A 57,157-nucleotide genomic window follows, 5' to 3' on the forward strand; every position below is an offset into this window, starting at 1 on the left:
ACGAAGCCGCCGTGGGCGATACCGTGGCCGTTCACCATGTCGTCGCGCACCGTCATCTCCAGCCGCGCCGTACCGGTCCCGACCTCGACCAGGCGCATGCCGAGTCCGGCGCTCGCGGCGTCGTCGGCCCACATCGCGGCCGCCACTCGGGCCGCCAGATCTTCACCCATGGTTGTTACACCCTATCGACGATCTCACCAGCGACTGTAACATCAGGCTGGCAGACCACCTCAGCTTGGAGCGCACCCCATGACATCGACCGACTGGCTCGCCACGCACCGCGACCGCCTCGACGGGGCGCTGGCGGCGATCCGCAGCCGTGGCTACTTCTCCGCCTTCCCCGAGTCGCCGAGCCCGCGGGTGTACGGCGAGACCGCGGCCGCCGACGGCAAGGCCGCCTTCGAGCGGCACCTCGGCAAGGAGTACGCGCTCGCCACCCCCGGCGCGAACGGGACGATCGTCACCGAGCAGTCGCCGTTCGGCATCGAGCTGAACGTCGAGTACCCGCGCACCACGGAGAGCGGCCTGGACGAGCTGCTCGCCGCCGCCCAGGCCGGGCTGACCGCCTGGCGCAAGGCCGGGATCGACGGCCGGACCGGCATCACGCTGGAAATCCTCGACCGGCTGCACCAGCGCGTCTTCGAGCTGGCGAACGCCGTCCAGCACACCAGCGGCCAGGCCTTCGTGATGGCGTTCCAGGCCGGTGGCGCGCACGCGCTGGACCGCGCGCTGGAGGCGGTCGCCTACGCGTACGAGGAGATGAGCCGCTACCCGGCAGAGGCGGTCTGGGAGAAGCCGGCCAAGGGCGACCCGATCCGGATGACCAAGAACTTCACCGTCACCGGCCGCGGCGTCGCGCTGGTGATCGGCTGCAACACCTTCCCGACCTGGAACTCCTGGCCGGGCCTGTTCGCCTCGCTGGTCACCGGCAACGCCGTCGTGGTCAAGCCGCACCCGCTGGCCGTCCTGCCGCTGGCGATCACCGTCGACGTCTGCCGGGAGGTGCTCGCCGAGGCCGGTCTGGACCCGAACCTGGTCACCCTGGTCGCCGAGCGTCCGGACGACGGCCTGGCCAAGCCGCTCGCGCAGCGGCCCGAGGTGAAGCTGATCGACTTCACCGGCGGCAGCGAGTTCGGCGAGTGGCTCGAGCAGAACGCGACCCAGGCCACCGTGTTCACCGAGAAGGCCGGGGTCAACGCGGTCATCATCGACTCCACCGACTCGTTCAAGGCGCTGTGCGGCAACCTCGCCTTCACGCTCTCGCTGTACTCCGGCCAGATGTGCACCACCACGCAGAACCTGTTCGTCCCGGCCGGCGGCATCGAGACCGACGAGGGGCACAAGTCGTTCGAGGAGGTCGGCGCCGGCATCGCCACCGCGATCGGCAAGCTGCTCGGCGACGACGCCCGCGCGGTCGAGATCCTCGGCGGCATCGTGAACCAGGCCGTGGTCAACCGGCTCGAACTGGCCGAGGAGTACGGCGACGTCGTGCTGCCGTCGCGCGCGATCAAGCACCCGGCGTACGACGACGCCGTGGTCCGGACGCCGCTGCTGGTCGCGATCGACGCCAAGGACGAGGACGTCTACGCCAAGGAGTGCTTCGGCCCGGTGTCGTTCCTGGTCCGGACCGAGGACACCAAGCAGTCGATCGAGCTGTTCCGCCGGACGGTCGCCGAGGGCGGCGCGATGACCGCGGGCATCTACTCGACCGACGAGGGCGTGCTGGAGCTGGCTCGCGACACCGCCCTGGACGTCGGCGTCGCGCTGTCGGAGAACTTGACCGGCCAGGTGTTCGTGAACCAGTCGGCGGCCTTCAGCGACTTCCACGGCACCGGCGCGAACCCGGCCGCCAACGCGACGTACACCGACGGCGCCTACGTGGCGAGCCGCTTCCGCGTCATCCAGTCCCGGCGGCACGCTTAATCTGGGTGGTATGCCCAAATCTGTGGATGACCAGAGCCTGACCGAAGTCCTCGCGTACTACGACAGCTGGCTGGCCTTCAACCAGCGCTACCAACGGGTCCCCGGGATCCAGGCCGCCGTGTACGCCGGGGACCGGGTCGCGCTGTCCACGGCGTACGGGCATGCCGACGTCGAGGGCGGCGTCGCGCTGACCCCGACGCACCTGTTCCGGATCGCGTCGCACTCGAAGACGTTCACCGCGACGGCCGTGCTGCAGCTGGTCGAGCAGGGCCGGCTGCGGCTGGACGACAAGGCGTCGGCGCACGTCACCGAGATCGTCGGGACGCCGTTGGGGGAGCGCACGCTGCGCGACCTGCTCAGCCACGCCGGCGGGATCACGCGGGACAGCCTGGAGGCCGACTTCTGGCAGCTCGCGACGCCGTTCCCCGACCGTGAGCACCTGCTCGGCGTGCTGCACGCGGACACGTCGGCGGTGCTCGAGGACAACGACCGGTTCAAGTACTCCAACATCGGCTTCGGGCTGCTCGGCCTGGTCATCGAGGCGGTCACCGGGACGTCGTACAACGAGCACGTGCAGACCGAGATCGTGGCCAAGCTCGGCCTCGCCGATCTCGGTCCGGAGCTCGACCCGAGCCGCGGCACGCAGTACGCCGCCGGCTACAGCGCCTACGCGTACGCCGACCGGCGGGTGCCGATCGAGCACGTCGACACCCGGGCGCTCGCGGCCGCGACCGGCTTCTACGGCACCGCGCAGGACCTGGTCACCTACTGGTCGGCCCACCTGATGGGCGACGAGCGGCTGCTGAGCGACGCGTCGAAGCGGCAGATGCAGCACGGGCTGTGGAAGACCACCGACGAGGACGGGCCGCGGTACGGGCTCGGCCTGATGATCAACCAGGTCGCCAAGCGGGACGTCTTCGGGCACGGCGGCGGCTACCCCGGGCACATCACGCGGTCGATGGTCGACGGCGAGCGGCGGATCGCGGTGTCGGTGCTGACCAACGCGATCGACGGGCCGGCGGCGCAGCTGACCGAGGGCCTGTTCAAGCTGATCGACCTGGCCGAGTCGAAGGATCGCGGCGAGGGCGACCTGGCCCGCTTCACCGGCCGCTTCGCGAACCTGTGGGGCGTGCAGGACATCGCGCTGCTCGGCGGGCGGCTGTACCTGATCGACCCGACCGCGGCGGATCCGACGGAGGAGCCGACCACGCTGGAGCTCGCCGAGGACACCACGCTCCGGGTGACCGGCGGTTCGGGCTACGGCGCGTACGGCGAGCACCTGCGGTTCGCCTTCGGCGCCGACGGCCGGGTCGAGTCGGTCCGCGGCGGAAGCGGCCTGGTCAGCCGGCCGATCGAGCAGTACTCGTTGCCTGACAAGGTGACCGCCGTACGGTGATCCCATGACCATTCACGGGGACCATCCGTTCCTGCCCGCGGAAGCCGACCGGAGTCCGGTCCGGCGCTTCCGCGGGCGCCTGGCCTCGCCGGTCGGACTGTGGACCAGCGAGTACGCCGGGAAGCGCGCCGGACTGACGGTCTCCTCGATGGTCGTCGGCGACGGCGACCCGGGCGTGGTGGTCGGGCTGATCGACCCCGACTCCGACCTGTGGGAAACGTTGCGCAAGGCAAAGACCGCCGTGGTCGGCCTGCTCGGCGGCCCGCACCAGCAACTCGCGGACGCCTTCGGCTACGTCGCTCCCGCGCCCGGCGGCCCCTTTCGCATGCTCGACTGGACGGAAACGGAATGGGGCCCGGCGCCCATCGGCGTCAGCACGTGGGCCGGCTGCCGCCTGGTCACCGAGGACCCACCCGAAGCCGGCTGGTCCCTCCAGGTCCAGCTGACGATCGAGCACGTCGAACTGCTCCCCGACGAGGTACCACCCCTCGTCCACCGCCGAGGCCGCTACACGGTCCTCTGAATCTTCAACCATCAGGCTTATGCTGCGGGGCATGCGAGCCACCACGATTCACGCCCCGTTCGACGTCCGGCTCAGCGAGGTTCCGGACCCGGTGATCGTCGACCCGACCGACGCGGTGATCAGGATCGTCGCCGGCTGCATCTGCGGGTCCGACCTGTGGTCGTACCGCGGGGAGAACAAGATCAGGCCGGGCAGCCGGATCGGGCACGAGTACGTCGGGATCGTCGAGGAGGTCGGCGCCGACGTCCGGACCGTGAAGCCGGGTGACTTCGTCGTCACGCCGTTCGTGGCCAGCGACGGCACCTGCCCGAACTGCCTGGCCGGGTACCAGTCGGTCTGCCAGAACATCGTCGGGATCGGCAGCGACCGCGCCGACGGCGGCCAGGGCGAGTACGCCAAGGTCCCGTACGCCGACGGCACGCTGGTCGCGACGCCCGAGGTCCCGGACGACTCGCTGGTGCCGTCGCTGCTCACGTTGTCCGACGTGATGGGCACCGGCTGGCACGCGGCCCGCTCGGCGCGGGTGAAGGCCGGCGACACCGTCGTCGTGGTCGGCGACGGCGCGGTCGGGCTGTGCGGCGTACTGGCCGCGGTCCGGATGGGCGCGGAGAAAGTCGTTGCCCTGTCGCGGCATGAGACGCGGCAAGAACTCGCCAAGTCGTTCGGCGCGACGCACATCGTCGCCGAACGCGGCGACGAGGCGAAGAACGCCGTCCTCGAGCTGACCGACGGGGTCGGTGCGGACGCCGTCCTGGAGTGTGTCGGGACCGACCAGTCGTTCGCGACCGCGTTCGACGTGGCCCGCGCCGGAGCGACCGTCGGGTTCGTCGGCGTACCGCACGGCGTGGAGGTCCCGATCCGCAAGATGTTCAGCAAGAACGTCGGGCTGGCCGGAGGGGTCGCGCCGGTGCGCGCCTACCTGCCGGAGCTGATGGCCGCCGTCCTGGCGGGTGAGATCGAACCGGGACGCGTGTTCGACCAGCAGTTGCCGCTGGCGGAGGTGGCCGAGGGCTACCTTTCGATGCACGAGCGCCGCGCGATCAAGACTCTCTTGTGGCCCTGATCTACAAATCCACACAAAAGGTGTCACATGTGCACAACGTGCTGGAGCTGAGCGTTGACACCTCGTGACGCTGGTGCCCAGAGTTGGCCCGTCAAGGGGGCGTTCGTTGTCAGACAGCTCCTTCAGCTGATCGGAGAGTGAAACATGCGTGGTGGTTGGAGCAAGACCGTCGCGGTGCTGGGTGCCGCGGGTCTTCTCGCGGTCAGTGCCTGCGGGAACAGTGACGACGGGGGCAGTGGGGACTCGTCGGCGAGCAAGGACGTCACCGTCTTCACCTGGTGGGCCGACGGCGGCGAGAAGGCGGGCCTGGACGGGCTCGTCTCGACGTTCGCCACCGAGTGCAAGGACTACAAGTTCGTGAACTCGGCCGTCGCCGGTGGCGCCGGTTCTAACGCCAAGCAGGTGCTGGCGAACGACCTGGCTGCGGGCAAGCCGCCGTCGACCTTCCAGGCGCACGCCGGCGCCGAGCTGGGCGACTACATCAAGAACGGCCAGGTCGACGACGTCAGCGACCTGTACAAGGAGTTCGGCCTGGACAAGGCCTTCCCGCAGAGCCTGATCGACAACCTGACCGTCGACGGCAAGATCTACTCGGTCCCGGCCAACGTGCACCGCGCCAACGTGGTGTGGGCCAACCCGACGGTGCTGAAGAAGGCCAGCCTCGACGCCACCAAGGCCCCGGCCTCGGTCGACGCGTGGATCGCCGACATGGAGAAGCTGAAGGCGGCCGGGGTCAAGGCCCCGCTGGCCACCTCCAAGGGCTTCGCCGAGGAGATGGTGATGGAGGTCGTGCTGCTCGCCGAGCTCGGCCCGGACAAGTTCACCGGCCTGTGGAACGGTCAGACCGACATGGCCGGCGCCGACGTCACCGCCGCGCTGGAGAAGTTCAAGAAGGTGCTGTCGTTCAGCAACGCCGACCGCGAGGCGATCGACTGGCCGGACGCGCTCCAGTACGTGAACAAGGGCCAGGCGGCCTACACCGTGATGGGTGACTGGGTCGCCGCGCAGCAGCTCGCCGACAAGGTGCCGGACTCGGCGTACACCTACTGGCCGGCGCCGGGCACGGCGGGCAACTTCCAGTACCTGGCCGACTCCTTCACGCTGCCGACCAACGGGCAGACCCCGGAAGGCGCGAAGTGCTGGCTGAAGGTCGTCGGTTCGGCCGAGGGCCAGAAGGCGTTCAACACCAAGAAGGGCTCGATCCCGGCGCGTTCCGACGCCGTCGTGACCGACTACCCGAAGTACCAGCAGGCCGCGATGGCCGACTGGAAGGCGAACAAGATCGTCCCGTCCTGCGCCCACGGTGCCGCGTGCACGCTCGGCCAGAACGACTCGATCCTGTCCGCGATGGGCCAGTTCAGCAGCGGCATGGACGTCGCCACGCTGCAGAAGGCACTCGTCGCGGCCGCCAAGCCGAACTGATTCAGCTAGCTCTCACCGGCCGACCAACGATTCGGAGTCCTGAGTCTCATGCACGGAAGGATCCGTACCTGGGGACCAGGGGCACTGGTACTGCTGCCCACGGTCCTGCTGCTCGGGTACTTCGTCTACGGGCTGATCGCCTGGACGTTCAACACGTCGCTGACGGACAAGCACAACGCCCGGCCGGTGCCGACGCATCACGTCGGTTTCGAGAACTACGTCAACCTGTTCGGTGAGGAACGGTTCCTCAACTCGCTGAAGAACCTCGGCGTGCTCACGGTGGCGTTCATCGTGGGCACGCTGATCTTCGGCCTGCTCTGGGCACTGCTGCTGGAGAAGGGAGTACCGGGCGAGGGCATCTTCCGCTCGGTCTTCCTGTTCCCGATGGCGGTGTCGATGATCGCGTCCGGCGTCGTCTGGGGCTGGTTGCTGAACCCGTCCCAGGGCGACGACGCGCGCGGCCTGAACCGGCTGTTCTCGATCCTGCACCTGAACTTCCTCGAGAACCCCTGGTGGACGGCGGGGTCGCGCTGGACGACGATGGCGTCGATCGCGCTGCCCGCGGTCTGGCAGCTGTCCGGCTACATCATGGCGCTGTTCCTGGCCGGCTTCCGCGGCATCCCGCCGGAGCTGCGCGAGGCGGCCCGGGTGGACGGCGCGTCGGAGTTCAAGCTCTACCGGTACGTGCTGTTCCCGCAGCTGTCGCCGATCGCGCTGTCCGCGCTGATCATCCTCGGCCACATGTCGCTGAAGCTGTTCGACCTGATCTACGCGATCACCGGGCCGAACCAGTTCCGCACCGAGGTGCCGTCGGTCTACATGTGGAACACGCTGCTGCGCAGCGACATGGCGAAGGCGGCCGCGATCGCGATCGTGCTGCTCGCCGTGGTCGCGGTCCTCGTCATTCCGTACGTCGCGTACACCGTCCGGCAGGAGAGCGAAGAATGAGCGTCGTCGAGGCGAGTCAGGCGACCGGCAAGGCCGCGGCGGCGGTTGCCAACAAGCCGCGGCGCAACGCGGTCAGCGACGGTTCGACCCGCAAGAGCCGGACCGTGCGGTACGTCCTGCTGCTGCTCTTCCTGCTGTTCGTGCTGACGCCCGTGTACGTCGTGGTGATCACCAGCTTCAAGACCTCCGCCGACACCACCGCCGCCGCGCAGTGGTCGCTGCCGGAGACCTGGACGCTCGAGCCCTGGCGCAAGGCCTGGGACGTGCTGCAGCCGTACATGGTCCGCTCGCTGTCGCTCGCCGTACCGGCCGCGATCATCGCGTCGCTGATCGGCTCCGCGAACGGGTTCGTGCTGGCCCGCTGGCGCTTCCCCGGCGCGAACCTGGTGTTCGCGTTCATCCTGTTCGGCATGTTCATCCCGTACCAGGCCGTGATGCTGCCGCTGCGGCAGACCTACCAGGACCTGGACGTCACCCGCGGCATCCCGACGCTGCTGATCACGCACGTCATCTACGGCATCCCGATCTGCACGCTGATCTTCCGCAACTACTACGCGACCGTCGTCCCGATGGAGATCATCGAGTCGGCCCGCGTCGACGGCGCCGGGCTGATCCAGACCTACGCGCGGATCATCCTGCCGATCTCGATCTCCGGCTTCGTGGTGACGCTGATCTGGCAGTTCACCTCGGTCTGGAACGACTTCCTGTTCGCGCTGTTCCTGACCCAGCAGAACAACGGCCCGGTCACGCTCGGACTGGCGGCGCTGTCCGGCGGGCAGAAGGTCGACTACGCCGCGTCGATGGCCGGTGCGCTGATCACGTCGTTCCCGACGCTCCTGGTCTACATCGTGCTCGGCCGGTGGTTCATCGGCGGGCTGATGGCCGGTGCGCTGAAGGGCTAGCCTTTCGCGGCCTGTGTCTCCTCCGTGAGACACAGGCCGTAGCACTTATGTGACGGCGTGTCGTAAAGGTTGTCCACAGGACTCGCGCAGTGCCCTGCGGGCGGGTGGGCTTCGGCGGTAACCTCGCCAAGGTGACCAAGTCACGAGACCGGGACGGACGCGGCAGCCACCTGCGGCTGGTCGGCTCCACTCCCGGACCGAATCCCCCGCCCCCGGCGGGTGTCGACGCCGACACCACGCCGAGCGTCGCTGTGCTGGACACCCTGCAGGAGACCTTGCTGCTCGACCTGGCCGCGGCGCCGCCCGCCCTGCACCCGGTGATCGCCGAGGCCTCGGTGGCCCGGTCCGCCGCCCTGCTCGCCGACCAGCTCTGGCCGGCCGGGCGTCCCGACGAGATCGGCGAGGTCGAACGCTTCTTCTGGGCCGACGCCGCCCGCGTCCTCGGCGAACGCCGGGACGTGGATTCCTTTGTCCTGTTGACGAGTCTGGCCCGCACGGTCGGCCCGGCCGGCCGGCTGCCGCTGCAACGCGCGCACCTGTCCCGCGGACGGACGCAGTACGACGTCCCCGACTGGGTCTCGCGGATCGCGGGCTTCCGGCTGACCAGCGCGATCGTCTCCGAGGACGTCACCGGCGACGGGCTCAGCGTCGTACTGGACTACGACGACGAGCAGCACCCGCACACGCTGGTGGTGTTCGTCGACAACAACCTGGGCGCGATCGCCAAGGACGTGTTCGTCGGCCCACCGGTCGACCGCGTCGTCGAGGCGTACCAGCGCGGCGGGCGGGTCACGGTGCGCACGGTCCGTCCCGCGACGGCCGCCGGCATCATCCTGCAGGCGCTCGGCTACACCCACGACCACGACGAGCCGCCGGTCACCGAGGACTTCGAGTTCTTCTCCGGCCTGCTGGTCAACCGCCTCACCCAGCTGCCCGAACGCCCGGTCCGGCCGCCGATCCGCCCGTCGCTGTCGCCACGGCAGCGCGAGCAACTGGTCGAGGAGTTCCTCGACTCGTCGTACGCCGTGGGCCTGCCGGACGACGCCGGCGACATCGCCCGCCTGTGGATCGACCACGCCGTCGACCGCACCGTCGGCGGCCCGCTGCGCGTCAGCGCCGTCCTGGTCGAGCTCTTCCTGGCCAACTGGCTGCCGCGCAAGGTCCTTGCCGACAGCACCTACTTCGGCCACGTCCCACTGGTCGTCAAGGCCTGGCTCGAGTACGCCGGCGACCGCACCCAGCTGGAGCTGGACGCGATCGAGGAAGCCGTCGACGCGGTCGACGTCTGGACCCCGGCGCTGGAAGCCGCCGCCCTGGAGGAGCCGATCGGCTCGATCTCCGGCGAGCGAGTCTTCCTCGACGAGACCAGCACCGACCTCGACGAGGCCTACCGCACCCTCTCCGGCCTGGGCTCCCCACCCCGCCCGGCCCTCGACGGCCTCGACAAGACCCAGGCCGCGACGCTCTCGGTCCTGGCCCCCCACGCCTGGCTCCTGGCCGGCGAAACCCTCGGCATCGCCTACGCCACCGACGCCTTCGAAATCGCCGAACGCCTGGTCCGCGAAGCCCCGGACCTCCTCACCAAGGCCCGGCTCTCCACCTGGCCCAGGGCGATCGTTTGGCACCTGGCCCACCACCACAGGCTGGTAGGCCCCGGCGAGCCGCTGACCCCCCACGCGCTGGCCGCGGACCTGGCCTCCTCGGCCCCCACCCTCCGCAAGACCACCAAGCTCCTGACGGACACCCTCGTCCTCCCGCGGTAGAAGTCCGGCAGGCGGCACGGATGCGGGCGGTGCGGGGGCCGATGTGGAACGCTGCGGGTATGGAAGCAGTCAGCACGTTGGCTCTGGGTGTTGAGCTTCAGCTCGTCCCGACCGAGGACGGCGGACGGGGAACTGCGCTCAAGGGTGGACACGCGCCTGGTGACCGGTTCACCTATCGTCCGAACTGGGGTCTACCCGTGTGGGGCGCCGGCGAGCAGACGGCGGGCCCGGTGCTCGGGTTCTCGACGGAGGACATCCAGCCGGGGGACGCCGTGCGGGCGGTGCTCGTGCCGACCATCCCCGACCACCTGCCGGGCTGGCGCAAGGTCGAGGTCGGCGCGGTCCTCCGCATGTACGAGGGGCCTCGGGTGTGCGGCCTCGGCACGGTCGTCTGGATCGAACCAGCGACCTGGCCGATGCCGACCCGGGAGCAGGAGCAGTTCACCGGCTGGCTGAAGGTTGAGACCGGGCCGGGCACCCGTCGGCTCAGCTGAAGCGGTGTCTCGGGTCGTGGGCCCCCGGCGCCTCGGTTGAGCGAAGGCGGATGATGGGGGCATGCATGTGCGCGCGCCGGAGCTCAAGGGTCGGGGATGGTTGAACACCGGGGGGTCGGAGCTTCGGCTTGCGGACTTCCGGGGGCGGTTCTTGCTGCTGGACTTCTGGACGTTCTGCTGCATCAACTGCCTGCACGTGCTCGACGAGTTGCGGCCGCTGGAGGAGAAGTACGGCGACGCCCTGGTGATCGTGGGGGTGCACTCGCCGAAGTTCGCTCATGAGGGGGAGGAGGCGGCCGTCAAGGCGGCTGTCGAGCGGTACGAGGTCGGGCACCCGGTGCTGGACGACCCCGAGCTGGTGACCTGGCAGAACTACACGGCGCGGGCCTGGCCGACGCTGGTGCTCGTCGATCCCAACGGGTACATCGTCGCTCAGTACTCCGGCGAGGGGCACGCGCACGCGCTCGACGCGTTGCTCGAGGAGCTGATCGCCGAGCACGAGCAGAAGGGCACGCTGACGCGCGGCAAGTCGCCGTACGTCGCGCCGGTGGCGGAGCCCACCGAGCTGCGCTTCCCGGCCAAGGTGATTGCGAAGGGCAACGGGTTCCTGGTGGCCGACGCCGGGAACCACAGCGTGGTGGAGCTCGCCGAGGACGCGACGACCGTCGTACGGCGGTTCGGCAGCAAGACCAGGGGATTCGAGGACGGCGGCCCCGACACCGCGCAGTTCTCGGAGCCGAACGGCCTGACCCTCCTGCCGGACGAGGTGGCGAACACGGTCGGGTACGACGTGGTCGTGGCCGACACGGTCAACCACGCGCTGCGCGGGATCACGCTGAGCACGGGCGAGACCCGGACCCTCGTCGGGACCGGCAAGCAGTGGATGGACGGCGACGGGACCGACGTCCTCAGCTCGCCGTGGGACGTGGCGTGGTGGGAGGGCAAGGTCTGGATCGCGATGGCCGGCGTCCATCAGCTGTGGACCTTCGACCCGCTGACCGGCGTGACCGAGATCGCCGCGGGGACGACCAACGAGGGCCTGCGGGACGGCGCGCTGAAGGAGGCGTGGTTCGCGCAGACCAGCGGGCTGGCGGCGGACGGGGACCGGTTGTGGCTGGCCGACTCCGAGATCTCCGCGCTGCGGTGGATCGACGACGAGGTGCACACCGCCGTCGGCATTGGGCTGTTCGACTTCGGGCTGCGCGACGGCAAGGCCGAGGAGGCGTTGCTGCAACACCCGCTCGGGGTGACCGTGCTGCCGGACGGATCGGTCGCGGTGCTCGACACCTACAACGGCGCCGTCCGCCGGTACGACGGACGCCAGGATCTCGTCGAGACGATGGCGACCGGCCTGGCCGAGCCCAGCGGGGCGGTTGTCGTGGGCAACGAACTGCTCGTGGTCGAGTCAGCGGCGCACCGACTGACGCGGGTGCCGCTCGGCGCCTCCGCGCAGGTGGACGAGTTCAGCACGCGCACGCAGCGGCCGCCGATGGAGATCGCCGGCGGCGAGGTGACGCTCGAGGTGGTGTTCACGCCGCCGCCGGGTCAGAAGCTGGACGGCCGGTACGGGCCGTCGACGCGGCTGCTGGTGTCGTCGACGCCGGAGAACCTGCTGCGCGAAGGCGCCGGCGACACGACCGACCTGACGCGACGGCTGGTGATCGACGAGCGCGTCGGCGACGGGGTGCTGCACGTCGCCGTACAGGCCGCGTCGTGCGACGACTCGGACGCCGTCGAGTTCCCCGCCTGCCACATGCACCGCCAGGACTGGGGTGTGCCGGTCGTCGTCGCCCCCGACGGTCCGGCCCGCCTCGAGCTCGTGCTCTCCGGCGGCAACTGAACGCGAACGACCGGTCGTCGTGGCGCCCACCTGAGCGTCAGGACGACCGGCCGTCGGTCAGCGGGAGTACTACTCCTTGACGTCGCGGTGCTCTTCGACGACCCGGTACTCCTCCTCGACCGCGGGGTCGAGGGCCTCGTTCGGGACCCGCCGGCGCCGGTTGGTGATGTAGAAGCTCAGCACGATGCCGAGCGCTCCGGCGAGCAGGAAGATGTAACCGACGACGGTCAGGTCGACCGCGTCCCAGGAGTCGCGGACGGCGAACGCGAGGATCGCGCCCACCACCATCAGGAAGATCCCCACACCGATGCTCATCCGAGCCTCCTCGTGAAGTCGTTCGACACCTTCGAAGCTACTCCGGCCCGAGAGCGGAATCCATCATCGAAGCGTGTCGGTCACGCCACTTGCGAAGGCCAGGTACCCGGCAGCAAACCTCAGGACCCGTGGGCGGTCAGCTCGACGTCGCCGGAGACCGTCTTCGCGCGGATCGTGTGGTCGGCCTGGAGCGCGTCGCCGAGGCCGTTGTCGACCTCGCCGCTGCGGGTGTCGGTCTCGACCCGGTACGCACCGGTCGGCGCGTTCACCTCGATGTCGCCGCTCGTCACGTCCGCGGTCACGTCGTTCGCCTCGGCCAGGTCGAGGGTCAGGTCGCCGGACGTCGTCCGGACGTTCACCGCGCCGCCCTTCAGCCCGCGCGCCTCGATGTCGCCGGACGTGGACTGTACGTCGAACCGCCCGCTCAACCGGTCGACCTTCACGTCCCCCGACGTCAGGTCCAGCTTCACGTCGCCGGTCACGTCGGACAGTTCGAGCTCGCCCGAGCGCGACTTCAGGTCGACCGCGCCGGTGCCGCTCAGCTGCAGGTCGCCGCTGCCGTTGTCGCCGGTCACCTTCGTCCCGCGCGGTACGGTCACGATGTAGTCGGCCCGGCAGTGCCAGCCGCAGTTGCCGTCGAGCTTCAGCGTGTCTCCGTCGACCGAGAACCCGTCGTCGCGCTTCAGCAGCCAGTAGCTGCGCTTCACCTGCACGGTCGTCTCGGAACTGTCGCCGACCTGCACGGTGATGTCGGAGTTCGGCGAGTCCAGCCGCACGGTGGAGATCCGCTCGCTCACCTCGTGGGTGTCGTCGGCCTGCTTGTCACCCCACGTCCAGACGGCCAGGCCGATCCCGGTCACCACCAGCAAAGCACCGACCTGCTTGACGTCAGCCATCGTCCGTCCAATCCTCGTCCCGCCCCGAACCGTCGTGTCGACAGTAGGTCCGGACGACGGCCCGCTGGATCAGGCGCCGACCCCCACCAACCCCTGAACAACCCCTCAGGGGCACTCAGGACTTGTGCTGACCCCGCATCACCGCGGCGGGCAGATCATCGGTCAGGTTGCCGAAGAACGTCCGCGCCCACAGGTCGTCCCCGTGCCAGTACGGCCCGTCCTCGCCGGGCAGCGACTTCGGCGCCGTACCGGACTTCAGCGCCCGCCGGCACTCGGCGCACAACGGCAGCGCGACCGTCGTTCCGTCGCTCTCGACCTGGGTGAGCCGTCCGGAAGCCCTTCCGTGCAAGGGATTGAAGGCACACAGCGGCGGTACGTCGACCACCTTCCGGTCCTCGGAGATCGCCACGGCCTGGTCGTACTCCCGCCGGGCCTGGTCGAGCAGCACCATCGCGCCGACCAGATCCACGAGGTCCCGCGACGAGTCGAGCACCTTGCCGGCCGCGTGATGCGCGTCCAGCGCGGCCTGCTGGTGCTGCAGCCCCAGCCCAGCCGTCGACGGCAGCGCGGCGAGCTGCGACCCGAGCGTGGTCAGCTCGGCCGTCGTCTCCCGCGTCAGCCGGCGACGCCGCTCGGCGGCAACGGTCTGTGCGACGTGCGGCGGAATGCTGAACGCCTTCCCCCGACGCCCGGGCCGACGGCTCCGCAGGCCGATCACCAGTCCGAGCACCACCAGCGCGGCGATCGACCCCAGCACGATCAGGAACACCGTCGCGCCGTTGCCGTCCTCCGCGTCGTCGCTCCCGGAGCGCGACGGCCGGGACGGCGTGTCCTTCCGGTCGACCGGCCCGAGCGCCGGCCCGGCCAGCAACTCGTAGAACTTGGCCACGGTCTCGGTCGGCCCCGCGTCGTACCCGGTGTCCTCCAGCGCGTGCGACCGCGCGTTGTCGAGCTGGTCGTTGTCCTCGCTGAACTGTGGCAGGTCCCGCACCCTGAAGTACGGGAACCGCTGGCCGCCGTCCACCACGACGTACAGGCCGGGCTTGCGCAGCGCGTCCATCACCAGCGTGAGGACGTTGGTCTCCTTGCCCTGGAACGCGTCGCTCGGCGTCAGCGGCAGGATGATCGTGTACGTCGCGAAGCCGAGCGCCGCGGCCTTCGTCCGCAGGTCGGCCCGCAGGTTCTCCGGCAGGCCGTTCTGGTACGCCGGGTCGACGTACAGCGGGTCCTTGGCCAGCGCGGTCGCGATCTCGCGCGCCCGCTCGGCGGGTGTCTGGGTGGTCCGGGCTCCAGCCGGTACGGCGGCCAGGGAGAGCACCACCGCCACGACCGCCGTCAACGCGTACCTGGCCTTCACGACCGTCCTCCACCTCGTCGGGCGGTCACAGCCGCCACTCCCAGCACCACCGCGGCCAGCAGCGCGCCGCCCATCAGTCCGATCACCGCACCGCCCACACCGTTCCCGATCGCCTTGCCGAGCGTGAAGCGCTCCGGCTCCGAGGGCCGGTCCTCCCGCGGCGGCAGCGGCGTCGTCCGGGCCGGCTCCGGCTCGTACCGGTCGCTCAGCTTGATCATGTCCACGTACTCGCTGACCTGCGCCGCCGCATCGTCGTCCGACCTCCCGTAGACCCGGCCCGGTCCGGAGGCCGTGACCAGGTGGTCGACCCCGGTGGTGATGCTGTCGTTGACCACCAGGTACATCCCGGGCTTGCCGTTCGCGGCGGCCATCCAGCCGGCCAGCAGCGCTTCGTCGCCCTTCTCCTGGTACCAAGTGCCGGCCGGTACGACGGCCACGAACACCGGCACCGGCGACGTCGCGATGCGGGCCACCATCTTCTCGACCTGCGCCGCGTCGACCTCCTCGGCGTACTGCGGGTCGACGTACACCGGCTGGTCCCTCCAAGCGGCCACAGCCGCGGTGATCCGGGGATCGGCCGGGACGCTCCAGGCGCTCACCGGAAAGCACAGTGTCAGCGCGGCGACTGCCAGCAGCAGGAAGCCCGTACGGCGTGACAGCAACGTCATCGGACCCCTCCGTAGATCCGCTCGACCCGCTCGGCGAGGTCGTCGGACAGCGCGCCGAAGCCGGTCGCGACCATCGGGTTCTCGGGGTCGAGCGTCCAGTACGGCTCCGCCCCGCGAGCGCCGCTGAACAGCCCCGGCTTCGGCGTGACGCGCAGCCCGCGCGGCGTGTCGCCGCGGCTGACCGTCTCCGCGCAGGTCCGGCAGGCGGGAACCTCGGTGTCGTCCGACCAGGCCGCCGTACTGGTCCCGGACGGGTGCGTCGGGTCGAAGAAGCACGGCCGCAGCAGGTCGTCGTTACCGGCCGCCTGGTGGGCCTGGCGGGCGAGCACCAGAGCGCCGGCGGTCGCGAGCAGGTCGTCCGGCTCGGCCTTGCGCAGCGTCCGGGCGGCGTCCAGGCGAAGCTTGGCGTCGTCGCGCTGATCGAGCTGCAGGCGGGTCAGTTCCTTCCGCTTCTCCAGGTTCTTCAGCGTGCGGTCGGCCTTGGAGATCCAGCGGGTGGCCTGGGTCCGAACGCTGCGCAGCGTGATCTCGGAGGCCGGCAGGGACTGCTTGGCCGAGATGCCGCGCGGACGGCCCGGCTTCGACTTGGCCTTACCGGTCGACCGCGCGACCCTTCCACGGCTGCGCAGCACCAGGATCAGGACGAGCAGGAACCCGGTCAGCCCGCCGATCCCCATCCCGACGAAGACCGACCGGTCCTCCTTGTCGGTGGTCGACAGGCCCCTTCGTGACGAGGTGTACGGCTTCTCCAGGTCGCCGGCCGGGATCGGCGGCAGCGCGCGGCCGTCGTACGCCGTGGCCGCCTGCTGGATCGTGCGGACGATCTTGGGCGCCGGGCGGTCGGTGACCAGGCGGTTGTCCTGCTTGTCGTCCAGCTGCACGCTGGTCAGGTCGCGGCCCTTCAGCCCGGCCGGCCGGAACAGTTCCTCGCTGCCGCCCCAGTAGCTGTCCGTCACGGTCCAGACCATGTAGAGACCCGGCTGCCCGACCCGCGCCTGCAGGAGCGTCGGCATGTCGAGGTAGACCTTGCGCACGGACGGCGTCCGCGGCAGCAGCGCGACGTACACCGGGATCCCGGCGGCCGCCGAGGCGGCCCGGATCCGGTCCAGCTCGCTCTTCGGGAACGCCGGCCGTAGTCCGGGATCGATGAAGATCCGGTCCGTCCGCCAGGCGGTGGCGATCTGGTCCGAGAGGTCGGGCGAGGCGGCGTGGGCGGGGGCGACGGGCAGGATCGCCAGTACGGCGAGCAGCGCGGCCAGGACGCGGGAACGGGCGGACATCGCGCTCACCTTACGACGACGGGATGCCTTCACGCCTGCACTGACGTGAACCGGTGGCTTCCGGTTCCGCGAGGTGACGGCCCTGGCACGGACAGGGGAGACCGAGCCAGGGACGCCAGTCACTCAGGGCGAAAACGTTGCTACAGGCGAGCAGTGCTCACCAGGCCAGATCGGATCTGCCCCGGAAAGATCGACGTCCTCCGCGGGGAGGGGGACCCGCGGAGGACGTCGGCCGGGGGCAACTCAGAAGGCCGACTCGGGCAGGTCCATCACGTCGAGGTCGACCAGCTCGGCCTTGACCCGCTCGGCGCGCACGGTCGGCATCGTCGAGCGGACGAACCACTGCGCGGCGGCGACCTTGCCGGTGTAGAAGTCCTGGTCGGCCGGCGACAGCTCGCCGCCGAGCCGCTCGAGCGCGACCTCGGCCTGCCGCAGCATCAGCCAGGAGCAGACCACGTCGCCGAGCACGTAGAGCAGCCGCGAGGTGTTCAGGCCGACCTTGTAGATGTTGCGCGGGTCGCCATTCTCGGCCTGCGGGTTGCTGGCCATCAGCGCCTGGCCCATCACGCCGAGGATCTTGTTGGTGTCCTCCAGGCCCTTGGCGAGCAGGCCGCGCTCCTCCTTCAGGCGGCCGTTGCCGGCCTCGGAGGCGACGAACGCCTGGATCTGCTCGGCGAGGTGACCGAGTGCCTGGCCCTGGTCCTTGATGATCTTGCGGAAGAACAGGTCCTGGCCCTGGATCGCCGTGGTGCCCTCGTACAGGGTGTCGATCTTGGCGTCGCGGACGTACTGCTCGATCGGGTAGTCCTGCAGGAAGCCGGAGCCGCCGAAGGTCTGCAGCGACTCGGTGCCGAGCAGGGTCCACGACTTCTCCGAGCCGTAGCCCTTGACCAGCGGCAGCAGCAGGTCGTTGACCCGCTCGGCCAGCTCGTCGTGCTCCCCGGCGTACCGGGCCTGCTCGGCGCGGTCCTGGTACGTCGCGGTGAACAGCACCAGCGCGCGCAGCGCCTCGGCGTACGACTTCTGCGTGAGCAGCGAGCGCCGGACGTCGGGGTGGTGGGTGATGGTGACCCGCGGCGCGGTCTTCGCGGCGTTGGTCAGGTCGGCGCCCTGGACCCGCTCCTTGGCGTACTCGAGCGCGTTCAGGTAGCCGGTCGACAGGGTCGCGATGGCCTTGGTGCCGACCATCATCCGGGCGTACTCGATCACCTGGAACATCTGCGCGATGCCGTCGTGCACCTCGCCGAGCAGGTAGCCCTTGGCCGGGGTGTTCTCGCCGAAGGTGATCTCGCAGGTGGTGGAGACCTTGATGCCCATCTTCTTCTCGACGTTGGTCACGAAGGCGCCGTTGCGCTCCCCGGTCAGCTCGCCGGTCTCCAGGTCGAAGTCGTACTTCGGGACCACGAACAGGCTCAGTCCCTTGGTGCCCGGGCCGCCGACGCCCTCGATGCCCTGCGGGCGGGCCAGCACCAGGTGCACGATGTTCTCGGTCATGTCGTGCTCGCCCGAGGTGATGAACCGCTTGACGCCCTCGATGTGCCAGGTGCCGTCGTCCTGCAGCGTGGCCTTGGTCCGCCCGGCGCCGACGTCGGAGCCGGCGTCCGGCTCGGTCAGTACCATCGTGGCGCCCCAGCCGCGGTCGATCATGTGCTGGGCGATCAACTTGTCCCGGTCGGTGCCGTTGCGCCAGAGCACGTGCGCGAAGTTCGGCCCGGCGGCGTAGATGTGGACGGCGGGGTTCGCGCCGAGCACCATCTCGGCCGCGGCCCAGCGCAGCGAGGGCGGGGTCGGCTGGCCGCCGAGCTCCGGCGGCAGCTCGAGCTTCCACCACTCGGCGTCCATGTAGGCGTGGTAGCTCTTCGCGAACGAGGCCGGCATCTTCACCTCGTGCGTGGCCGGGTCGTACACCGGCGGGTTGCGGTCGGCGTCCTCGAACGACGCGGCCAGCTCGGTCTTGGCCAGCCGGTCGATCTCGCTCAGCACCTCGCGCGCGGTGTCGACGTCCATCTCGGCGTACGGGCCCTGCCCGAGCACGTCGCCGCGGCCCAGCACCTCGAGCAGATTGAACTCGATGTCGCGCAGATTCGACTTGTAGTGGCCCACAGGGGTTCCCCTAACCTCTTCGCTTACTGTACCCACGAGTAACTTGAGTATATACCCGCCGGTAATGAAGAGAAAGCGACATCGGCCACCAGAAGAGAGTTCCTCTGGTGGCCGACGCGGTCGTGTGGGCTGTTACGGCTTGTAGACCGCGCTGCTGCCGTAGAGCGGGTTGGTGAAGCCCGAGATGTAGCTGGTCGCGTTGGTGGATCCGAGGTCGTAGGTGAGGAAGACGCCGTAGCCCTCGGACTTGGTCCGGGTGGCCAGGCTCGCCGCGTTGGACGAGACGTTGATCTGGACCGCCGCGGGGGAGAGCTTGGACTTCGCGCTCGGGCCGCGCGGCACCGACCAGGTCCCGTAGTACGGGTTCCAGGCGTAGTCGAACGTCTCGGCGACGCTCTGGCCGTTGTAGCTCAGGTTGGCCGCGGCCGGGCCGATGTCGTACAAGGTGATCAGCTTGGTCGGCAGCTTCTGGCGCAGCGCCTGGACCAGGTAGACGAACGAGCTCGCGTTCGGCTGCGGGGTGCCGTTGACGCCGTAGTCGGCGTACTCGTCGTCGAAGTCGATGCCGTCCAGCCCGTACCGGTTGACGGCGTCGGCCAGCTCCTGGGCGAACGCGCTCGCGGCGGCCTGGGACTGGAAGTTGGCGAAGCCGGCGCCCTGGTGGTTGCCGAGGATCGACAGCAGGACCTTGATCCCCTTCTGCTGCAGGGGCCTGACCTCGGTGGCGACGTTGTCGAGCACGCGCTGGACGTTCTCGTTGAAGTGCAGGTAGGCCTTCGTGCCGTCGTAGTTGATGTTCGCGGCGAAGATCACCGCGAGGTCGAAGACCTGGGCGCCGCCGTTGGCGAGCGTGTACTTGCCGACGTTCAGCATGCTGTTGTTGTTGACCTCGACGTACGCGACCGAGATCGGGCCGTTCTTCGCGCGCGGCCGGCGCTTGGCGGCCGCGGCGGTCAGTGGAACGCCGGTCGCGACGGCCGTGCCGGCGACGGCGGCGGCCGACAGCAGGGTCCGGCGGCGGATGAGCTGGTCCTTCATCTCTACCTCTTTCAGGGCGGGAACGGAGGGAGATAAACCGGTATAGCTCCCCGATCATCGGGTGCCGTGCGAGCTGTGTCAAGGTTCGGACACGGGCGGTGAGCAGCGGCTCGCGATTTGGGAAGTTGTGGACCAAGATGGTGGAGTCAGTGGGAGGAAAGTTACCGGGGGCGAGCGGGAAGAGGACCCGATGAGCAGCTCTGCAGGGACGATCGACCTTCGGCAGCGCCGCCGGTCGCTGGTGGCCGGGACGGTCGGCAACTTCGTCGAGTGGTACGAGTTCGGCGCGTACGGGTTCTTCGCCACGGTGATCGCGGCGAACTTCTTCAGCTCGACCTCGACCAGCGACGCGGAGAGTCTGATCAAGACCTACGCGTCGTTCGCGCTGGCGTTCTTCTTCCGGCCGATCGGCGCGGCGGTCTTCGGCCGGGTGGGCGACCGGATCGGGCGGCGCCCGACGCTGATCCTGGTCCTGCTGCTGATGACGATCTCGACCACGTTGATCGGCGTGCTGCCGACCTATGCGACGGTCGGGGCGGCGGCGCCGTGGCTGCTCACGCTCGTGCGGGCGCTGCAGGGGCTGTCGGCCGGTGGTGAGTTCGGCGGCGCGGTCGCGATCATGACCGAGTTCGCCCCGCGGAACAAGCGCGGTCTGTACGGCGCTTGGCAGTCGCTGACGGTGGCGCTCGGGTTGCTGGTCGGCGCTGGGTTGGCGGCGATCCTCGCGACTGTGTTGAGTACTGAGGCGTTGCACGACTGGGGGTGGCGGGTGCCGTTCCTGCTGGCGTTGCCGTTGGGATTGGTGGCCTTGTTCCTGCGGTTGCGGCTGGACGAGACGCCGAACTTCGCGCGGGTGCAGTCGTCCTCGGTCGCGCCTGAGCCGGCCGGCAAGGGTGAGGTCGCGAAGGCGATTGCCCTGGGCATCGGCCGGTTGATGGGCTGGTCGGCGGCCGGGTACACGTTCCTGGTGGTCATGCCGTCGTACCTGCAGTCGACGCTGAACGCGACGTTCCAGCAGGCGCTGGTGGCGACCGTGCTGGCCAACCTCGGTTTTGCGGTGTCGATCATGCCGGCGGGCTGGATCAGCGACCGCGTCGGCCGGCGGCCGGTGATGGTGACGGGCGCCGCGCTGGTCGTCGTACTGGCGTTCCCGTTGATGAACCTGCTGCAGGACAAGGACTCCTCGAACGCGGCCAAGGGGGTCGCGGTGTTCGTCGCGGGTCTCGTGGTCGGGTTGATGGCCGGGCCCGGACCGGCGATGCTGTCGGAGATGTTCACGACGCGGGCGCGGTACACGGGGCTGGGACTGGCGTACTCGCTGTCCAACGCGGTGTTCTCCGGGTCTGCCGGGTTGATCATCACCGAGCTGATCAAGCGGACGAAGAACATCGACATCCCCGCTTGGTACGTGATGGTGACCTGCGCGATCAGCGTGGTCGCGCTGCTGACACTGCGCGGCGACGACCACCAGAGGGAGCTTCGGGACTGACATGCGCGTCATTGGGTTGATGTCCGGGACGTCGTACGACGCGATCGACGCCGCGGCGGCCGACCTGCGGTTCGAGGGCGACGAGCTGGTGCTGCAGCCGCTCGGGATGCTGAGCCGACCGTACTCCGCCGGGTTGCGCGCCGCGCTGGCTGCAGCGTTGCCTCCAGCAAGTACTTCGCTGGAGGCGGTGACTTCACTGGATACGGGCGTTGGGCAAGCATTCGCCGAGGTCGCGGCCCAGGCTGTCGAGCAGCTGTGCGGCGGTGCTGCCGATCTGATCGTGTCGCACGGGCAGACGGTGTTCCACTGGGTCGAGTCGGGAGTGGTGCGCGGAACACTGCAGATCGGCCAACCGGCATGGATCGCGGAGGCGACCGGGACGACGGTCGTGTCCGACCTGCGCTCGCGCGACGTCGCGGCGGGCGGGCAGGGAGCGCCGTTGGTCAGCCTGCTCGACGTGCTGTGGCTGCGCGGCCGCACCGGTACGCCGGTCGCGCTCAACCTGGGCGGGATCGCCAACATCACCGTCGTACTGCCTGGCGGTGATCCGGTCGCCTTCGACACTGGTCCCGCCAACGCCCTGATCGACGCCGTCGTCGGCGAACTCACGGCGGGCCGTCTCACCTTCGACGCCGACGGCGTGATGGCCGGCCGCGGGCGGATCCACCAGGAACTCTTCGACCGCCTGCTGTCCGAGCCGTACTACGCACGAGCCGCGCCGAAGAGCACCGGCAAGGAGCTGTTCCACCTCGCGTATCTGGCCGAGCGCATGCAGGGCCTTCCCGAGATCGCGCCTGACGACGTGGTCGCCACGGTCACAGCCCTGACCGCCCGCACGGTCGCCGACGCCGTCAAGGCGTACGGCGGCACTTCGGTGGTCGCGGCGGGTGGAGGTATCCGCAACCCGGCTCTGATGCACCGCCTGGCTTGGGAGTTGGGTGATATTCCAGTGTTGAACACCGACGACCTGGGCTTGCCTTCTGCCGCCAAGGAGGCTTATGCGTTCGCCGTGCTGGGCTTCCTCACCATCCACGGCTTGGCTGGGACGGTCCCGAGCTGCACGGGTGCTCGGCATGCGTCGGTCTTGGGTTCGATCACGCCGGGGCGCGGCGGGCTGCCGCAGGTTGCGCCAGCGACGTTCCCCACCGCGCTCCGGATCGAAGGCGGAGCCGGCTGACGGACGTTGCCTCAACCGTCCAGCTGCACCCCGTTGACCTTCGGTGCGTGTGATCATCCGGCGCATGGACAACTCCTCCTCAGAGGTCGTGGTCGACGGGCGCCCGGGTCTGCTGACCGTGCCTGCTGACGGGGTGGTGCGCGGTGGAGTTGTCGCCCTGCACGGGTCAAGCAGTTCGTCGTACCGGCAGGTGATCTTCGAGCACCTGGCCGCGACGATCGCCCCACTGGGGATCGCGGTGCTGGCTTTCGAACGGGCACCGTGGCCCCACGACGACGTGGACATCCCCTTCGACGTACAGGCGGCGGGCGCAGTGGCGGCGTACGACATACTGCGGGACCTGCACGACGTACCAATCGGCTTCTGGGGCGTCAGCCAGGGCACCTGGATCGCGGCGCTGGCAGCGCAGCAGCGCGAGGCAGCCTCCCTCGTGCTCCTCGGATGCTCGGGCGTGAGCCCCGCCGAGCAGATGCGGCATGCCACCGCCGAGGCCGTCCGACGAGCCGGGTACGACGAGCAAGCGGTGGGGCACGCCGTCGGAATCCGCGACGCGGTGGCCGACCTCCTCCGAGGCAACGCCGATCGTCAGCAGGTCGTCGACCTGCTCCAGCAGCACGCCAATGAACCGTGGTTCGACCTGGTCGGCGTGATTGCGGACGACCTCGGCGAAGACCTCCCGACCTGGCACGAGCTCGACTTCGACTCCGAACCGCTCTACGCCACCGTCCGCTGTCCGGTCCTCCTCATCCACGGCGCGGACGAGGCCAACCTTCCGGTCCCCGAAACCCTCGAAGTCTGGCGCCGAGCCGCCGCCGCCTCAGGCAACGACCAGATCGAGCACGCCCTGGTCCCCAACGCCGGCCACTGGCCCGGCACCCCCGACCGCACCCGCGAGGGCATCAGCCCGGCGTACGGGGAGATCCTCCGCAACTGGTTCACCGCCTGACCGACCCGTTCACTCTCTTCCCAGCTGCGTTTCGCGCGGGACGCCGGCGCGATGAGCGTCCTACTCCTTGACCCAGGCGAGGATCTCGCGCGCCGAGTCCTCCGGCGTGCCGTCGCCGTGAACCGACCGCGGAACGACCATCCGCAACTCCACCGCATCGTGGATCGCGTCCTCGATCTCCTCCGCGGACCAGCCGCGGGCGCTCAGACGGGTACGGCGTACGTCGTCAGGACAGTCCAGGTGCAGCCACCGACCTTCCGGCAACTGACTCGGCGTCAGCGGACCAAGAAGCAGGACCGGAATCCCCGACCGACGAACCAACTCGGTGATCCGCAACCACACCAAGTTGTACGCCGGCCACAACGGCGCCGCGGCCTGCTCGTTGATCTTCACGCCGAGCAACCGACCCTCGTGGTCGAGCAGTTCGTCCATGTCCATCACGACCAACCCACCAGCCCCCAGCCGAAGCAACTCAGGCACCACAGTGGACTTCCCCGCCCCCGGCGCACCCGTCACCACGAACAACCTGGACACACCCCCATTGTCCCCAAGCCACCCGCCGCACGTCGCCCCTCCCACCCTCGCGCGTCGCCACCCACCCGCCCTGCGCAGGCGCCGGCCATGCGCGTCGCCACCGACCGCCCATGCCGGCCCAAGGCCGCCGCGTCGCCTGCCTCGCGCGTTGCCGACGCCGCCCCGCGCGTCCCCGCGCCGCCCGCGCCGCCCCGCGCGTCCCCGCGCCGCCCTCGCCGTCCCCGCGCGTCCCCGCGCCGCCCCGCGCGTCCCCCACGCCGCCTCCGCGTGCCCCACGCCGCCCGCGCGTCGCCGACGCCTGTCGCGGGTGGTCGATCAACGCCTCCCGCCATGTGTCGTCCACCAGGGCCTGCCCCGCGTGTCGTTCATCAACGCCTGCCGCTGTGCCTCATCCACGCCTGCCGTCGCGGGTCGCCCACCAACGCCTGCCCGCATGTCGTCCACCCACACCTCCTACATCGCCCGCTCCAGCCCAGCGCGTTGCTGCAGTCGAGGTGGGCTGTCGCCGTGACGTCAGCCCGGCGGCCGCCGACGCCCACCACCGTCCAAGCCGGGCGGGATGCCCGGCCTCCCGCGTGCGGTGCGTCGGAGATGGGCTGCGGCGAGACGTTGGTCGGCGGTGGCGGTCGACTGGGTTGCCTGCACTGGACAGCTGCGCTGTGGACGTGACGTCAGTTCGGCACTGTCGCCGACGGCCACCGCTGATCAAGCTGGGGCGGATGCCCGACGTCGCGCTGGCGGCGGCCTGGGAATGGGCTGCGGCGGGAGGTTGATCAGTGGTGGCGGTCGGCGCGAGCGAGGCAGAACCTGACCGTTGGTTTAGGGGAGGACGGCTGACGCCGCAGGCGCAGCACTCGGCGTGCGAGCCGGCCTTCGCGGGATAGCGGACCTCCAGCACTCAGCAAGGCGGGCGAAGTACCGGGCGTCCCGCCTGGGGTGGGCTTGGAGCGGGATGGAGTGGATGGTTGGTGAGTGGTGGAGGTTCGGGGGAGGGAGCGAGGAACGGTTGGTGGTTTGACCTTCGAGCAGCATGAAGGTGTTGGATCGGGGTGTGGTGGACGACCTGGTCAGCATCAGCGCGTTTGCTCGGCGGGTGGGGCTGACGCCGAGCGCGCTGCGGTTCTACGACGACTGCGGGGTGTTACGGCCGGCGGTGGTCGACGAGGGGAACGGGTACCGGTACTACGCGCCTGACCAGGAGCCGCGGGCTCGGCTGTTGCGGGATCTGCGGGAGATCGACCTGCCGCTTCCGGAGGTACGCCGGGTGCTGGACGGCGAGCCGGCAGCCGCGGCCGCGGTGGTCGAGGCGCATCTGCGGACGGTCGAGCAGAAGGCGGTCAGTACTCGGCAAGCAGCCCATCGCATTCTCGCGGGCCTCTCCAGTACGACAGCCAAGTCGCCACAGGTAACCCTCGGCGGCCCGGAGCTCGCCAGTGCAATCCGCCAGGTAACCCCATCGGCCGCCCGACCCGGGGCGGAGGCGACTGACCAGCAGAACGCTGCGTCAGCTGCCGACGCGGATTGGCTTCCTGCGTTGAGTTGTGTGCGGATCGAACTGAGCGAAACCGAAGTCACCCTCGTCGCCACCGACCGGTACCGGCTCGCCGTCCGCAAGCTGCACCCGCAGTCCTTCGAGGGAACCCCCGGCGCGATCCTGATCCCCGCGCCGGCTCTGACTGAACTGTCCCGCTGGCTGGCCGCCGCCGACACCGTCACCTTGGAGGCTGGAGCCGAGCTCACTCTCACCACTGCCGGCGACACCCGCGTGCTCGCCGCGCTGGACGCCGAGTACCCCGCCTACCAGACCATCCTCGAAGGTCTGGAGCCACCCGCCTGCCGCGTCTTGGTCGACCGCGCAGGCCTGGCCGACATCCTCGGCACCGACGAAGTAGTTGCCCTCAGCATCGACCAGCAGAGTGTCGCGGTCGGCAAAGAACGCATCGACGCGATCACCACCGGCACCCCCATCCGCATCGGTTTCACCACGCGCTTGCTCGCCGAAGCGCTCGCCACCGGCGTCGGCCCGGACGTCCTGCTCGAGATCCACGCGCCCGACCGCCCCGTCGTCATCCGCTCCGCCGACCAGGGCACCTTCACCACCCTGGTCATGCCCAACCGGCTCTGACCGAAGTCGATCTCGCACGTCGGGTCCCCGAAGCCGTGGCGCAGGGCCAGTCGGACGGCGTACAGGCATCGCCTCAGCCTGTCACCAGCACCCGGGCAGCCTCGACCGGGCGTAGCGCACGATGCGTGACGACGGCGGCAACAGCCCAGGCCCCGCCCATCACGACCATCGGGAAGGCATGCCCTGACTCCTCGTCGAACAGGGCGAACATGGACAGGTTGACCACCGTGTGAGCGACGGTCGCGACGGCGAGATTGGTGCCGCGGGCGGTTCGGAGGACGGCGCCGAGTACGACGGACAGCGAGATCGTCATCACCAGGAACGCGCCCATGAAGACCGGTCCGTTCGCGAACCCGCCGACGTGCCAGACGCCCCACAAGAAGCCGACGACGAGTGACGAACGGAGCACGGAGTACCGCGTCTGCAGGTACGGCTGGAGATAGGCGCGCCAGCCGAGCTCCTCGCCGGCCGAGCCGATCAGCATCGTCAGGGTCAGCGCCCAGAGCGGGTACTTCTGCTCGTCGAGGTGCAGGGGCTGCCCGGCGACCAGATGGATGGCGACCGACACGGCCATCGCCGCGACGACGATTCCGGCGACCAGCGCGGACTTCCGGGCGACCACCTCGACCGGTGTGAAGCGGGCCTCCACGCGCGTCGTACGACGGAAGAGCACGAACATCAGCCCGACCCCGAGCGCCGGCGCAAATTGCACCAGCTCGAGCAGGTCCGGATCCGGACCGATGCCGCCCTGCAGGGCGATCAGCAGGCCGGAGAACACCAAGGTGGCGACGTAGAACACGGCTACGCGCAGGAACATGTCACTCCTCGATCAGGTACGGCGCGAGCAGCAGGTCGAGCTGGTCGCGCAGGAACTCGGTCAACGGGCCCCAGCCGTTCACGGCCCAGACCTGCAGGGCCCCGTTGAAACAGACCAGGGTCAGGCGCGCCAACGCATCCACGTCCGCGGAGGCCTGAAGCTCCCCGGCGGCCTGGGCAGTGCGGAGCAGCCGCGCCGTGGTGTCGACGATCGCGGCGGAGTGCGCGAGCGCGTGCTCGCGGAACTCGGGATCGGCAACGTCGAGCTGGACGAACCCCAGCCCGTTGCCGAGCTGCTCGCGCCGCTCGATGTGGGCGACGCTCGACAGGGCGAAGTCGCGCAGCGCGGCCATCGGCGAGGTGTTGCGCGCCTCGGCCTGCTCGGCCGCCAGGAGCACCATCCGCGGGGACCGGGCCGCGGACGCGAGCAGCAGCCCGCGCTTGGACCCGAACCGCTGGATGAGCGTCGGCGCGGCCAGCCCGACGCGCGCGCCGACCGCCGCCAGCGTGAGCTTCACCGGGCCGAGCTCAGCCAGTACGACGCGGGTCGCGTCGAGGATCGCGTCGTCGTCGATCAGGCGCGGGCGGGCCACGGCGTCCTCCTCGGTCGTTTGTAAATGGCCATTCACTAACTCAGAAGACAGTAACAGATCGCTGCCCGTTCAGTTATTCGTGAACGACGGCCGACCTCAGCCTGTGGTTAGGTCTGTGCCGGTCGGTCCTCCGCCATGGACCTGACATGTCGTCAACGGGAGCCCCACTCATGCGCCGCTTCGCCCGCACCGCCCTTGGTCTGCCACTCGCCCTGGCGGGGGTGGTCGTCACGCTCGCCGGGGCCGCCTCCGCGTTCTGGCTGGTCGGTCCGGACAGCACCGTCGACACCGGCGAGCAGCGGCTGACCAGTCGCGGCCTGGCCGTTGCCACGGCGCCCGACCTGCTCGACCGGCACGGCTTCACGCTGCACGTGACGGCGACGAGTTCGCGGCCGGTGTTCGTTGGCATCGGCCACGATCTCGACGTCAGCAGCTATCTCGGCGGGGCGGCGTACACGCGGGTCGTGCGCTTCGACCTGCCGTCGGACTTCGGGACGCAGGAGATGAAGGGCGGCTCCGAGCGGCTGAACCCGCCGACCGGGCTGGACTGGTGGGTCGCGGACGCCGGTGGCGCCGGCCGGCAGTCCGCCGAGTGGGAGACGAAGGACGGCGCGTACGACGTGGTGGTGATGAACGCCGACGGTACGCCGGGGGTCGACGCGACGGTGACGGTCGGAGCCGAGCTCAAGGGGCTGTTCGGGATCTGCCTGGTGGTGCTCGGGGTTGGGCTGATCCTGCTGGTCCTGGGGATCTGGCTGGTGCTGCCGCGGCGACGCCGGCCGGAGGCCGGTACGCCGGAGACGCAGCAGCCGGTGATGCCGTACGTCGTGCCGACCGTGCCGAGCCGGCCGGGTGCGGCGGCGCCGCCTGCACCTGCGCCGAAGCCGACGCCCGCACCTGCGCCGACACCCGCCCCGGCGGCGCAGCCGGCCGGGGCGCCCGCACCGACGCCAACCCCCGCTCCGGTGTTCGCGCCCGTCCCCGCACCGACCTCTGCCCCGGCGGGTGCGCCTCAGTCAGGCCCCGACGAGCCCCGGCCGGAGCCCGTCGAGGAGCCCGAGGAGGCCCCCGCGCCGCGCCCGGCGCCCGTGCCGGGGATCCCGCCGCAGTACGCGGCGCCGGCATACTCGCCGCCGCGGGTGAAGCGGGTGGCGTCAGCGTTGACCGGCGGCATCATGTTGCTGACGGCAACTGGTTGCGTCGCCGTACCGCAGGAGAACACCAGCAGCGGCCCGGTCACCCGGGCGGCGGTGACGGTGGCGGACGGGCTGGCGGTCGTCCAGAAGTACAACGCACTGAACAACCAGGCCAACCAGGCCCGCGACCCGAAGCTGTCCGAGGCGATCGAGGCCGACCCGACGCTCGCGATGACCCGTGCCGGGTACCAGATCGGCCGGAAGACCGACGAGGCCGGCAAGGACAAGGTCAAGCCGTTCACGTACACCGATCCGGTGGTCGGCGCGCCGCAGTACGGGTCGTACCCGATGCGCTTCGTGGTCGCCTCGGGCGTCTCGACCAGCCCCGACAGCAAGCAGCTCGGCGTCTGGGAGCGCACGACCGCGGGCGACCCGTGGGTGCTCAAGTACTCGGTCTACCCGAGTGCGAGCATCAAGCTCCCGCCGTTGGAAGGCCTCCGCGCGCCGACGAAGTCCGACATGAACAAGCTCGCCAGCCTCCCGCAGTCGGCCGCCGCCAACCTGGCCGCGTACCTGTCCGGCGGTCCCGCCTCACCCAAGGCGAGCCTCTTCACCCCGTCGCCGGGCACTGTCACGCTGCTCAACCAGCGCGCCAAGGACAAGATCGCCGACGCCAAGAAGCCGTACATCGCCACGGCCACCGACACCTTCCGCCCCTCCGGCGACCCCCTCACCTTCATCACCGCCGACGGCCGCGCGCTGGTCTTCCTCGCCCTCACCGAGCAGTACCTCCAACACATCGAGCCCGGCTCCAACGCGTACTGGACCAGCGGACCACCCACGGCGTTCAGCAGCTACGTGAAGTACACCCAGACCCTCCACCAGGACTACCTCCACCAGCTGGCCGTCGTCATCCCCCTCAAGGGCCAAGGAAAACTCCAGATCCTCTCCCTCGACGGCCAACTCGTCGGAGCCGGCGGCAGCTGATCCAGCCCTACCAAGACCTCGCATCCCACCGGGTGCGAGGTCTTGTGACGTCCGGACCGCAGGGCGAGGGTGTGGGGATGGGTGGGAGATGGCTGTGTTGTGTCGTGGGACTGGTGGTCGTGGCCGGGGGCTGCGCGATCGAAGGGGAGAAGAAGGACGGGCACCTCGAGCCTGTTGCCGGGGCGGTGAGCCAGGCTCCGGCCAGTACGCCGACGAACGCGCCACCGACGACTGCGCCGACGAAGCCGCCGGCGGCGACGCCCGTGGTGAAGCCGGTGACGGTACGGCGGTTGGTGGTGGTGACGCGGGCGGTCGCCTTCAAGCGGGTGACCAAGCAGGACGCGTCGCTCGAGGTCGGCACGCGGGAGGTGACCAAGCGCGGGCGGGCCGGCGTACAGCGGCTCACGTACGAGGTGACGTTCACCGGCGGCGTGCAGGTGGGCAAGCGGCTGGTCCGGCAGGTGGTGACGCGGAAGCCGGTCGCCGAGGTGACCTCGGTCGGGACCAAGGCCGTTGTCGTCGAGGAAGAGAGCGGGTGCGACCCGAACTACAGCGGTGCCTGTGTGCCGATCGCCAGCGATGTCGACTGTTCGAGCGGGAGCGGCAACGGCCCGGCCTATGTGGTCGGGCCTGTTCAAGTCATCGGCCGGGACATCTACGGGCTCGACGGCAACAACGATGGCGTCGGGTGCGAGAACGGCTAATACAGCGCCGCGGTGGCTGTTGCGCCGTGGAGGTGGTGGGTGGTGAAGGTCAGGCGGCTGCCCAGGAGGGTCTGGGTGACCTGGACCGCCGGGTTGGCAGAGGAGAGAGTCAGCCAGCGGCCGGGGATCGTCACCGTGATCGTCGGGCGGGTGAACGTCGGATCGGAGACGGCGATCGTGAGCCGGCGGCCGGTCGTGCGGGCGAGCACGGAGGCGGGGCCGTCGATGATCAGACCCGGGAGGATGTGCGGCCCGGGCTTGAAGGTGTTGGCGGCGGTGAGGTTGCCTGACTGGATGGCTTGGGTTCGGGGGGTGTTGGTGAGGACACGCACCGGGCGGTGGGTGGCCAACCCACTGAGGCCGGCGTTGGGGAGCAGCGAGTAGGCGTGCGAGCTGAGCGCTCCGGCCGCGTGGTCGAGGGTGAGGGAAAAGACGTTCCGGGTCACCGCAGTGTCCGGGTTCGACGTACGGACGACTCGGCGGCTGCGGGTGACCTGGTCGACAGCGACACGGGCACGCGCCGGCGAGTGGAAGTAGTAGCCGACGGACTGGGTGCCGTTGGAGTAGTGGAGCCAGCGGAGGTCGGCGACGCCCGCGCCTGACCAGCGGCGGCCGTTGCGGAGTACACCTTCGACAGACGGCATCCCCACCGACGGCCGGGCGTCCAGAGTGGTCGTCGCCGCGCGAGAAGCATCGCCGACGCCGGCGGCGAGGACGACGATCTGGTCGTCGAGCAGGAACCACGACTTGGTCGCCGAAGCGTTGCGGTAGACAACGAAATCATCGGGCAGCTCGTCCCGGTGCGCGTAGGCGTAGTCGTCGGACTGCACCCACCCGACCGCCCCGAAGGCATCCAGTGTCGCGCCGCCGGAATGCCGGTTGGTGCCGACGGGGAAATACACGTAAGTGTTCTGCGACTCCGACGACGCGGTGAAGTTCAGCGGATGCGTCGGATTGTTGTAGTACGCCGTCCCGTACAGCGCCGGGATCGACTGCCGAGTCTCGACCGGCGCGGTCACCCCCGCCAGCCCGTACGGCGACACGGTGGTGAAGTAGTCGACGCCGTAAGCCTGCGTCTGGTCCTGCCCGGAGAGGTACAAGTAGTACGCGCCGTCCCCCTGGAACCACGGCAGCAGGTTCTCGCCACTCATGTACTCGTACTTGCTGATCCGCTCCGAGTTCCGCGCCAGCGCAAAGGCATAGCCCGGCCGCCGGTGCACGGTCTTGTCCATCGCGTTGAACGCCACCGACGACGCCGGCGGGTTCAGATCCGCGGGCACGACCGCCGGGTCCGCGACGATCTCGGCGAAGCGCGCGACACTGACCGGCGAGACGAAGCTGTTCGGGTTGAGCGTCGGCCGCGCGGTGAACTTCACGTACGACCGCAGCCGCGCCGCATCGGCCGCGGCGGCGTAGTCGGCGAGGTCCACGACCGCCTCGATCACGACCGCGACGTCGTCGTACCCGGTCCCCGGCCGCGAGACCGCGCGGCCCTTGACGATCTCCATCATCCAGCCCTCGAAGATCAGCGGCGCGAACCCGGTCTCGACCCAGCCCTGAACCACCTTCACGAGGTCGTCGCTGGTCGCGTACGCCGTACCGTCGAGCAGCTTCACGGTCTGGACGACGCGGCTGAGCAGACCCTTGCCGTACGAGCCGGTGTACGCGACCGAGCTGTGCTGGATGAACGAGCCGTCGGCGTAGTACCCGTCGGTGACGCCGTGCCGCAGGTCGTACGGATCGATCGTCGCGAAGACCGTGAACTGGTCCTGCAGCGCCTTGCGGATCCGCGCGTCGTCGCCGAGCAGCGCACCCTGGACGATCCGGTTGGTGGTGATGTCGGCGAGGTTGGCGCCGGTGTGGAACCGCGAGTCGAGGTTCACGTCGCCGTCGGCGCCGTTGCGAAGGTACGCGTCCATCGAGGCGACGTACGTCGTGATCAGGTCGCGCGGCGCGTCGAGCAGCGCGAGCGTCTTGCCGACGAAGCCGGAGATGCCGATCTCCCAGGTGAACCAGTTGCCGTAGTAGCCCTTGGCCTGGTCGCCGTAGTAGTTCGCGTGCAGCCAGGTCAGCTTGTCGAGCACCTTGGCCCGGACCGCGGCGTTGCCCTGCAGGTCGGAGGCCGGACCAGGACGTCGTACGGCGAGCGCGATCTCGTAGAGGTGCTGGTACGACGCGCTGAGATTCGGGTCGCTGGTCCCGAGCGGCAGGCCCGCGAAGGCCTCGGCCGCGCCGGCGCGATCCATCGCCGCGAGCCAGGTGCGCGCGGTCTGGTCGAGCGCGGCGAGCTTGGCCGCGACCTCCGGGCGCGCGTTGGACTCGGCGGTCCCGGTGAAGATGCCGACCAGGTTGGCCAGCAACTGATCAGGCCCAGCGGCAGAACCGACCCCACCGGACTCAGCGGCTGACGCGGGCGCGGGATGGACCGCGGTCAGCAGGGCGGCGGCGGGGACGAACGACAGCAGGCGGCGACGACTGAGCTCCACAGCAACTCCCGGGCGAAAGGGAAGAACCTCACAGCCCGAGTCAACCAGCCGAAACTATCTTCCGGCAACCGTTTACCGCCGACTTTCCTCCGTCTGACGGCGGGTTGCCGGTTACCGGGTGGCGACGGAGACGCCCGGCCTGCTGCCGCTGAACGTGGCGAGGGCGCTGACGACATCGGCGACGAAGATGAGGTGCAGCAGCGTGTTGACCACGCCGTACCGCGGGCTGACCGCGCGCTGCCGCATCATCAGCGCCAGGCACGTCACGCCGTAGATCGACGTCGGCAGCAGCATCAGATAGGTGCCGATCACCGTCGGTACCAGACCCGTCGCGGTGAAGACCCCGACGAACGCGATGCCGGCGGGGCCGGAGACGAGGATGGCGCCCCGGGTGACGGCGATCGGCAGCAGCGTCAGGCCGAGCACGATCACCGTGCAGATCACGACGTTCTGCAGGAAGAGCGGGATCAGCGCGAGTTTGACCGTCCGGGCCGTACGCCGCAACGTCTCGAGGTCGCCGGCGAGGAACAGCCGTACGGCGGTCCGGAACGTCACCAGCGGCACGACCGGAACCACCACCAGCAGCACGAACTCCGCCGGCGGGACGAGCGCCAGCCAAAAGATGCCCTCGGCGATGAAGTCGGGACGCAGGTCGAGCCCGTAGAAGATCGCGACGAACACCAGCCAGACCGCCGCGACTGACGATCCCGCGGCGAGCACGCCGGTCATCAGGTTCCGCGACCAAGCTCCTGGTGCTCGGGCGGTCCCAAGCAGTCGCATGGCGACCTCGACCACGACGATCGAGCTCAGCACGTCGACGACGAACAGGAAGTGCAGCGTCACATTGACGCCGAAGAAGAGCCGACCGACATGCTCGTCCTCGCGCATCACCACCAAGCAGCCCACGCCGTACGCCGAGGTCGGGAGCAACGCCAGATACGTCAGTACGACGAACAGCAGCGCCACGGCGAAGCCATCGAGGCCGAGCCGGTCGCGGTCGCCGGCCCCTTGGATCACCACCGCGCCGGTGAGCGTGACGAAGTTCAGGCCGAAGAACGGGATCGCGACGAGCTTCACGAGATCCGCCCCGCGCCGCAGAGCGTCGAGCTCGCGACGCCGGGTCAGCCGGACAGCGTCCGCGACGACGAGAGCGCCGAGCACGAGGTGGACGGCCAGCCAGCCACCGAGGACGGCGTACACGATGCCCAGGTCGCCGGCCTCGTCGATCCGAAAAGGCTTCTTCAGCAGGATCCCCGCGCCGGTGCCCGCGGTGAGAACCGCGCCCAGTCCGAGCCACCCGCCGAGCATCCTGGCCGTCACCGGTGTCATCGTCTCGCCCCCTCGCGAAACATTTTCGCGGCCGCGCGGGTCATCGGCGGACGACAGCGTCGACCGACCGAAATCCTGGTGGTTGCCGGGGGCTACCCGCGCTGAGGGTGGTCAAACCCGATGGTCAGTTGATGTTCGAATAGGCCGTGTCGGGGCCTGCCGAAAAGCGAAAAGGCGCCTCCCGGATTTCCGGGAAGCGCCGTACTGCTGTCAAGACATGAGTCCTGCGATGGAGCGGGTGACGGGAATCGAACCCGCACTGTCAGCTTGGGAAGCTGATGTTCTGCCATTGAACTACACCCGCACGCCTGGCAACGCGAAGGATCATACCTGGTGCGCCGGGCAGTTTGCACGGGGGGTGCGCAGGGGAGTTTTCCACAAAGCCGCGCCAAGGACTGGGCAGAGCGCCCGAACTCTGGCAGATTAGAACGCGTTGCCGGGGGCAACAATGGACGCAACGTGAGGATGCGGTCCTGACCAGGACCGGACAAGATGGTTGCGGGGCAACTGCAAAGAAGGGGTGAAGAGGTGGCAACTGACACTAACGACGCACTGGACAACCTGGAACGGGAGCTCGTCACGATGGCGCGCCGGCTGCGAGGTCTGCAGCGGACGCTGTCCGACGAGGCGCACCCGGACCTGGAGCCGGCCCAGTACGCGTTGCTGAACCACGTCGAGGAACTGGCACCGGTGCGGATGGCCGACCTGGTGGCAGCACTCGAGGTGGACAAGGGTCCGGTCAGCCGGGCCTGCGCACGGCTGGAGGAGGAAGGTCTGCTGAAGCGGGCGGCGGACAAGTCCGACGCGCGCGCGACGTTGCTGACGCTGACCGCGAACGGCAAGCGCAAGCTCGCCGCGGCCCGCAAGAAGCGGCACAAGGTGATCGAGGACCTGCTCAAGGACTGGTCCCCGACGCAGGTGAAGACCTTCGCCAACCAGGTCTCGAAGTTCAACAAGCTGGCCTGAGCCAGATCGGTACCGCCGCGGCACACCAGTCGTGGCGGAGGCTGTTGCCGACGGCCCGTTCGGGTGCCGTGTTCCGGAGAGCTGAGGGGTCCGGACCGGGGTTGTCCGAGTCGACGGGGAGCGACCAGGGCCGTCAGTAAGTGTTCTGAGTGGCGCGTAGGCGGTCCGGCCTGCCCTCTGGAGGCTGGGCTGCGCTACTGTGCCTGCGTGCTGCTCTCCGACCGCGACATCCTGGCCGAGCTCGACGCCAAGCGGGTCCAGCTGGACCCGTTCGACGCTGCGATGGTCCAGCCGTCCAGCGTCGACGTACGCCTGGACCGCTACTTCCGGGTCTTCGAGAACCACAAGTACCCGCACATCGACCCGGCCGAGGAACAGCCCGACCTGACCCGCACGGTCGAGCCGGAGGGCGACGAGCCGTTCATCCTGCACCCGGGCGAGTTCGTCCTCGGATCGACGTACGAACTGGTCACGCTGCCGGACGACGTCGCGGCGCGGCTGGAGGGCAAGTCCTCGCTGGGCCGCCTCGGTCTGCTGACGCACTCGACCGCCGGGTTCATCGACCCGGGCTTCTCCGGGCACGTGACGCTGGAGCTGTCGAACGTCGCGACGCTGCCGATCAAGCTCTGGCCCGGGATGAAGATCGGCCAGCTGTGCTTCTTCCGGCTGTCCTCACCCGCCGAGCACCCGTACGGCTCCGCGAAGTACGGCTCGCGCTACCAGGGGCAGCGCGGGCCGACACCGTCGCGATCGCATCTGAACTTCCACCGCACCGACGTCTGAGCGGTCAGCCAACGGCTTTCTGCACCACGAGGATCTTCTCCGTGTTGCTCGGGGCCTTGTTGCCCGGGTCCTGCAGGTAGACGCTGCCGTACTTCGAGACCATCGCCGGCGACTTCGGCTCGCCGTACAGCAGCGTGGTGTCGCCCCAGCCGCCGACGTTGCCGTCGCCGTACGACGAGGGCGAGTCGCTCGGCGTCGTCCCGTCCCCGGGGGTCGCGCTCTCGGTCGGCGTCGCCGACGGCGTCGGCACGTCCTGCCCGGTCTTCGCGTCCAGCAGGATCGCCTGATCGTCGGCCGATCCGTAGACCATGCCGTTGTAGATCGCGGTGACCTGAGGCACGAGCCGGTTGGCCGACGCGTCGTACTTCCACGCGATCTTCCCGGTCGTGTCGTCGAAGCCGACGATCCCCTTCTGGTCACCGATCGAGCCGTTGCACACCACCGAGGCGACGTGGTCGGAGAAGCATCCCCCGATGCCGCCCTGGTCCTTGGAGTTCGGCTGCTTGGACTCCACCACCTCGCCGGTGGCGATGTCGACCGCGTACGCCGAGTTCACGTAGTGGTGCTCGTACTTGGTGTCCTGCACGTAGCCGGTGCCACTGAGGTAGGCGTGCTTGCCGCCCGATCCTTCGATGCTCAGGTAGTTCATCGCCGGGACCGGCACCGTCTTCTTGACCGTCCCCGTGACGGCGTCGACCTGCACGATCGCGTTGTCCTTGACGCCTTCGCCGCTCTCGCCCTTGACGCCGACGACCGTGCCGTTGAGGACGCCGGCCGCGCGTACCCCCGGGATCGTGCTCGTCTTCTTCGTGACCGGGTCGGCGAACACCGTGAACTGGCGGATCTTGGCGGTCCGGTCCGGCGACGAGACCGTGACCCCGACCGCGATCTGCCCGGTCGCCGCGTCGTACGCCGGGGTGTAGAAGTCCTTGCCGCTGTTGCCCGGTCCGAGCAGCGTGCTCAGGTCGGCGACGGCGGTCGCGAGCAGGTCACCCTGCGACGGATCGATCCACTGGAAGGTCACCTGGCCGTGCGACTTCTGCGTCCCGCTGCCCTGCACGATCTGCGTGTACGCCGTGGCGACGACCTCCTTGCCGTTCAGCTGCACGGCCATCGGCGCGGTGAAGTCGTTGGTCGTCGTGGTCGGTTCGGTGGACGCCGGGACCTCCCAGCTGCTCGCGCTCAGGGTGCGTGCGGTCAGTCCGCTGCGCAGCGCGTACAGCGAGGCCTCGCCGACCATGCCGGCCTCGATGTTGAACATGTTGGACTGCCCGGTGCTGCCCTGGGCCAGCGCCGAGACCGGCACGAACGCCTTGGGCGGGTCGAACGTCGCCAGGTCCGGCCCGGTCGGCGTCGACGAGGCCGACGGCGAACTGTCGCCCGACGGGGACGGCTGGTCGGTGGCCTTGTCGTCACCCCCGCTGCAGCCGGCGAGCAGGGTGGCGGCAACAGTTGCCGCGATCAACGGACGGAGCATGCGCTGGTCTCCCACGGGGTTCAGCCGATCGCTTTCAGAATCTGGAGGCTACCGACGACATCGTCCTCGGACACGTCGGCCTCCCGCAGGTAGGCGCCGCCGTACTCGGAGACGCCGACCGGGGAGAGCGGCTCGAAGTCGGGGGTCGTGGGGACCGGGCCGACGCCGGGCGTGCCGGACGGCGAGCTGCTGTCGGACGGCGTACTGGTGTCGCCGGGCGTGATGTCGTCGGTCGGCATCGAGCCGTCGGTCGGGGTCGTGCTCGCACCGGGGGTGCCGGTCGGCGTGGCGGTGGGCGTCGGGACCGGGACGTCCTGGCCGGTCAGCGCGTTCACCAGGACCGGCTTCTGCTGGACGGTGGCGTAGACCATCCCGTGGAAGACCGCGCTCACGGTCGGGACGACGCGGCCGGGGCTCGTCGCCGTGTAGCCCCACAGCTTCTTGCCGGTGGTGTCGTCGAAGCCGACGATCTCGTCCTCGGTCGCGCCCGGATCGGTGCTGCAGACCACCGTCTTCTGGGCGTCGGCGTGGCAGGTGTAGCCGAACAGGTACCGGGTCTTCTTGACCGCGGTCTTGGTCTGGACGACCTGGCCGGTGGCCGGATCGACCGCGTAGAGGTTGCCGACGTAGTCACCGGTGCCGTAGCTCCCGATGCCCTCGGTGTACTTCTGTCCGTACAGGTAGGCGTACTTGCTGCCGAGGGCGCCGGTCGGTTCGAGACCTTCCAGCCCGGGCAGCAGCCCGGACTTGGTCACCTTGCCGGTGGCGGCGTCGACGAAGGCGAGCGTACGGCGGGTGTTCTCCTTGCCTTGGGCACCGACCAGGACGCCCTTGCCGAGGCCGGCGGGCTTCATGAACGGGACCGCGACGCCCTTCTTCGTGCCCGGGTCGGCGATCACGGTGATCACGCCGGACTTCGCGCCGATCAGGCTGGTCGGCGCCACGCCGACCGCGACCTGTCCGGTGCTCGCGTCGACCGCCAGGTCGGTGAAGCCGCCGGGCAGACCGCTGTTGACCTCGTTGTCGCCGAGCAGCGGGGTCACGTCGACCATCGCCTCGGAGATCGGCTTGCCGTCGGCCGGGTCGAGCCAGCGGAACAGCGCCTGGACGCTGGGCTTCGCCGTCCCGCCGCCCTTGATCCGCTGGTAGTAGACGACCGCGACGGCCGACTTCCCGTCCAGCTGCACGACGGCCGGCTGGGTGGCGTCGTTGGTCACGACGCTGTCGTCGGTGGTTTCGGTGGACAGGGTCTGCCAGGGCTTCTCGCCGGTGACGCTCTGTCCTACGGCGCCGCTCAGGCTGTTCGCGACGGCGGTCGTTCCGGCCATCGCGACCTGCGGCTTGAACGAGCTCCGGCCCTTCTCCTCGGGAAGTGCGGAGGCGGCCACGGCCTGGAAGGCCTTCGGTGGGTCGTACGCCGTCGGGGCCGGAGGGGTCGGGGTGCTGGACGTCTGGACCGCACCGTCCTTGGGGGAGTCGTTGGACTTGTCGTCCCCGCCGCTGCACCCGGCCAGCAGGGTGACCGCGGCCGTGGCGGCGAATACCTGACGCAACATCTTTCGTTCTCCCCGAGTCCGGTTCCAGGAATCAGCGGAACGCGAGTGTCCCGCTGCGCTCACGGAACGCTAGCAGCGCGACCGGGCCGCCGAAGCCCTCGAACCGGACCGGGAAGATTGCAGGTTCCTGCAACTACCTGACACCTCAGCGGACCACGGACAAACCGGGCCGCCGGTGCCGCGGCTGGGGCTCGAGGCGGTCGGCCAGCCGGCGCAGGACGCCGGCCAGTTCCCGCCGCGGGGCGTTGACGCCGTCCGTGGCCCGCCGGTCGGCGCGGTCCTGCTTGCTCAGGGCCCTCCGCTCGGCGGCCCGCAGCTGCTCGGCGACCTGGTAGCGCGCGATTTCCTGGTGTTCGGTGATCATCGTGCTTCTCCCCTCACTAGTCCCCGTGACGATGGTGTTTCGTTGCCTCAGGCCCGTACTACGGTGATGTCGCCGGAGACGGTGCGAGCCCGCAGGATCAGCGAGCGCTCGCCCTCGGCCGGCTGCTCGCCCGGCTCCAGGTCGCACTGGATGTGACCGGTGACGGTCTTCAGGTCCAGGTACGTCGGTACGCCGTCCGGTACGCCGATCTGCACGTCGCCGCGCGCCGTCTCGGCCCGGACGCTCGGTCCGTCGGCCAGCTCGACCCGGACGTCACCGGAGCCGGAGGTGGCGACCGAGTGGTCGCGGATCCGCTCGATGGTGATGTCGCCCGAGCCGACCTTGACCGTCGTCGGACCGGTCGCGTCACCGACCCGGACGTCGCCGGACCCGGTGGACAGCGCGAGCTGGCCGTCGGCCTGCTCGATGTCGATCGTTCCCGAGCCGGTGTTGGCCCGGACCGCGCCGGCCGCGTGCTCGATCCGGATGTCGCCGCTGCCGGTGCCGGCCGCGAGCGTGCCCTCGACCCGCTCGATCCGGATGTCGCCGGACCCGGTGGACAGCCGGGACTCACCCAGCGTCGCCCGCGCCGAGATGTCACCCGAACCGGTCTTGATCCGCGCCGCCAGGACGTCCGGCGTCTGGATCACGACGTGGACCTCGGGTCCGCGCCGCTGGTTCTTCGTGGTCTCGACGACCAGCTCGCTGCCGGACAGCTTGTAGCGCAGGTCGTCCTCGGTGCCGTTCTCCACGTCGATCCGGACCTGCGTCCGGTCGCCGTCGGTCGGCACGATCTCGACCCGGCCGGCGCCGATCTCGATCCGGACCCGGTCGACCTCGCCGGGCTCGCCGATCAGTTCCGTGCTGAAGTCGCTCACTGCGCCCACCCCGTCATCCGCTGTCCCGGTCCGCGTCCACCGCGGCCGTGTCCCCGGTCCCGGCCGCGCTCGCGGCGGTCGCCGCGCTCGCCCCGCCGTTCACCGCGGTCGCCGCGGCGTCCGTCGCCGAACACGCCGTCCGGTCCGAACGGTCCGTCCGGTCCCAGGACGCCGTCGGGGCCGAAGACCCCGTCGGGACCCAGCGGTCCGTCGGGCCCGAGCGGGCCGTCCGGTCCGAAGATCCCTCCGCGCGGCGGGCGCGGGGGCCGGGGCGGCCGGGGGCCACCGCGGCGGCCGCGGTCGCCGGTCAGGGCGGTCATCACGGTGCGCATCAGCCACGCGTTCGAGGAGATGCCCTCGGCGGTTGCGGCCTCGTCGACCTTGTTCTTCACCGACATCGGCAGCCGCAGCGTGATCCGCGCGGTCGGCTCGTCGGCGTCCGGAGCCAGGTCGGTCGCTCCGGTGTCGTTGGTGTCGTCCTCGGTGTCGTCGTCCAGGTCGTCGTCCGCGCCGGTCAGCTGACTCGGGGCGGGGGTGACGACGAACTCGGGACGGCCGCCGGCCATCCGGAGCTCCACCGATCCGGGGGACAGCTCACGGCTGATCTCCCCGGCGGCGTCGGACAGGGCTGAGATGAGGGCCAGGCGGCCCGCGTCATCCAGCGTGGCTCCGAGGCGCTGTGCCACGGAGCGGGTTTGGTCGTCGGCCAACGCGGTGGCGTTCTCCACGCTACGGCGGACCGACTCGAGGTAGTGGTCAAGTTCCATGACGCAATCATGACGTCATAGTGACGTCACTGTCAACCCTTCCTGATGTCACTCTGTCGCTGAGCGGTGCCACGGGTGATGTCAGGGGAGAATGAAGACCTGCCAACGAGAGGGGACCAGGGTGTCCAGAGGAGTACTCGTCACCGGTGCGTCACGCGGCGTCGGAGCCGCCGTGGCCAAGGTGTTCGCGGCCGCCGGTGACCGGGTCGTGCTGCACTGCCGGGGATCGGTCGACAAGGCCGAGGCGGTCCGCCGCGAACTGCCCGGCGAGGGGCACGGAGTGGTCGCCGCCGACCTCGGCGACTCGGCCGCAATCCCTTCCCTGGTTGAGGAATCGGCGGCTGTCCTCGGCCGGATCGATGTCCTGGTCAACAACGCGGCCCTGTACGTCGAGGAGCCGGTCGCCGGGTCGCGCCGGATCGGTCACCCGATCGCCGAGACACCGTACGACGAGTGGGTGGCGGCGTGGCGGCGGACGCTCGCGGTCAACCTCGAAGGGGCCGCACACCTGACCTGGTGCGTCGCGCGGCAGATGATCGACCGGGACCCCGCGGACGGCGTACGGCGGGGTGCGATCGTGAACGTCGGGTCGCGGGGAGCGTCTCGCGGCGAGCCCGACGTACCGGCGTACGGGGCCTCGAAGGCGGGGCTGCAGGCGTTCGGGCAGTCGATGGCGGTCGCGCTGGCGCCACATGACATCACCGTGACGTCAATCGCGCCCGGATTCATCGGCACCGACATGGTCGCCCAGCGGCTGAACTCGCCCGAGGGTGACGCGCTGCGGGCGCAGAGCCCGTTCAACCGGATCGCCACGGCCGAGGAGGTCGCCGCGGCCGTGTACTGGCTCGCCTCGCCCGCCTCGGGCTGGTCGTCAGGCGCCGTCCTCGACTTCAACGGCGCCTCGTACCTGCACTAGCTGGTGGTCATCGGGCTCCTCCGCGGGAGGAGCCCGATGACGTCAGTTGACGATGTTCTTCTTGGCCGGGGCCTTGATCGAGACCGGGGTCGTCGTCGGGTCCATGGTCATCAGCATGCTGACGCCCTGCAGGTCGAACGAGAACCGGCGGGTCATCTTGCCGGCGTCCAGCCACATCGAGTACGGAAGCGTCTTCGGCACACCGGCCGGGATCTTCTTGCCCTGCGCCTTGAGCACCGCGGCGGTGTCGACGGTGATGTCGTAGCGGTCCAGCTTCACGCCGCCGATCGTCTCGTTCTTGACGAACTTCACCTCGCGCAACGCGCCCTTGAACGACTCGAACGTCTTGGTCGGGTCACCGCTGCCGGCCAACTCGCCGAACTGCGCCATCGACGGGTCCGAGGTGTCGATCTTTGCGTACTTGCCGGCCGGGGTCGCCCCGGGGATCGACATGTAGAGCGTCTTGCCGACCATGACGATCTTGGCCGTCTTGCCCTGGAACGCCTCGCCGGTCATCGACACCGACATCGCCGGCGGCTTGAGCTGCTGCACGCCGGTGATCGTCATCAGCACCTTGCCACCGGCAGTCATCCTGCCGCTCGTGCGGTAGCTGGTCTGCTTGGCGAGCGCGGTGTTCATCGCCGGCAGGAACGTGGCCCGGTCCAGCCGTACGGCGGCCGGTGCCGCGGCCGTCGGCGGCGCGGGCGTCGGCGTACTGGCCGGTGCTTCCGACGTGGTCGACGTCGTGATGGACGGCTGGTCGGCCGCCTTCGGCTCCTCGCTGCCACCACAGGCGGCGAGCCCCAGAACCAGCGGAACGACGGCCAGCGCGGCTGCCGCTCGTGTACGAACCCTCACAGTGCGTTTCCCCTCCCAGGTGGATCGAACGCCGGATCCTACGGGCCCGAAGCCCTGCCTGGGAAGGGATTTGCAGCTTGTTGCAGGTCTAGCTCTCGCCGCGCTTCACCGACGCGAGCAGCAGCTGGGCCACGTCGTTGACCTCGACCTCTTCGCGCGCCGACCCGTCGGCCTGCTTGGCGGTCAGCCCGTCGGACAGCATCACCCGGCAGAACGGGCAGCCGGTGGCGATCTTGTCCGCGCCGGTCTCGACCGCCTCGGTGGTCCGGTTCACGTTGATCCGCGACCCGGTCTTCTCCTCCATCCACATCCGCGCGCCGCCGGCGCCGCAGCAGAACGACTTGGTCTTGTTGCGCGGCATCTCGGCGAACTCGGCACCGGGGATGATCTCGAGCAGCTCCCGCGGAGCGTCGTACACCTGGTTGTGCCGGCCCAGGTAGCAAGGGTCGTGGTACGTGATCTTCTGCCCGTTCAGCGTGCTGTCGGCGGGCGCGACCGGAGTCAGCTTCTTCTCCCGGACCAGCCGGTTGAGCAGCTGGGTGTGGTGGATGACGTCGAGCTCGACGCCGAGCTGGGAGTACTCGTTCTTCAGCGTGTTGAAGCAGTGCGCGCAGGTCGAGACGACCTTCTTCGCGCCGGTCTCCTTGAACACCTCGGCGTTCTGCATCGCCAGCTGCTGGAAGACGAACTCGTTGCCCGCGCGCCGGGCCGGGTCGCCCGTGCAGGTCTCGCCGTCACCCAGTACGGCGAAGCTCACGCCCGCGATGTTCAGCAGCTCGGCGACGGCCTGGGTGGTCTTCTTCGCGCGGTCCTCGAAGGCGCCCGCGCAGCCGACCCAGAACAGGTACTCGACCTCGGCCAGCGTCTCCACATCGGTGCCGACCTGCTTGACCTCGAACGGCAGGTCCTTGGCCCAGTCCATCCGCCCCGACGGGTTCATGTTCCACGGGTTGCCCTTGTTCTCCAGGCCCTTGAACAGCCCGTTGAGCTCGGACGGGAACGACGACTCGATCAGCACCTGGTAGCGGCGCATGTCCATGATCGCGTCGACGTGCTCGATGTCGACCGGGCACTGCTGGACGCACGCGCCGCACGACGTACAGGCCCAGAGTGCCTCCTCGTCGATCACCGCGACGTCGGGCGAACCGACGAGCGGCTTGTTCTGCTCGTCGAGGACCAGCTGGGACAGGGACTTGCGGTCGTCCTCGTCGGCCAGCAGGTACGGCGCCTTGTTGTACGCGTGCTCGCGCAGGTTCATCACCACGAGCTTGGGCGACAGCGGCTTGTCGGTGTTCCAGGCCGGGCACTGCGACTGGCAGCGGCCGCACTCGGTGCAGGTGGTGAAGTCGAGCAGGCCCTTCCAGGTGAAGTCCTCGACCTTGCCGACGCCGAGCGCGGCGTCCTCGTCGAGCTCCTCGATGTTCTCGAAGTCGATCGGGGCGCCGTTGACCATGATCGGCTGCAGTGCGCCCAGCGCCGTACCGCCGTCGGCCTTGCGCTTGAACCAGATGTTCGGCCAGGCGGTGAACCGGTGCCAGGCCACTCCCATCGTGGCGTTCAGCGAGATGGTGATCATCCAGGCGAACGAGATCAGGATCTTCACCATCGCGACCAGGTAGACGGTGTTCTCCAGCGCGTGCTCGGACAGCCCGCCGAACAGTCCGGTGCCGATGAAGAACGTCGTCGGGAAGTGGAACTTGTCGCCGGCGCCGAGCTGGTACTCCAGCCCGCGCAGCAGCAGGATGCAGACCAGCACGCCGAGGATCGTGTACTCCACGTAGTACGCCTGCCAGGCCCGCGACCCGAAGAACCGGCTGTACCGGCCCTCCTCGCCCCGCGGCAGGTGCCGCAGCCGGATCGCGATCAGCCCCACGATGGCGACCAGTCCGGTCCAGGTGAGGAACTCGCTGACCCACTCGAACACGAACCAGTGCCCGATCAGCGGCAGCGCGAAGTGCGCGTCGAACAGCTGCCCGAACGCCGTCACCAGGCTGAGGAACAGCCCGATGAACCCGAACGCCACGAACCAGTGCAGCACCCCGATGTGGCTCCACTGCAGCATCCGCGTGTGCAGCAGCGACTCCTTGGCCAACGTCAGCGACCGCTGCCCCGGCCGATCCGTCCGCCGCGCCGGCTGCCCGAGCCTGACCACCGACACCATGTGCCCGATCGTCTTCCCGAACAGTGCGACCCCGACCGCGGCAACCGCAAGCGAAACAACGATGGCGAAGATCTGCATACCAGCGATGTTATTGGTTGGTTACCGACGAGTCATGTCGATGAGCCCCTCATCACGCCAGCGTGTCCCGTCTCACTTCCTCCGGCGGTTGATCTTCACGTCTTCCAGACAGCTCGCAGTCGTCCGCAACCGATGGTGGTCCAGACCAGCCCGCTCGAGCAGCTCCAACGCCACCAGCACCCCCGTGTCCACAGCCTCCTGATCCGCCCGATCCGCCGTCTGCACCACCAGACACCGAACAGTGAACGGCCTCAACTCAGCGTCATAACTGAGCGTCCCCGTCTCCGTGTAGTCCGCCACCAACAGATCATGCTCGTGAAGCTCCGCCCGAAGCTTCTCCCGCTGGGTGCCGGTCAGGTTCTGAAACTCTCCACGAGTAACAACCCTGAAGGTGCGGACCTCTGAACTCATGGGTGGACTGTATTCGAACCCGCCGCGCGCCGTCCGTCGACTTTTGGCTCGCAAGGCCGCATCAGTTGCTCAGCCGCTGCCAGCCGAGAGTGGTAAGCCCGGTCACAAGCTCGCTGTTCAACCGATGTCCTTCGTAATCGTTGCTGGGCCATTCGGCGCCGAACACGTCACGCACCTGTTTGGTGGGCAACATCTTCAGGTCGCCACGCCGCACGTAGTAGATACCGGTTTGTCGACCGCCCAAGGGTTTGCGGAGATCAAAAACCTCGTGCGGCGGGCCGATGTATCGGTCATCTGGGTTCCCCCAACAGACGTAGTCGCCGGCCTTGACGGCAGGTCGACCCGACCACCAGACCACATCCAGTGAGTCGGAGCCTCGCAGAGCGGTCGCGGAATGAGAGGTCGCATCCTCAAAGTCACGCTCTTCTGCCGGCGTGGGGTCGTACGGTTGCCATGGGAGAAGCCAGACCTGCACGCCCGGCGGAACTACGGGGCGGACTCGCGGCTCACTCTTGGGAAACTTGGGAGCCACAACCTGTATTCCAGAAAGAACTTCCAGGTCTGCGGCACGAAGAAGTCGTCCTGGACTGGCAGCCATCTCCTTGATGTAGTCACGCAACTGTGAGGCCATCGGCTGAGACGTTATCGCGACAACTGCTTCGTGGCGTCGTTCTTTGCTTGTCCTGGACGCATTAGCCGAGCCGACAAGCACCCGATTGCCGACTGCGGCGCACTTCGCGTGTAGACCCTCGCGGCTGTAGACCGCGATTCCACGCTCCAGCAGTACCTCGAGTGCGTGGACGCTGGTCAACCCGAGCCGGACAGCATCCCGGCTGGCGTCGCACACCAGAACATCCTCAGCCCGCAAACCGGTCAGTAGTTCGCCGGCGTCGTACCCGAGGTAGGCGATCGCGGCATACGCGCGTGCGGCTCGGTCTCGGGTGATCTCTCGGCTGACATCCTGCCAAACGGCATCGGTGTACAGGCGCGGTTCTCCAGCCGTCATTCCTTATCCCCTCCAGCGTTTCGCCCGCCGGTCGGGGCGCGGTGTGTACCGCAGACTACGGAAAGCCGACAGCGAACGGCCACCATCTGTCGACCTAACTATATTTTGTCTTTCTTTTGTCTTCTTTGTCTTCTTTGTTCTTGTAGTCGCTCCTCTGCCTTCCGTCCTTGTCCTGCTGTTGTGGTTCTTTCCTTGCCGTTCTCCTCCCCCTTGAACGGCCGAAGGGCCCCAGCCGGTGGATCCGGCTGGGGCCCTTCGGTTCGGTGCTGGGTGTTACTTCGTGCCGTAGACCTGGAGTTCGGTCATGTCGGTGAACTGGCAGCCGCCGTAGGCGCCGTCGGGGCAGTTGGTGGCGAAGTCCGGGACCTGGGGGCTGAGCATCCAGAAGCGGACGTACTGGACGTTCGTGGTCGCCGCGGTCGGGGTGAGCTCGGTGTACTTGCCGCGGTTCGCGGCGGTGAACTCGCCTTCCTGGGCGGTGGTCCAGGTGGTGCCGTCGGTCGACGTCTCGATCCGGTACTTGCCGGTCGAGGCGCTGCCCGGGTCGCCGCAGGTGTTCGACGGGTCGACCGAGAACTTCGACACCGTGACCGCCGACGGCAGCTTGATGTCGATGTGCTTCGGAATCATCACGCCGGACGGAGCACCGTTGTCCTCGCCGGTGGTGCTGCCCCAGCCGGTGCCCTGGCTGGAGTCGATCGCGTACGCCGGCCCGCACTGCGGGCTGAAGTCCGGACCGTTGAAGTCGACCACGGTGCCGCCACCGGAGGCCGCGGCCCAGTTGCGCCGCGGCGCGAAGTTCGCCGTGGTGCCGCCGGCCGTGACCTTCAGCGCGTTGCCGAGGATCTCGTAGCCCGCACCGGAGACCACGAACTTGCCGTAGGTCCCGGGGAAGACGTTGTCGATCGAGTAGGTGCCGTCGGCCTTGGTGACGGCCGAGTAGTCACCGGCGTACCCGGAGGCGTGACCGCCGATGAAGACCAGCGCGCCGGCCACCGGGGCCTTGGTGTCGGAGTCCGTCACCTTGCCGCTGATCGTGGTGGTGGCACCGGTCGGCGGGATGTGGAAGTCCTCGACCGGCGTGGAGTCGCCGCCGTCCAGGACACCGGCGTACCAGCCCATGCCGCGGTTGGCGAAGACCTGCCAGATGATCTTGGCGTTCTTGCCGCCGGAGGCGACCAGGTCGGCCTGCACGATCGCGTTGCGCATGTCGAGCATGGTCGGGTCGGCCGCGGACAGCTCCATCGCGCGGGTGATGATGCTCACCGCGTACGACCGGCCGAAGCGCTCGCGCAGGTCCCACAGGGTCTGCGTCCACACCTCACCGGAGGAGTGCACCTCCGGCGCGCCGCCGATGGTCGGGAAGTCGCCGTAGGTGTAGCCACCCTGCGAGCCGTCGATGCCGACGCAGGCCGCTTCCTTGGCCTTCACCCGGCAGTCGCCCGGCTGGGTCCGGATGGTGCCGCCGGCGGTGTCGTACTTGCCGATCCGCATCTCGCCGTTGGCGGTGGTGTCCTTCTCCAGGTTGTGCGAGGCCAGGTAGTCGAGCGCGTAGAAGTCGCTCCACGCCTCACCCATCGAGCCGGCCTGGATGCTGTTCAGCGTCGAGTTGCCGGTCGCGTCGACGACCAGGCGGTTCGACAGGCCGTGGGTGTACTCGTGGTACAGGATCTCGGCCGAGTTCGACGAGCTGCTCGGCACCGTGGTGTTGTCGCCCGGCGTCCCGAACAGGTACATCTGCATGGTCGGCGGGGTGCCGTCCGGCGGGGTGTTCATGTTCGCGTTGTTGACGTGGTTGCCGTCCGGGCCGCCGTTGGCGGCGGTCGCCGCGCCGTCGAGCGCGTTCAGCAGGACCGGGTCGCCGCCGTCGGCGTCGAACGAGCCGGCCGCCTTGGTGAAGCTGATCGGCGGCTTGGCCAGCCAGTCGTGGAAGTTGCTGGCCAGGTAGAAGCCGTTGGTGACGTCCTGGTTCATGTTCGTCTTCCAGGAGTCCGGCTTGGCCGGGTCCCAGGTGCAGACGTACGCCGCCGAGCACAGCGGGTTCGACTGGAACGGCACCAGCTTGTACTGCGAGGAGGTGGCGGTGCCCGGCGCGTTGACGGTTTCGCCGGCGTTCGGCTGGTTGTCGTCGTTCACGTCGGCCCAGGCCGCGACCGAGGTGCCCTCGAGCAGCGTCTTGGCCTTCTTCGGCAGCCACTTGTTGTAGATCAGGTTCTCGGTGCGCTGCACGCCACCCATCGGCGCGCCCGGGTAGTTGTCCTGCACGAGCGCGTCGCCGATGCCCTCGGTGGCCTTGCTCGACAGGTCGCGCCGGTACAGCAGCGCGCCGGTCTGGGCGTCGACCACGTGGGTGTAGATCAGCGATCCGCCCGCGTTGGTGTACGTCGACCAGCCCTTGCGCAGGCCGTCGGCGGTGTGGAACCAGACCTCCTTGGCCCAGTCGCCGTTGCTCCACGTCGTGGTGGTGCCGGCCGCCTTCGCGGTCGCGCTCTTCGCGGTGCCGCCGACGTCCTCGGTCGCGGCGCTGCGGGCGGCCGCGGCGGTCAGCTTGGCGGCCGCCGTACGGGCCTTGGCGAGTCCGGCCAGGCCGGCCACCGGGGCACCCTGGACGGAGATCAGCTTGCCGTCCTTGGTGACGTTGGCCTTGAGGCCGTTGCCGAAGACCTCGAGTCCGTCGACGACCTGGACCCAGGAGATGTGGTGGGTGCCGAGGTCGTCGACGTAGTCCTTCCGGAGCTTGAGGGTGCCCAGGTCGGAGTCGGTCAGCTTGAACACCTCGGGGTGCGCCTTGACGTAGTCGAGCGCGACCTGGGTGGCCTTCTTCGAGCTCGCGGCGGTGAGGAAGCCGTTGAGCTTGGTCACCTGCGAGGGGGTCCCGGTGTTCTCGTCGATGCCGACGATGCCCTGGGCGCCGAGGGAGTCGCGGAACTTCTCCGTCGCCGCGGTGTCCTTGCCGACCACCTTCGCGGCCCGGGCGAAGCTCGTCCGGGCGCTCGGGGTGCGGGCGTCGAAGTTGCCCTTGCGCTCCTTGGCGGTGACGGACGGGCTGTTCTCGTCGCCGGACTTCGGGGTCGCCGCGGTGGCGGCCGAGGCCCCACCGCCGGCGGCTACGGCCAGCAGGGCGGTCGCGGACACGGCAGAGACTGCCAGGAGCCCCCGCCCTTTGCCTGAAACTTTCACAAACGCTCCATGAAGTTGTGTGCGCGAGTCGCCCTCCACGACCCGTCCGGGCCGACCCTAAGCCTGCGCCGTTCCCGGCGGAAGAGAATTCGGCACAAATATGTCTAGTCGAGGGTTGTCCTTCGTGCACGGTGCAGAACTGCCAGTGACAGCACAATGGTCGCGGTGAGCAACGATCCGAACGCGAACAGTGTCGAACGGCCTGGGTGCACGAGGGATTCGCCGCCCTGGGCCTGCCAGGTGACCAGCCAGATCAGGCTTCCGTACGACGCGGCGCCGATCGCGACCAGCGCCGTCCGCGGACCTTCCGGCCGCAGTACGGCGTACCGGCGGGCGAGCAGAACGAGGCCCAAGGCAACCAACGGGATCAGCTGCAAGGCGTGGACGCCGAGGAAGTGGCCGATCCGCAGGTCGCCGCCCTCGGTGCTCCAGCCGGTGATCGGCATCCCCGGGCCGCCGTCCTCGACACCGACCGAGTGGGAGCCGAAGAAGTCCTCGCGGCCGGTCGCGTCGGTCGCCGCCTGCTGGGCGGGCGTCGCGCGGAACATCAGGTTGCCGAGCAGCATGCCGCCGAGCGTCGTACCGAGCGCGAGCCGGATGCCCCAGCGCAGCGCCCGGTCGCCGGGCTTGTCGAACAGCAGCTGGATCGCGACCACGAGGACGGCGGTCCAGATCAGGTAGACGGTCCCGGCCATGATGTCGTGGATCAGCTTGTCCGCGGGCGTGGACATGTTGAAGTGCAGCTGCCGGCCGCGGACGACGACCTGGCCGACGATCAGCACCATCTCGGCGGCGACTCCGGCGGCGACGACCGTGCCCATCCACCAGCCGAGCCGGCGGGCCTTGGTCTGCAGGGACAGCATCCACGCCAGCGTGACGCAGTACAGCGCGAAGCTGATCATGAACTTCAGCGGCTTCATCCAGATCGCGTGGCCGAGCAGGTCGCGGTCGTCGAACAGCGCGCCGCCGATTCCGGCCAGCGTCAGTACGGCGAGCGCGATCGAGACGGCGACGAGTGGCCGGTGCCATCGATGGGGGCTGCTGGGCAGGGCGGGAAGTGTCGGCGGGGCAGGCCTCGTGGTGGTCATGAATCGATCGTCGAGGTGTCTGCAGGCTCCGAACAGCGGCCCAGGCACCCTTCGAGGGGTGGTTCTGGGCCTACCCTGAGTCCACCCTGATCCAGTGTTCCTGGAGGACCCCGGTGCTGCGTTACCCGCTGATCCACCCGCCGCTGCTCGGTGCGCTGGCCCGCGCCGGCCACGGCTCCGTCGTACTGCTTGCTGACGGCAACTATCCGTACGCGACCGCGGTCGCGCCGGGCGTCGAGACGATCTGGCTGAACCTGCGGCCCGGGCAGATCCCGGTGGACGACGTGCTGGAGACGCTGCTCGGCGTCGTACCGGTGGAGGCGGCGCGGGTGATGGCGACCGAGACCGGCGAGGAGCCGGACGTGTACGAGCGCTTCCGCGAACTGCTGCCCGGTACGCCGTTGCAGCCGCTGCAGCGCGCGGACTTCTACGCCACCGCGCGCAGCCCGGAGCTGGCGGTCGCCGTCGCGACCGGCGAGCAGCGGCTGTACGCGAACATCCTGCTGACGCTGGGCGTTGTCACGTGAACCGTCTCCAGGCCGAAGCTCACCAACTCTTCGCCCAGCTCGGCCTGGAGACGGTGTTCCCCGACTACGGCCCGCCTCAGCTCATCGGCAGCGCCCGCTCAGGCCTGATCGTCCTGCGCGATCTGGACGTCATGTTCGACGCTCCGACCGCCACGCTGTCCGGCGTACTGGCAGGTCTGGGTGCGGTTGCCGAGCGCTGCGACCTGCTCTCCGCTGACGTCCGTGACGAGCGCGGCGATCGACGTCCGACGCCCCGGCTGACCGACGAGCGGTTCTACGCCGTACTGGGAGTCGGGGAGTGGAAGGTCGACCTGACCTTCTGGCTGCACGTGATCGAACGGCCGCACGTTGCCGACGCGCTGCGGCTCCAGCGGATCACCGAGGAGGAGCGGCAAGCGATCCTGCGGCTCAAGCGCACGTGCCCGGGATACCCCGAGCTGATTGGCGGCACCGACGTCTACGACGCCGTACTGCGGCACGGCGTACGGGCGTGAAAGAGTGCCGGCCGCCCGGCAACGCCACCGGACGGTCGGCACTCGCTTAGAGGAGGCCCAGCTCCATGGACTCCTGGTCGCTGAACAGGCGGGACCTGATCAGGAACCGGACGCCCTCGGGGGCCTCGACGGAGAAGCCGCTGCCGCGGCCCTTGACCACGTCGACGGTCAGGTGGGTGTGCTTCCAGTACTCGAACTGGTTCGCCGACATCCAGAAGCCGATCGGCTTGTCGAGGCCGTCGACCGCCAGGTCGCCCAGATGGACGTCCGCCGCCCCCGTCTTGAACTCACCGTCCGGGTAGCACATCGGCGAACTGCCGTCGCAGCACCCGCCGGACTGGTGGAACATCAGTGGTCCGTGCAGCTCGGTGAGGCGGCGGAGCAGCTCCGCCGCCTCCTCCGTGTACGCAACCCTCTCGACCATCACGTGGCCTAGAAGAACCCGAGCTTGTCGGGCGAGTAGCTGACCAGCAGGTTCTTGGTCTGCTGGTAGTGGTCGAGCATCATCTTGTGGTTCTCGCGGCCGATGCCCGAGTTCTTGTAGCCGCCGAACGCCGCGTGCGCCGGGTAGGCGTGGTAGCAGTTGGTCCAGACCCGGCCGGCCTGGATCTCCCGTCCGGCCCGGTACGCCGTGTTGATGTCGCGCGACCAGACCCCGGCGCCCAGCCCGTACAGGGTGTCGTTGGCGATCTTCAGCGCGTCGGCGTAGTCGTCGAACCGGGTGACCGAGACGACCGGGCCGAAGATCTCCTCCTGGAAGATCCGCATCTTGTTGTCGCCCTCGAAGATCGTCGGCGTGATGTAGTAGCCGCCGCTCAGGTTCCCGCCGAGGTCGGCCTTCTCGCCGCCGGTGATCACCTTCGCGCCCTCGGCCTTGCCGATGTCGATGTAGGACAGGATCTTCTCGTACTGGTCGTTGCTGGCCTGCGCGCCCATCATCGTGTCGGTGTCCAGCGGGTTGCCCTGCTTGACCGCCTCGGTGCGCGCCTTCGCGTCGGCCAGGAACGAGTCGTAGATGCCGCCCTGGATCAGCGCCCGGGACGGGCAGGTGCAGACCTCGCCCTGGTTCAGCGCGAACATCGTGAAGCCCTCGAGCGCCTTGTCGTAGAAGGCGTCCTTGCTGTTCGCGACGTCGTCGAAGAAGATGTTCGGGCTCTTGCCGCCGAGCTCGAGCGTGACCGGGATGATGTTCTCCGACGCGTACTGCATGATCAGCCGGCCGGTCGTGGTCTCACCAGTGAACGCGACCTTGGCGACTCTGTTGCTGGAGGCAAGCGGTTTGCCGGCCTCGACGCCGAACCCGTTGACGATGTTCAGCACGCCGGGCGGGAGCAGGTCGGCGATCAGCTCCATCAGCACGTGGATGGAGGCCGGGGTCTGCTCGGCGGGCTTCAGGACGACGGCGTTGCCGGCCGCGAGGGCCGGGGCCAGCTTCCAGGTCGCCATCAGGATCGGGAAGTTCCACGGGATGATCTGCGCGACGACGCCGAGCGGCTCGTGGAAGTGGTAGGCGATCGTGTCGTCGTCGAGCTGCGAGATCGAGCCCTCCTGGGCGCGCAGCGCGCCGGCGAAGTACCGGAAGTGGTCGATCGCGAGCGGCAGGTCGGCGGCCAGGGTCTCCCGGACGGCCTTGCCGTTGTCCCAGGTCTCGGCGACCGCGAGCAGCTCGAGGTTGGCCTCGATCCGGTCGGCGATCTTGTTCAGGATGTTCGCGCGCTCGGAAGCCGACGTCCGGCCCCAGGCCGGGGCGGCGCCGTGCGCGGCGTTGAGGGCGGCCTCGACGTCGTCGGAGGTGCCGCGGGCGATCTCGGTGAAGTTCTCGCCGGTGACCGGGGTCGGGTTCTCGAAGTACTGACCCTTGGCCGGGGGGACCCATTCACCACCGATGAAGTGGTCGTAGCGGGACTTGTAGGTGACCGGGCTGCCTTCGTGCCCGGGAGCGGCGTAGATCGTCATTGGTCCTCCTGCTCCTGCGGTGCGGCGTGCTCCGCAACCTACGAGCGGCGACGTTGCATCAACGTTGCACGCCGTGGACTTGAACGGCGTACGGATCCGGGTGAGGGTTGGGTGTGGACGCACCGGACCAGGCGCGGCGGCTGAGCGAGCTCTACGACGAGGTGCTCAGCGGCGGCCGCGTGCCCGAAGCGCCCCGGCCGCTCGTCGCCGAGTCCTGGCAGCGGTCGCTGGCCGCGCTGGTCGACCCGGAGCTGGATGCGCCGCCGGTCGTGGTCTCGGGTGAGGAGCTCGAGGAGATCCGGTCCGGGCACCCGCTGCACGCCGTCCTGCCGGTGCTGCGCCAGACGCTGACCACGATCGCGGACGAGGCGTCCCACATCATGATCGTCACCGACGCGCGCGGGCTGATCCTGTGGCGCGAGGGCGCGGCCGACGTACGGCGTCAGGCCGATCGGATCGCGCTGTCCGAGGGCGCGATCTGGTCCGAGGACGCGATCGGGACCAACGGAATGGGCACGGCGCTCGCGGCCGACCAGCCGGTGCAGATCCACTCGGCCGAGCACCTCGTACGGCGGATCCACGCGTGGACGTGCGCGGCCGCGCCGGTGCACGACCCGGACACCGGGAAGCTGATCGGGGCGGTCGACGTGTCAGGGCCGCTGCGGACCGTGCATCCGGCCATGATGGCGCTCGTGACCGCGGCGGCCGGGCTGGCCGAGGGGCAGTTGCGGGTCCGGATGGCGGCGGCGGACGAGGTGCTGCGGGCCCGGAACATGCGGCATTTGATCGCGCTGGGCGATGAGCCGGGCGCGCTGCTGACGCCGACCGGGCGGGTGCTCGCCGTACAGCCGCTGGCGTGGTTGCCGGATCGGCTCGCCGTACCGGCTGGTGCCGATCGGATCGACCTCGGCGACGGGCGCGAGGGCGTGATCGAGCAGCTCGACGAGGGGTACCTGCTGCGGATCCCGGGCGCGGTCCGCCGGCGTACGTCGTTGCGACTGCGGTTGCTGGGCGCGCGGCAGCCCGTCGCCGTCGTCAGCGGCCGCGAGATCCCACTGACGCTGCGCCGCGCTGAGGTCCTCGCGCTGCTCCTTCTGCACCCGTCCGGTCTCACCGCCGAGCAGTTGATGCTCCAGCTGTACGGCGACGAGGGGAACCCGACCACGGTCCGCGCCGAGATGCACCGGCTGCGCACCCTGCTCGGCGCCGGCGTACTGGACACGAAGCCGTACCGCATCCTCGCGAACGTCACCGGCGACGTCACGGACGTCCAGGCCTTGATCCGGGGCGGCCAGTTGTCCCAGGCCCTCGACCTGTACGCCGGCCCGCTCCTCGTCCGCTCCGACGCGCCGGCCCTCCGAGCCGAACGCGACGAACTCGACGCGACGCTCCGCCGCGCGGTCCTCGGCTCGGCTGATCCAGATCTCCTCTGGCGCTACGCCCAGACCTCAGCAGGCGCGGAGGATCTGGAGGTCTTCGAGCTGCTGTCCCTACGGCTTGCCCCGGACGACCCCCGCCACCCAGCGATTGCCGCCCGGCTCCAACGCCTCGCCGAGTAGCCGTCCCCCGTGCGCGGCCTTCCTGGGCAGACGTTTCACATGCTGAGATCTGGATTTAAGTCAACTAATTTGGTCTAGTTTCGACCTGTGGATGCAGGGGCTCGAAGGTCGTCGTCACGCCGGTGCGGGCGGGGCGGCGACCGAGCCGCGCTCGATCAGGGTCGGTACAACCGTCGTCCGCCGCACCCGCCGATTGGTGTCGACGGCGGAAGTGACCCGCGCCACCACATCCTGGACCAGCTCGTCGAGCGGCCAGCGGAAGGTGGACAGCGGCGGCGTGAGCAGTTGGGACATCGGCTGGTCGTCGTACCCGAGCAAGGACAACTCATCTGGTACGACGATGCCGAGCTCACCAGCCGCGGCGTACACCCCGAAAGCCATCGAATCAGCCAGGGCGAGAATCCCAGTTGGCCGCGGCGTCCGGCGAAGTACCTCGCAGGCGACCTCGGTCGCGCCGGTCAGATCATGTGGACACGCCACGATCGTCACGTCGAGCTTCAGCTCACCGGCGATCCGCTGCGCGATCTCCTCGGCCGGCCGATCCACCTCGACCCGGCGCGACGGCGTCAGGACGGCGACGTCGCGGTGACCGGCGTCGGCCAGCCGGCGGAGCGCCGTACTGATGCCCAGCTCGTTGTCGAACAGGACCTCCGACTTCGCCTTGGCGGCCGGCAGCGCGTCGCCGATCGCGATCACCGGCGCCTGCTGGGCGATCGGCGCCCAGCCCTTGGCGGCCGGGTCGATCGGAATCACCACGATCGCGTCGGCGCGATGGTCGACCAGGTGCTGGGCGAGCTCGAGCTGCCGGTCGGCGTCGCCGGCCGAGTCGATGATCCAGGCGTTCCGGTCCGGCGCCAGCAGCTCCCGTCCGAGCGCGGCGGCGAGCCGCTGCTGCCACAGATCCTCGAGCGACGCGCACAGTACGCCGACCGAACCGCTGCGCCCGGACGCGAGCGCGCGAGCGACCGGATCGGCCTGGTAGCCGAGCCGTTCGGCCGCCTCCTGGACCCGCTGCCGGGTCTCGGGCGTGCCGTGCAGACCTCGCAGCGCGTAGGAGACGGCGGCCATCGAGAGACCGGTGTCAGCCGCGATGTCCTTGAGGGTCGGCCGTCGGCCAGTACCGGACATGCCGACGAGCCTATGCGCTGCCGTGGACAGAAACTTGACAAGAACCGCTTTGAAGCGCTTCACTCCTCGTATCTTGAAGCGCTTCAACGTGACGTGTGGGAGGTGAGCTCGTGATCGACGTCCATCAGCATCTGTGGCCGGAGGCCTTTGTCGACCGGTTGCGGGCTCGCGGCGAGCCGCCGTACCTGGACGGCTGGACGCTGCACACCCTCGGCGAACCGCCGTACGACGTCGATCCGTCCGACCACGAGGTCGACAAGCGCGTCGCGCTCGAACTCGACGCCGGTACGTCGCTGGCGGCCGTCTCCCTGTCGAGCCCGCTGGGCGTCGAGCAGTTGGGCGATTCGGCTTTGCTGGAGGCCTGGCACGTCGGCGCGGCCGCGCTGCCTTCGCCGTTTCGGGCCTGGGCTTCGGTCTCTCTGCTTGACCCCGATCTCGCAGGCCTCACTGAGCTGCTGGCCGGAAGCTTCGTCGGAGTGCAGCTGCCGGCGCACGTGCTCGGTACGCCGGACGGTTGGGCCGCCCTGGCACCCGTACTGGCTGTCGCCGAGCAGGCCGACAAACCCGTACTCGTCCACCCGGGCATCGCAGGGCAGGCCGGGGCAGATCAGCTCCCCGGTTGGTGGGCCCCGGTCGTCGACTACGTGAACCAGCTGCAAGCCGCCTGGTGGGCCTGGCACGCGTACGCCGGCCGTCAGTCCTTCCCGGCCCTGCGCGTGTGCTTCGTCGCCGCCGCCGGACTCGCCCCCGT

Annotated in this window: 50 protein-coding genes and 1 tRNA gene (2 of these 51 cut by a window edge); 23 read left to right on the top strand and 28 right to left on the bottom strand. The window is 69.3% G+C overall.

The features are described from left to right. Positions 1–170: the beginning of a hydroxyphenylacetyl-CoA thioesterase PaaI gene (paaI, locus tag ABD235_RS25275; RefSeq protein WP_344178266.1), read on the bottom strand. Its footprint begins 256 nt before the window's first position; the window shows 170 of its 426 coding nt (coding positions 1–170); it begins with the start codon at positions 168–170; its stop codon lies beyond the left edge, outside the window. A 79-nt stretch (positions 171–249) separates the two neighbouring features. Here paaI and paaN point away from each other — a divergent pair, with 79 nt between their 5' ends. From paaN to ABD235_RS25325, 10 genes are all read left to right on the top strand, one after another. Next, positions 250–1,923, top strand: a complete 1,674-nt coding sequence (paaN, locus tag ABD235_RS25280) for a phenylacetic acid degradation protein PaaN (RefSeq protein WP_344178267.1) — start codon at positions 250–252, stop codon at positions 1,921–1,923. 10 nt (positions 1,924–1,933) lie between these two features. Then, complete coding sequence (locus ABD235_RS25285; protein ID WP_344178269.1) at positions 1,934–3,319, top strand: serine hydrolase domain-containing protein; 1,386 nt, start codon at positions 1,934–1,936, stop codon at positions 3,317–3,319. 4 nt (positions 3,320–3,323) lie between these two features. Continuing rightward, a complete protein-coding gene (locus tag ABD235_RS25290) occupies positions 3,324–3,842 on the top strand; it encodes a flavin reductase family protein (protein ID WP_344178270.1) in 519 nt (172 codons plus the stop codon). 31 nt (positions 3,843–3,873) lie between these two features. Further along, a complete protein-coding gene (locus tag ABD235_RS25295) occupies positions 3,874–4,905 on the top strand; it encodes a zinc-dependent alcohol dehydrogenase family protein (protein ID WP_344178272.1) in 1,032 nt (343 codons plus the stop codon). A 144-nt stretch (positions 4,906–5,049) separates the two neighbouring features. Beyond that, a complete protein-coding gene (locus ABD235_RS25300; RefSeq protein ID WP_344178274.1) occupies positions 5,050–6,327 on the top strand; it encodes an ABC transporter substrate-binding protein in 1,278 nt (425 codons plus the stop codon). A 48-nt stretch (positions 6,328–6,375) separates the two neighbouring features. Beyond that, positions 6,376–7,275 (top strand): carbohydrate ABC transporter permease, encoded by a 900-nt coding sequence (locus tag ABD235_RS25305; protein ID WP_344178276.1) that lies wholly within the window; start codon positions 6,376–6,378, stop codon positions 7,273–7,275. Further along, the gene (locus tag ABD235_RS25310; RefSeq protein WP_344178278.1) at positions 7,272–8,177 is read left to right on the top strand and encodes a carbohydrate ABC transporter permease; all 906 of its coding nucleotides are present in this window, start codon (positions 7,272–7,274) and stop codon (positions 8,175–8,177) included. The genes ABD235_RS25305 and ABD235_RS25310 overlap by 4 nt, the downstream gene beginning before the upstream one ends. Before the next feature lie 131 nt (positions 8,178–8,308). After that, the gene (locus ABD235_RS25315) at positions 8,309–9,940 is read left to right on the top strand and encodes a hypothetical protein (protein WP_344178281.1); all 1,632 of its coding nucleotides are present in this window, start codon (positions 8,309–8,311) and stop codon (positions 9,938–9,940) included. A gap of 59 nt (positions 9,941–9,999) precedes the next feature. Then, complete coding sequence (locus ABD235_RS25320) at positions 10,000–10,434, top strand: hypothetical protein (RefSeq protein ID WP_344178283.1); 435 nt, start codon at positions 10,000–10,002, stop codon at positions 10,432–10,434. Positions 10,435–10,495: 61 nt separating this feature from the next. Then, positions 10,496–12,274 (top strand): NHL domain-containing thioredoxin family protein, encoded by a 1,779-nt coding sequence (locus ABD235_RS25325; protein ID WP_344178285.1) that lies wholly within the window; start codon positions 10,496–10,498, stop codon positions 12,272–12,274. 69 nt (positions 12,275–12,343) lie between these two features. Here the strand turns inward: ABD235_RS25325 and ABD235_RS25330 are convergent, their stop codons facing one another. The 7 genes from ABD235_RS25330 to ABD235_RS25360 form a co-directional block, all read right to left on the bottom strand. Beyond that, entirely contained in the window at positions 12,344–12,589 is a 246-nt protein-coding gene (locus ABD235_RS25330) for a DUF6458 family protein (RefSeq protein WP_344178286.1), read from the bottom strand. A gap of 119 nt (positions 12,590–12,708) precedes the next feature. After that, positions 12,709–13,485 carry a DUF4097 family beta strand repeat-containing protein gene (locus ABD235_RS25335; RefSeq protein WP_344178288.1) on the bottom strand — a complete coding sequence of 259 codons (777 nt, stop codon included), beginning with the start codon at positions 13,483–13,485 and terminating at the stop codon, positions 12,709–12,711. Between the two features lie 115 nt (positions 13,486–13,600). Further along, positions 13,601–14,842: a hypothetical protein gene (locus ABD235_RS25340; RefSeq protein WP_344178291.1), complete on the bottom strand. Its 1,242-nt coding sequence runs from the start codon at positions 14,840–14,842 to the stop codon at positions 13,601–13,603. After that, the gene (locus tag ABD235_RS25345; protein WP_344178293.1) at positions 14,839–15,510 is read right to left on the bottom strand and encodes a hypothetical protein; all 672 of its coding nucleotides are present in this window, start codon (positions 15,508–15,510) and stop codon (positions 14,839–14,841) included. Before ABD235_RS25345 ends, ABD235_RS25340 begins: the two co-directional genes overlap by 4 nt. After that, entirely contained in the window at positions 15,507–16,790 is a 1,284-nt protein-coding gene (locus tag ABD235_RS25350) for a hypothetical protein (protein WP_344178294.1), read from the bottom strand. The genes ABD235_RS25345 and ABD235_RS25350 overlap by 4 nt, the downstream gene beginning before the upstream one ends. Positions 16,791–17,033: 243 nt before the next feature. Further along, positions 17,034–18,893 (bottom strand): acyl-CoA dehydrogenase, encoded by a 1,860-nt coding sequence (locus ABD235_RS25355; protein ID WP_344178296.1) that lies wholly within the window; start codon positions 18,891–18,893, stop codon positions 17,034–17,036. A gap of 132 nt (positions 18,894–19,025) precedes the next feature. Further along, positions 19,026–19,931 carry an endo-beta-N-acetylglucosaminidase H gene (locus ABD235_RS25360; protein ID WP_344178298.1) on the bottom strand — a complete coding sequence of 302 codons (906 nt, stop codon included), beginning with the start codon at positions 19,929–19,931 and terminating at the stop codon, positions 19,026–19,028. 190 nt (positions 19,932–20,121) lie between these two features. Between ABD235_RS25360 and ABD235_RS25365 the strand changes: the two genes are divergently transcribed. From ABD235_RS25365 to ABD235_RS25375, 3 genes are all read left to right on the top strand, one after another. Then, positions 20,122–21,420, top strand: a complete 1,299-nt coding sequence (locus ABD235_RS25365; protein WP_344178300.1) for an MFS transporter — start codon at positions 20,122–20,124, stop codon at positions 21,418–21,420. Position 21,421: 1 nt separating this feature from the next. After that, the gene (locus tag ABD235_RS25370) at positions 21,422–22,597 is read left to right on the top strand and encodes an anhydro-N-acetylmuramic acid kinase (RefSeq protein WP_344178302.1); all 1,176 of its coding nucleotides are present in this window, start codon (positions 21,422–21,424) and stop codon (positions 22,595–22,597) included. 64 nt (positions 22,598–22,661) lie between these two features. Next, positions 22,662–23,543, top strand: coding sequence for an alpha/beta hydrolase family protein (locus tag ABD235_RS25375; protein WP_344178304.1), 882 nt, complete (start codon positions 22,662–22,664; stop codon positions 23,541–23,543). Positions 23,544–23,603: 60 nt separating this feature from the next. Here ABD235_RS25375 and ABD235_RS25380 read toward each other — a convergent pair whose 3' ends face one another. After that, on the bottom strand, positions 23,604–24,077 hold the full coding sequence (locus ABD235_RS25380; RefSeq protein ID WP_344178305.1) for an AAA family ATPase: 474 nt from the start codon (positions 24,075–24,077) through the stop codon (positions 23,604–23,606). Between the two features lie 1,030 nt (positions 24,078–25,107). On the opposite strand from ABD235_RS25380, the gene ABD235_RS25385 reads away from it, so the two are divergent. Beyond that, positions 25,108–26,202, top strand: a complete 1,095-nt coding sequence (locus ABD235_RS25385; RefSeq protein ID WP_344178306.1) for a DNA polymerase III subunit beta family protein — start codon at positions 25,108–25,110, stop codon at positions 26,200–26,202. Between the two features lie 73 nt (positions 26,203–26,275). On the opposite strand, the gene ABD235_RS25390 is transcribed toward ABD235_RS25385, so the two are convergent. Together ABD235_RS25390 and ABD235_RS25395 are read right to left on the bottom strand one after the other, a co-directional pair. Further along, positions 26,276–27,019, bottom strand: coding sequence for a CPBP family intramembrane glutamic endopeptidase (locus ABD235_RS25390; RefSeq protein ID WP_344178308.1), 744 nt, complete (start codon positions 27,017–27,019; stop codon positions 26,276–26,278). 1 nt (position 27,020) lies between these two features. Then, a complete protein-coding gene (locus tag ABD235_RS25395) occupies positions 27,021–27,611 on the bottom strand; it encodes a TetR/AcrR family transcriptional regulator (RefSeq protein WP_344178310.1) in 591 nt (196 codons plus the stop codon). Between the two features lie 146 nt (positions 27,612–27,757). On the opposite strand from ABD235_RS25395, the gene ABD235_RS25400 reads away from it, so the two are divergent. Together ABD235_RS25400 and ABD235_RS25405 are read left to right on the top strand one after the other, a co-directional pair. Continuing rightward, positions 27,758–29,734, top strand: a complete 1,977-nt coding sequence (locus ABD235_RS25400) for a DUF8094 domain-containing protein (protein ID WP_344178312.1) — start codon at positions 27,758–27,760, stop codon at positions 29,732–29,734. A 77-nt stretch (positions 29,735–29,811) separates the two neighbouring features. After that, positions 29,812–30,438 (top strand): G5 domain-containing protein, encoded by a 627-nt coding sequence (locus tag ABD235_RS25405; RefSeq protein ID WP_344178314.1) that lies wholly within the window; start codon positions 29,812–29,814, stop codon positions 30,436–30,438. Here the strand turns inward: ABD235_RS25405 and ABD235_RS25410 are convergent. From ABD235_RS25410 to ABD235_RS25420, 3 genes are all read right to left on the bottom strand, one after another. Then, on the bottom strand, positions 30,435–32,924 hold the full coding sequence (locus ABD235_RS25410; RefSeq protein WP_344178316.1) for a polysaccharide lyase family 8 super-sandwich domain-containing protein: 2,490 nt from the start codon (positions 32,922–32,924) through the stop codon (positions 30,435–30,437). The two genes, ABD235_RS25405 and ABD235_RS25410, sit on opposite strands and share 4 nt — an antisense overlap. A gap of 111 nt (positions 32,925–33,035) precedes the next feature. Continuing rightward, complete coding sequence (locus ABD235_RS25415; RefSeq protein ID WP_344178318.1) at positions 33,036–34,244, bottom strand: DUF6652 family protein; 1,209 nt, start codon at positions 34,242–34,244, stop codon at positions 33,036–33,038. A gap of 239 nt (positions 34,245–34,483) precedes the next feature. Beyond that, positions 34,484–34,557 (bottom strand) — tRNA-Gly (locus ABD235_RS25420). A 224-nt stretch (positions 34,558–34,781) separates the two neighbouring features. Between ABD235_RS25420 and ABD235_RS25425 the strand changes: the two genes are divergently transcribed. Together ABD235_RS25425 and dcd are read left to right on the top strand one after the other, a co-directional pair. Beyond that, positions 34,782–35,219: a MarR family winged helix-turn-helix transcriptional regulator gene (locus ABD235_RS25425; protein ID WP_337925927.1), complete on the top strand. Its 438-nt coding sequence runs from the start codon at positions 34,782–34,784 to the stop codon at positions 35,217–35,219. A 207-nt stretch (positions 35,220–35,426) separates the two neighbouring features. Continuing rightward, positions 35,427–36,002 (top strand): dCTP deaminase, encoded by a 576-nt coding sequence (gene dcd / locus ABD235_RS25430; protein ID WP_344178322.1) that lies wholly within the window; start codon positions 35,427–35,429, stop codon positions 36,000–36,002. A 4-nt stretch (positions 36,003–36,006) separates the two neighbouring features. On the opposite strand, the gene ABD235_RS25435 is transcribed toward dcd, so the two are convergent. The 5 genes from ABD235_RS25435 to ABD235_RS25455 form a co-directional block, all read right to left on the bottom strand. Next, the gene (locus ABD235_RS25435) at positions 36,007–37,479 is read right to left on the bottom strand and encodes a PQQ-binding-like beta-propeller repeat protein (protein WP_344178324.1); all 1,473 of its coding nucleotides are present in this window, start codon (positions 37,477–37,479) and stop codon (positions 36,007–36,009) included. Positions 37,480–37,499: 20 nt separating this feature from the next. After that, positions 37,500–39,035: a PQQ-binding-like beta-propeller repeat protein gene (locus ABD235_RS25440; protein WP_344178327.1), complete on the bottom strand. Its 1,536-nt coding sequence runs from the start codon at positions 39,033–39,035 to the stop codon at positions 37,500–37,502. A gap of 145 nt (positions 39,036–39,180) precedes the next feature. Next, positions 39,181–39,399 carry a hypothetical protein gene (locus tag ABD235_RS25445; RefSeq protein ID WP_344178329.1) on the bottom strand — a complete coding sequence of 73 codons (219 nt, stop codon included), beginning with the start codon at positions 39,397–39,399 and terminating at the stop codon, positions 39,181–39,183. 47 nt (positions 39,400–39,446) lie between these two features. Further along, positions 39,447–40,277: a DUF4097 family beta strand repeat-containing protein gene (locus ABD235_RS25450; RefSeq protein WP_344178331.1), complete on the bottom strand. Its 831-nt coding sequence runs from the start codon at positions 40,275–40,277 to the stop codon at positions 39,447–39,449. Continuing rightward, positions 40,274–41,044 carry a hypothetical protein gene (locus ABD235_RS25455; protein ID WP_344178333.1) on the bottom strand — a complete coding sequence of 257 codons (771 nt, stop codon included), beginning with the start codon at positions 41,042–41,044 and terminating at the stop codon, positions 40,274–40,276. Before ABD235_RS25455 ends, ABD235_RS25450 begins: the two co-directional genes overlap by 4 nt. A gap of 121 nt (positions 41,045–41,165) precedes the next feature. Between ABD235_RS25455 and ABD235_RS25460 the strand changes: the two genes are divergently transcribed. Then, entirely contained in the window at positions 41,166–41,960 is a 795-nt protein-coding gene (locus ABD235_RS25460; RefSeq protein WP_344178335.1) for an SDR family NAD(P)-dependent oxidoreductase, read from the top strand. A 42-nt stretch (positions 41,961–42,002) separates the two neighbouring features. Here the strand turns inward: ABD235_RS25460 and ABD235_RS25465 are convergent, their stop codons facing one another. The 6 genes from ABD235_RS25465 to ABD235_RS25490 all read right to left on the bottom strand — a co-directional run bounded on the left by ABD235_RS25465 (position 42,003) and on the right by ABD235_RS25490 (position 50,742). Continuing rightward, the gene (locus tag ABD235_RS25465; protein WP_344178337.1) at positions 42,003–42,818 is read right to left on the bottom strand and encodes an SCO4651 family lipoprotein; all 816 of its coding nucleotides are present in this window, start codon (positions 42,816–42,818) and stop codon (positions 42,003–42,005) included. 88 nt (positions 42,819–42,906) lie between these two features. Beyond that, entirely contained in the window at positions 42,907–45,057 is a 2,151-nt protein-coding gene (locus ABD235_RS25470) for a (Fe-S)-binding protein (RefSeq protein ID WP_344178339.1), read from the bottom strand. Positions 45,058–45,129: 72 nt separating this feature from the next. Then, positions 45,130–45,468 (bottom strand): DUF6204 family protein, encoded by a 339-nt coding sequence (locus ABD235_RS25475; protein WP_344178341.1) that lies wholly within the window; start codon positions 45,466–45,468, stop codon positions 45,130–45,132. Between the two features lie 61 nt (positions 45,469–45,529). Further along, positions 45,530–46,474: a phospholipase D-like domain-containing protein gene (locus ABD235_RS25480; protein WP_344178343.1), complete on the bottom strand. Its 945-nt coding sequence runs from the start codon at positions 46,472–46,474 to the stop codon at positions 45,530–45,532. A gap of 273 nt (positions 46,475–46,747) precedes the next feature. After that, positions 46,748–49,609: a M36 family metallopeptidase gene (locus ABD235_RS25485; RefSeq protein WP_344178345.1), complete on the bottom strand. Its 2,862-nt coding sequence runs from the start codon at positions 49,607–49,609 to the stop codon at positions 46,748–46,750. Between the two features lie 149 nt (positions 49,610–49,758). Then, entirely contained in the window at positions 49,759–50,742 is a 984-nt protein-coding gene (locus tag ABD235_RS25490) for a hypothetical protein (protein WP_344178348.1), read from the bottom strand. A 113-nt stretch (positions 50,743–50,855) separates the two neighbouring features. Here ABD235_RS25490 and ABD235_RS25495 point away from each other — a divergent pair, with 113 nt between their 5' ends. Both ABD235_RS25495 and ABD235_RS25500 read left to right on the top strand, forming a co-directional pair. After that, positions 50,856–51,269 (top strand): RbsD/FucU family protein, encoded by a 414-nt coding sequence (locus tag ABD235_RS25495; RefSeq protein ID WP_344178350.1) that lies wholly within the window; start codon positions 50,856–50,858, stop codon positions 51,267–51,269. Then, a complete protein-coding gene (locus ABD235_RS25500) occupies positions 51,266–51,763 on the top strand; it encodes a hypothetical protein (protein ID WP_344178352.1) in 498 nt (165 codons plus the stop codon). The genes ABD235_RS25495 and ABD235_RS25500 overlap by 4 nt, the downstream gene beginning before the upstream one ends. Before the next feature lie 46 nt (positions 51,764–51,809). On the opposite strand, the gene ABD235_RS25505 is transcribed toward ABD235_RS25500, so the two are convergent. Beyond that, positions 51,810–52,187 carry a DUF779 domain-containing protein gene (locus ABD235_RS25505; RefSeq protein WP_344178355.1) on the bottom strand — a complete coding sequence of 126 codons (378 nt, stop codon included), beginning with the start codon at positions 52,185–52,187 and terminating at the stop codon, positions 51,810–51,812. Positions 52,188–52,195: 8 nt separating this feature from the next. Then, complete coding sequence (adh, locus tag ABD235_RS25510) at positions 52,196–53,719, bottom strand: aldehyde dehydrogenase (protein ID WP_344178357.1); 1,524 nt, start codon at positions 53,717–53,719, stop codon at positions 52,196–52,198. 113 nt (positions 53,720–53,832) lie between these two features. Between adh and ABD235_RS25515 the strand changes: the two genes are divergently transcribed. Beyond that, entirely contained in the window at positions 53,833–55,278 is a 1,446-nt protein-coding gene (locus ABD235_RS25515) for a GAF domain-containing protein (RefSeq protein ID WP_344178359.1), read from the top strand. A gap of 114 nt (positions 55,279–55,392) precedes the next feature. On the opposite strand, the gene ABD235_RS25520 is transcribed toward ABD235_RS25515, so the two are convergent. Beyond that, entirely contained in the window at positions 55,393–56,406 is a 1,014-nt protein-coding gene (locus ABD235_RS25520; RefSeq protein ID WP_344178361.1) for a LacI family DNA-binding transcriptional regulator, read from the bottom strand. Between the two features lie 110 nt (positions 56,407–56,516). Here ABD235_RS25520 and ABD235_RS25525 point away from each other — a divergent pair, with 110 nt between their 5' ends. After that, positions 56,517–57,157, top strand: partial view of an amidohydrolase family protein gene (locus tag ABD235_RS25525; protein WP_344178363.1) — the 5' portion only. Its footprint extends 298 nt past the window's final position; the window shows 641 of its 939 coding nt (coding positions 1–641); its start codon is at positions 56,517–56,519; its stop codon lies beyond the right edge, outside the window.

Origin of the sequence: Kribbella lupini (assembly GCF_039529595.1) — a bacterium.
Taxonomy (GTDB): domain Bacteria; phylum Actinomycetota; class Actinomycetes; order Propionibacteriales; family Kribbellaceae; genus Kribbella; species Kribbella lupini.

What these genes read in the sequence shown, in the direction of transcription:
- ABD235_RS25385 (WP_344178306.1), top strand. Translation starts at nt 25,108, where the DNA reads ATGAAGGTGTTGGATCGGGGTGTGGTGGACGACCTGGTCAGCATCAGC.
- ABD235_RS25370 (WP_344178302.1), top strand. Translation starts at nt 21,422, where the DNA reads ATGCGCGTCATTGGGTTGATGTCCGGGACGTCGTACGACGCGATCGAC.
- ABD235_RS25520 (WP_344178361.1), bottom strand. Translation starts at nt 56,406, where the DNA reads ATGTCCGGTACTGGCCGACGGCCGACCCTCAAGGACATCGCGGCTGAC.
- ABD235_RS25400 (WP_344178312.1), top strand. Translation starts at nt 27,758, where the DNA reads ATGTCGTCAACGGGAGCCCCACTCATGCGCCGCTTCGCCCGCACCGCC.
- ABD235_RS25470 (WP_344178339.1), bottom strand. Translation starts at nt 45,057, where the DNA reads ATGCAGATCTTCGCCATCGTTGTTTCGCTTGCGGTTGCCGCGGTCGGG.
- ABD235_RS25475 (WP_344178341.1), bottom strand. Translation starts at nt 45,468, where the DNA reads ATGAGTTCAGAGGTCCGCACCTTCAGGGTTGTTACTCGTGGAGAGTTT.
- ABD235_RS25320 (WP_344178283.1), top strand. Translation starts at nt 10,000, where the DNA reads ATGGAAGCAGTCAGCACGTTGGCTCTGGGTGTTGAGCTTCAGCTCGTC.
- adh (WP_344178357.1), bottom strand. Translation starts at nt 53,719, where the DNA reads ATGACGATCTACGCCGCTCCCGGGCACGAAGGCAGCCCGGTCACCTAC.
- ABD235_RS25325 (WP_344178285.1), top strand. Translation starts at nt 10,496, where the DNA reads ATGCATGTGCGCGCGCCGGAGCTCAAGGGTCGGGGATGGTTGAACACC.
- ABD235_RS25390 (WP_344178308.1), bottom strand. Translation starts at nt 27,019, where the DNA reads ATGTTCCTGCGCGTAGCCGTGTTCTACGTCGCCACCTTGGTGTTCTCC.
- ABD235_RS25295 (WP_344178272.1), top strand. Translation starts at nt 3,874, where the DNA reads ATGCGAGCCACCACGATTCACGCCCCGTTCGACGTCCGGCTCAGCGAG.
- ABD235_RS25480 (WP_344178343.1), bottom strand. Translation starts at nt 46,474, where the DNA reads ATGACGGCTGGAGAACCGCGCCTGTACACCGATGCCGTTTGGCAGGAT.
- ABD235_RS25445 (WP_344178329.1), bottom strand. Translation starts at nt 39,399, where the DNA reads ATGATCACCGAACACCAGGAAATCGCGCGCTACCAGGTCGCCGAGCAG.
- ABD235_RS25360 (WP_344178298.1), bottom strand. Translation starts at nt 19,931, where the DNA reads ATGAAGGACCAGCTCATCCGCCGCCGGACCCTGCTGTCGGCCGCCGCC.
- ABD235_RS25455 (WP_344178333.1), bottom strand. Translation starts at nt 41,044, where the DNA reads ATGGAACTTGACCACTACCTCGAGTCGGTCCGCCGTAGCGTGGAGAAC.
- ABD235_RS25505 (WP_344178355.1), bottom strand. Translation starts at nt 52,187, where the DNA reads ATGGTCGAGAGGGTTGCGTACACGGAGGAGGCGGCGGAGCTGCTCCGC.
- ABD235_RS25350 (WP_344178294.1), bottom strand. Translation starts at nt 16,790, where the DNA reads ATGTCCGCCCGTTCCCGCGTCCTGGCCGCGCTGCTCGCCGTACTGGCG.
- ABD235_RS25305 (WP_344178276.1), top strand. Translation starts at nt 6,376, where the DNA reads ATGCACGGAAGGATCCGTACCTGGGGACCAGGGGCACTGGTACTGCTG.
- ABD235_RS25285 (WP_344178269.1), top strand. Translation starts at nt 1,934, where the DNA reads ATGCCCAAATCTGTGGATGACCAGAGCCTGACCGAAGTCCTCGCGTAC.
- ABD235_RS25300 (WP_344178274.1), top strand. Translation starts at nt 5,050, where the DNA reads ATGCGTGGTGGTTGGAGCAAGACCGTCGCGGTGCTGGGTGCCGCGGGT.
- ABD235_RS25435 (WP_344178324.1), bottom strand. Translation starts at nt 37,479, where the DNA reads ATGCTCCGTCCGTTGATCGCGGCAACTGTTGCCGCCACCCTGCTCGCC.
- ABD235_RS25365 (WP_344178300.1), top strand. Translation starts at nt 20,122, where the DNA reads ATGAGCAGCTCTGCAGGGACGATCGACCTTCGGCAGCGCCGCCGGTCG.
- ABD235_RS25440 (WP_344178327.1), bottom strand. Translation starts at nt 39,035, where the DNA reads ATGTTGCGTCAGGTATTCGCCGCCACGGCCGCGGTCACCCTGCTGGCC.
- ABD235_RS25345 (WP_344178293.1), bottom strand. Translation starts at nt 15,510, where the DNA reads ATGACGTTGCTGTCACGCCGTACGGGCTTCCTGCTGCTGGCAGTCGCC.
- ABD235_RS25310 (WP_344178278.1), top strand. Translation starts at nt 7,272, where the DNA reads ATGAGCGTCGTCGAGGCGAGTCAGGCGACCGGCAAGGCCGCGGCGGCG.
- ABD235_RS25335 (WP_344178288.1), bottom strand. Translation starts at nt 13,485, where the DNA reads ATGGCTGACGTCAAGCAGGTCGGTGCTTTGCTGGTGGTGACCGGGATC.
- ABD235_RS25405 (WP_344178314.1), top strand. Translation starts at nt 29,812, where the DNA reads ATGGGTGGGAGATGGCTGTGTTGTGTCGTGGGACTGGTGGTCGTGGCC.
- ABD235_RS25375 (WP_344178304.1), top strand. Translation starts at nt 22,662, where the DNA reads ATGGACAACTCCTCCTCAGAGGTCGTGGTCGACGGGCGCCCGGGTCTG.
- ABD235_RS25290 (WP_344178270.1), top strand. Translation starts at nt 3,324, where the DNA reads ATGACCATTCACGGGGACCATCCGTTCCTGCCCGCGGAAGCCGACCGG.
- ABD235_RS25490 (WP_344178348.1), bottom strand. Translation starts at nt 50,742, where the DNA reads ATGACCACCACGAGGCCTGCCCCGCCGACACTTCCCGCCCTGCCCAGC.
- paaN (WP_344178267.1), top strand. Translation starts at nt 250, where the DNA reads ATGACATCGACCGACTGGCTCGCCACGCACCGCGACCGCCTCGACGGG.
- ABD235_RS25330 (WP_344178286.1), bottom strand. Translation starts at nt 12,589, where the DNA reads ATGAGCATCGGTGTGGGGATCTTCCTGATGGTGGTGGGCGCGATCCTC.